Origin of the sequence: Gordonia terrae, from assembly GCF_001698225.1 — a bacterium.
In the GTDB taxonomy this organism is placed as follows: domain Bacteria; phylum Actinomycetota; class Actinomycetes; order Mycobacteriales; family Mycobacteriaceae; genus Gordonia; species Gordonia terrae.
Window position 1 is genome coordinate 861100 of sequence record NZ_CP016594.1, and the last position, 56101, is coordinate 917200.

At 68.1% G+C, this 56101-nt stretch carries 54 protein-coding genes and 1 pseudogene (2 of these 55 running past the window's edge); 28 read left to right on the forward strand and 27 right to left on the reverse strand.

Annotated elements, in window-relative coordinates; translation table 11 throughout:
* The 4 genes in view from BCM27_RS04005 to BCM27_RS04020 are tightly spaced (at most 43 nt apart) and all read left to right on the forward strand, a layout consistent with a single transcriptional unit that may run on beyond the window.
* A protein-coding gene (locus BCM27_RS04005) for a winged helix DNA-binding domain-containing protein (protein WP_033205853.1) crosses the window boundary here: on the forward strand, nt 1-1051 show its 3' portion. Its footprint begins 134 nt before the window's first position; only the last 1051 of its 1185 coding nucleotides appear in the window; the start codon falls outside the window, past its left edge; the stop codon is at nt 1049-1051.
* 43 nt (nt 1052-1094) lie between these two features.
* Nucleotides 1095-1457: an ArsR/SmtB family transcription factor gene (locus tag BCM27_RS04010; RefSeq protein WP_004022784.1), complete on the forward strand. Its 363-nt coding sequence runs from the start codon at nt 1095-1097 to the stop codon at nt 1455-1457.
* On the forward strand, nt 1454-2554 hold the full coding sequence (gene arsB / locus BCM27_RS04015; RefSeq protein ID WP_004022785.1) for an ACR3 family arsenite efflux transporter: 1101 nt from the start codon (nt 1454-1456) through the stop codon (nt 2552-2554). Before BCM27_RS04010 ends, arsB begins: the two co-directional genes overlap by 4 nt.
* Nucleotides 2547-2957, forward strand: a complete 411-nt coding sequence (locus BCM27_RS04020; protein ID WP_004022786.1) for an arsenate-mycothiol transferase ArsC — start codon at nt 2547-2549, stop codon at nt 2955-2957. The genes arsB and BCM27_RS04020 overlap by 8 nt, the downstream gene beginning before the upstream one ends.
* A gap of 4 nt (nt 2958-2961) precedes the next feature.
* Here the strand turns inward: BCM27_RS04020 and BCM27_RS26235 are convergent, their stop codons facing one another.
* The 3 genes and pseudogenes from BCM27_RS26235 to BCM27_RS04035 form a co-directional block, all read right to left on the reverse strand.
* Nucleotides 2962-3492 (reverse strand): HNH endonuclease signature motif containing protein, encoded by a 531-nt coding sequence (locus BCM27_RS26235; RefSeq protein ID WP_004022787.1) that lies wholly within the window; start codon nt 3490-3492, stop codon nt 2962-2964.
* Between the two features lie 137 nt (nt 3493-3629).
* Nucleotides 3630-4085 (reverse strand): annotated as a pseudogene (locus BCM27_RS26240) (DUF222 domain-containing protein); the annotation flags it as partial.
* 29 nt (nt 4086-4114) lie between these two features.
* On the reverse strand, nt 4115-4600 hold the full coding sequence (locus BCM27_RS04035) for an ArsI/CadI family heavy metal resistance metalloenzyme (RefSeq protein WP_004020649.1): 486 nt from the start codon (nt 4598-4600) through the stop codon (nt 4115-4117).
* Between the two features lie 97 nt (nt 4601-4697).
* Between BCM27_RS04035 and BCM27_RS04040 the strand changes: the two genes are divergently transcribed.
* The gene (locus BCM27_RS04040; protein ID WP_004020648.1) at nt 4698-5060 is read left to right on the forward strand and encodes an Rv2640c family ArsR-like transcriptional regulator; all 363 of its coding nucleotides are present in this window, start codon (nt 4698-4700) and stop codon (nt 5058-5060) included.
* 37 nt (nt 5061-5097) lie between these two features.
* Here the strand turns inward: BCM27_RS04040 and BCM27_RS04045 are convergent, their stop codons facing one another.
* On the reverse strand, nt 5098-5337 hold the full coding sequence (locus BCM27_RS04045) for a three-helix bundle dimerization domain-containing protein (RefSeq protein WP_004020647.1): 240 nt from the start codon (nt 5335-5337) through the stop codon (nt 5098-5100).
* A 195-nt stretch (nt 5338-5532) separates the two neighbouring features.
* Between BCM27_RS04045 and BCM27_RS04050 the strand changes: the two genes are divergently transcribed.
* The 4 genes from BCM27_RS04050 to BCM27_RS04065 all read left to right on the forward strand — a co-directional run bounded on the left by BCM27_RS04050 (nt 5533) and on the right by BCM27_RS04065 (nt 8806).
* The gene (locus BCM27_RS04050) at nt 5533-5742 is read left to right on the forward strand and encodes a hypothetical protein (RefSeq protein WP_004020646.1); all 210 of its coding nucleotides are present in this window, start codon (nt 5533-5535) and stop codon (nt 5740-5742) included.
* A gap of 91 nt (nt 5743-5833) precedes the next feature.
* Entirely contained in the window at nt 5834-6520 is a 687-nt protein-coding gene (locus tag BCM27_RS04055; RefSeq protein ID WP_004020645.1) for a DUF899 domain-containing protein, read from the forward strand.
* Nucleotides 6521-6615: 95 nt separating this feature from the next.
* On the forward strand, nt 6616-7338 hold the full coding sequence (locus BCM27_RS04060; protein WP_004020644.1) for a response regulator transcription factor: 723 nt from the start codon (nt 6616-6618) through the stop codon (nt 7336-7338).
* The gene (locus BCM27_RS04065; protein WP_004020643.1) at nt 7331-8806 is read left to right on the forward strand and encodes a sensor histidine kinase; all 1476 of its coding nucleotides are present in this window, start codon (nt 7331-7333) and stop codon (nt 8804-8806) included. The genes BCM27_RS04060 and BCM27_RS04065 overlap by 8 nt, the downstream gene beginning before the upstream one ends.
* Here BCM27_RS04065 and BCM27_RS04070 read toward each other — a convergent pair.
* Together BCM27_RS04070 and BCM27_RS04075 are read right to left on the reverse strand one after the other, a co-directional pair.
* Nucleotides 8803-9642: a hypothetical protein gene (locus tag BCM27_RS04070; RefSeq protein WP_004020642.1), complete on the reverse strand. Its 840-nt coding sequence runs from the start codon at nt 9640-9642 to the stop codon at nt 8803-8805. The genes BCM27_RS04065 and BCM27_RS04070 overlap by 4 nt on opposite strands.
* Nucleotides 9643-9659: 17 nt before the next feature.
* The gene (locus BCM27_RS04075) at nt 9660-10658 is read right to left on the reverse strand and encodes a DNA adenine methylase (protein ID WP_004020641.1); all 999 of its coding nucleotides are present in this window, start codon (nt 10656-10658) and stop codon (nt 9660-9662) included.
* Nucleotides 10659-10853: 195 nt separating this feature from the next.
* On the opposite strand from BCM27_RS04075, the gene BCM27_RS04080 reads away from it, so the two are divergent.
* Entirely contained in the window at nt 10854-11279 is a 426-nt protein-coding gene (locus BCM27_RS04080; protein WP_004020640.1) for an HIT family protein, read from the forward strand.
* A gap of 90 nt (nt 11280-11369) precedes the next feature.
* Here BCM27_RS04080 and BCM27_RS04085 read toward each other — a convergent pair whose 3' ends face one another.
* Nucleotides 11370-13490 carry a RecQ family ATP-dependent DNA helicase gene (locus BCM27_RS04085; RefSeq protein WP_033206502.1) on the reverse strand — a complete coding sequence of 707 codons (2121 nt, stop codon included), beginning with the start codon at nt 13488-13490 and terminating at the stop codon, nt 11370-11372.
* 137 nt (nt 13491-13627) lie between these two features.
* Between BCM27_RS04085 and BCM27_RS04090 the strand changes: the two genes are divergently transcribed.
* From BCM27_RS04090 to purD, 3 genes are all read left to right on the forward strand, one after another.
* A complete protein-coding gene (locus BCM27_RS04090) occupies nt 13628-14893 on the forward strand; it encodes a bifunctional glycosyltransferase family 2/GtrA family protein (protein ID WP_004020638.1) in 1266 nt (421 codons plus the stop codon).
* Nucleotides 14890-16980, forward strand: coding sequence for an ArnT family glycosyltransferase (locus tag BCM27_RS04095; protein ID WP_004020637.1), 2091 nt, complete (start codon nt 14890-14892; stop codon nt 16978-16980). The genes BCM27_RS04090 and BCM27_RS04095 overlap by 4 nt, the downstream gene beginning before the upstream one ends.
* Before the next feature lie 241 nt (nt 16981-17221).
* Nucleotides 17222-18475 (forward strand): phosphoribosylamine--glycine ligase, encoded by a 1254-nt coding sequence (gene purD, locus BCM27_RS04100; RefSeq protein WP_174316845.1) that lies wholly within the window; start codon nt 17222-17224, stop codon nt 18473-18475.
* 75 nt (nt 18476-18550) lie between these two features.
* On the opposite strand, the gene BCM27_RS04105 is transcribed toward purD, so the two are convergent.
* The 3 genes from BCM27_RS04105 to BCM27_RS04115 all read right to left on the reverse strand — a co-directional run bounded on the left by BCM27_RS04105 (nt 18551) and on the right by BCM27_RS04115 (nt 20889).
* Nucleotides 18551-19513, reverse strand: coding sequence for an alpha/beta hydrolase (locus BCM27_RS04105; protein WP_004020635.1), 963 nt, complete (start codon nt 19511-19513; stop codon nt 18551-18553).
* A gap of 81 nt (nt 19514-19594) precedes the next feature.
* A complete protein-coding gene (locus tag BCM27_RS04110) occupies nt 19595-20077 on the reverse strand; it encodes a nucleoside deaminase (RefSeq protein WP_004020634.1) in 483 nt (160 codons plus the stop codon).
* A gap of 56 nt (nt 20078-20133) precedes the next feature.
* Nucleotides 20134-20889 carry a DUF6882 domain-containing protein gene (locus BCM27_RS04115; protein ID WP_004020633.1) on the reverse strand — a complete coding sequence of 252 codons (756 nt, stop codon included), beginning with the start codon at nt 20887-20889 and terminating at the stop codon, nt 20134-20136.
* A gap of 175 nt (nt 20890-21064) precedes the next feature.
* On the opposite strand from BCM27_RS04115, the gene BCM27_RS04120 reads away from it, so the two are divergent.
* From BCM27_RS04120 to purB, 3 genes are all read left to right on the forward strand, one after another.
* Nucleotides 21065-21658 carry a TetR/AcrR family transcriptional regulator gene (locus BCM27_RS04120; RefSeq protein WP_174316846.1) on the forward strand — a complete coding sequence of 198 codons (594 nt, stop codon included), beginning with the start codon at nt 21065-21067 and terminating at the stop codon, nt 21656-21658.
* An 86-nt stretch (nt 21659-21744) separates the two neighbouring features.
* On the forward strand, nt 21745-22146 hold the full coding sequence (locus tag BCM27_RS04125) for a hypothetical protein (RefSeq protein WP_033206513.1): 402 nt from the start codon (nt 21745-21747) through the stop codon (nt 22144-22146).
* Between the two features lie 75 nt (nt 22147-22221).
* On the forward strand, nt 22222-23649 hold the full coding sequence (gene purB, locus BCM27_RS04130) for an adenylosuccinate lyase (RefSeq protein ID WP_004020630.1): 1428 nt from the start codon (nt 22222-22224) through the stop codon (nt 23647-23649).
* A gap of 258 nt (nt 23650-23907) precedes the next feature.
* On the opposite strand, the gene BCM27_RS04135 is transcribed toward purB, so the two are convergent.
* Nucleotides 23908-24195: an Rdx family protein gene (locus BCM27_RS04135; RefSeq protein WP_004020629.1), complete on the reverse strand. Its 288-nt coding sequence runs from the start codon at nt 24193-24195 to the stop codon at nt 23908-23910.
* Nucleotides 24196-24284: 89 nt separating this feature from the next.
* On the opposite strand from BCM27_RS04135, the gene BCM27_RS04140 reads away from it, so the two are divergent.
* Nucleotides 24285-25181, forward strand: a complete 897-nt coding sequence (locus BCM27_RS04140; RefSeq protein WP_004020628.1) for a phosphoribosylaminoimidazolesuccinocarboxamide synthase — start codon at nt 24285-24287, stop codon at nt 25179-25181.
* A complete protein-coding gene (locus BCM27_RS04145) occupies nt 25181-27364 on the forward strand; it encodes a S9 family peptidase (protein ID WP_004020627.1) in 2184 nt (727 codons plus the stop codon). Before BCM27_RS04140 ends, BCM27_RS04145 begins: the two co-directional genes overlap by 1 nt.
* Before the next feature lie 72 nt (nt 27365-27436).
* Here BCM27_RS04145 and BCM27_RS04150 read toward each other — a convergent pair whose 3' ends face one another.
* Both BCM27_RS04150 and BCM27_RS04155 read right to left on the reverse strand, forming a co-directional pair.
* Nucleotides 27437-28984, reverse strand: a complete 1548-nt coding sequence (locus tag BCM27_RS04150) for a DHA2 family efflux MFS transporter permease subunit (protein ID WP_033206496.1) — start codon at nt 28982-28984, stop codon at nt 27437-27439.
* A gap of 138 nt (nt 28985-29122) precedes the next feature.
* Nucleotides 29123-29629: a MarR family winged helix-turn-helix transcriptional regulator gene (locus tag BCM27_RS04155; RefSeq protein WP_033206493.1), complete on the reverse strand. Its 507-nt coding sequence runs from the start codon at nt 29627-29629 to the stop codon at nt 29123-29125.
* A gap of 126 nt (nt 29630-29755) precedes the next feature.
* Between BCM27_RS04155 and BCM27_RS04160 the strand changes: the two genes are divergently transcribed.
* The 4 genes from BCM27_RS04160 (at nt 29756) to BCM27_RS04175 (ending at nt 32570) form a co-directional block, all read left to right on the forward strand.
* Nucleotides 29756-30238, forward strand: coding sequence for a glutathione peroxidase (locus tag BCM27_RS04160; protein WP_004020747.1), 483 nt, complete (start codon nt 29756-29758; stop codon nt 30236-30238).
* A gap of 95 nt (nt 30239-30333) precedes the next feature.
* Nucleotides 30334-30573: a phosphoribosylformylglycinamidine synthase subunit PurS gene (gene purS, locus BCM27_RS04165; RefSeq protein ID WP_004020746.1), complete on the forward strand. Its 240-nt coding sequence runs from the start codon at nt 30334-30336 to the stop codon at nt 30571-30573.
* Between the two features lie 9 nt (nt 30574-30582).
* Nucleotides 30583-31263 carry a phosphoribosylformylglycinamidine synthase subunit PurQ gene (gene purQ / locus BCM27_RS04170; protein ID WP_004020745.1) on the forward strand — a complete coding sequence of 227 codons (681 nt, stop codon included), beginning with the start codon at nt 30583-30585 and terminating at the stop codon, nt 31261-31263.
* Between the two features lie 14 nt (nt 31264-31277).
* Nucleotides 31278-32570: a M18 family aminopeptidase gene (locus BCM27_RS04175; protein ID WP_033206510.1), complete on the forward strand. Its 1293-nt coding sequence runs from the start codon at nt 31278-31280 to the stop codon at nt 32568-32570.
* Nucleotides 32571-32991: 421 nt separating this feature from the next.
* On the opposite strand, the gene BCM27_RS04180 is transcribed toward BCM27_RS04175, so the two are convergent.
* The gene (locus BCM27_RS04180) at nt 32992-33756 is read right to left on the reverse strand and encodes a lytic transglycosylase domain-containing protein (RefSeq protein ID WP_033204357.1); all 765 of its coding nucleotides are present in this window, start codon (nt 33754-33756) and stop codon (nt 32992-32994) included.
* Nucleotides 33757-33971: 215 nt separating this feature from the next.
* Nucleotides 33972-35282 carry a hypothetical protein gene (locus tag BCM27_RS04185; RefSeq protein WP_004020742.1) on the reverse strand — a complete coding sequence of 437 codons (1311 nt, stop codon included), beginning with the start codon at nt 35280-35282 and terminating at the stop codon, nt 33972-33974.
* Between the two features lie 117 nt (nt 35283-35399).
* Between BCM27_RS04185 and BCM27_RS04190 the strand changes: the two genes are divergently transcribed.
* Nucleotides 35400-35873 carry an anthrone oxygenase family protein gene (locus BCM27_RS04190; protein ID WP_004020741.1) on the forward strand — a complete coding sequence of 158 codons (474 nt, stop codon included), beginning with the start codon at nt 35400-35402 and terminating at the stop codon, nt 35871-35873.
* 1 nt (nt 35874) lies between these two features.
* On the opposite strand, the gene BCM27_RS04195 is transcribed toward BCM27_RS04190, so the two are convergent.
* From BCM27_RS04195 to BCM27_RS04205, 3 genes are all read right to left on the reverse strand, one after another.
* Nucleotides 35875-37206, reverse strand: coding sequence for a VOC family protein (locus BCM27_RS04195; RefSeq protein WP_004020740.1), 1332 nt, complete (start codon nt 37204-37206; stop codon nt 35875-35877).
* Nucleotides 37203-37742 (reverse strand): RNA polymerase sigma factor, encoded by a 540-nt coding sequence (locus BCM27_RS04200; RefSeq protein ID WP_004020739.1) that lies wholly within the window; start codon nt 37740-37742, stop codon nt 37203-37205. Before BCM27_RS04200 ends, BCM27_RS04195 begins: the two co-directional genes overlap by 4 nt.
* Before the next feature lie 87 nt (nt 37743-37829).
* Nucleotides 37830-38714 carry an alpha/beta fold hydrolase gene (locus BCM27_RS04205; protein WP_004020738.1) on the reverse strand — a complete coding sequence of 295 codons (885 nt, stop codon included), beginning with the start codon at nt 38712-38714 and terminating at the stop codon, nt 37830-37832.
* Nucleotides 38715-38782: 68 nt separating this feature from the next.
* Here BCM27_RS04205 and BCM27_RS04210 point away from each other — a divergent pair, with 68 nt between their 5' ends.
* A complete protein-coding gene (locus tag BCM27_RS04210) occupies nt 38783-39385 on the forward strand; it encodes a TetR/AcrR family transcriptional regulator (protein ID WP_004020737.1) in 603 nt (200 codons plus the stop codon).
* Nucleotides 39386-39387: 2 nt separating this feature from the next.
* Here the strand turns inward: BCM27_RS04210 and BCM27_RS04215 are convergent, their stop codons facing one another.
* From BCM27_RS04215 to BCM27_RS04235, 5 genes are all read right to left on the reverse strand, one after another.
* Nucleotides 39388-40953, reverse strand: coding sequence for a GMC family oxidoreductase (locus BCM27_RS04215; RefSeq protein ID WP_004020736.1), 1566 nt, complete (start codon nt 40951-40953; stop codon nt 39388-39390).
* Nucleotides 40950-42473: an aldehyde dehydrogenase family protein gene (locus BCM27_RS04220; RefSeq protein ID WP_004020735.1), complete on the reverse strand. Its 1524-nt coding sequence runs from the start codon at nt 42471-42473 to the stop codon at nt 40950-40952. The genes BCM27_RS04215 and BCM27_RS04220 overlap by 4 nt, the downstream gene beginning before the upstream one ends.
* Nucleotides 42470-44611 (reverse strand): choline BCCT transporter BetT, encoded by a 2142-nt coding sequence (gene betT / locus BCM27_RS04225; protein ID WP_004020734.1) that lies wholly within the window; start codon nt 44609-44611, stop codon nt 42470-42472. The genes BCM27_RS04220 and betT overlap by 4 nt, the downstream gene beginning before the upstream one ends.
* Before the next feature lie 72 nt (nt 44612-44683).
* Nucleotides 44684-45439, reverse strand: a complete 756-nt coding sequence (locus BCM27_RS04230) for an enoyl-CoA hydratase/isomerase family protein (RefSeq protein WP_004020733.1) — start codon at nt 45437-45439, stop codon at nt 44684-44686.
* The gene (locus tag BCM27_RS04235; protein ID WP_004020732.1) at nt 45436-46890 is read right to left on the reverse strand and encodes a 4-hydroxyphenylacetate 3-hydroxylase N-terminal domain-containing protein; all 1455 of its coding nucleotides are present in this window, start codon (nt 46888-46890) and stop codon (nt 45436-45438) included. The genes BCM27_RS04230 and BCM27_RS04235 overlap by 4 nt, the downstream gene beginning before the upstream one ends.
* A gap of 424 nt (nt 46891-47314) precedes the next feature.
* On the opposite strand from BCM27_RS04235, the gene BCM27_RS04240 reads away from it, so the two are divergent.
* A complete protein-coding gene (locus BCM27_RS04240; protein WP_004020731.1) occupies nt 47315-48169 on the forward strand; it encodes an SDR family oxidoreductase in 855 nt (284 codons plus the stop codon).
* A gap of 77 nt (nt 48170-48246) precedes the next feature.
* On the opposite strand, the gene BCM27_RS04245 is transcribed toward BCM27_RS04240, so the two are convergent.
* From BCM27_RS04245 to BCM27_RS04255, 3 genes are all read right to left on the reverse strand, one after another.
* The gene (locus tag BCM27_RS04245; RefSeq protein WP_004020730.1) at nt 48247-49617 is read right to left on the reverse strand and encodes an MFS transporter; all 1371 of its coding nucleotides are present in this window, start codon (nt 49615-49617) and stop codon (nt 48247-48249) included.
* A gap of 219 nt (nt 49618-49836) precedes the next feature.
* On the reverse strand, nt 49837-50490 hold the full coding sequence (locus tag BCM27_RS04250; RefSeq protein ID WP_051987065.1) for a TetR/AcrR family transcriptional regulator: 654 nt from the start codon (nt 50488-50490) through the stop codon (nt 49837-49839).
* 31 nt (nt 50491-50521) lie between these two features.
* A complete protein-coding gene (locus BCM27_RS04255; protein WP_239450654.1) occupies nt 50522-51400 on the reverse strand; it encodes a TetR-type transcription factor C-terminal domain-containing protein in 879 nt (292 codons plus the stop codon).
* Between the two features lie 298 nt (nt 51401-51698).
* Between BCM27_RS04255 and BCM27_RS04260 the strand changes: the two genes are divergently transcribed.
* Together BCM27_RS04260 and BCM27_RS04265 are read left to right on the forward strand one after the other, a co-directional pair.
* A complete protein-coding gene (locus tag BCM27_RS04260) occupies nt 51699-54239 on the forward strand; it encodes an ATP-dependent Clp protease ATP-binding subunit (RefSeq protein ID WP_004020727.1) in 2541 nt (846 codons plus the stop codon).
* Nucleotides 54240-54375: 136 nt separating this feature from the next.
* Nucleotides 54376-55242: an enoyl-CoA hydratase-related protein gene (locus tag BCM27_RS04265; RefSeq protein WP_004020726.1), complete on the forward strand. Its 867-nt coding sequence runs from the start codon at nt 54376-54378 to the stop codon at nt 55240-55242.
* Nucleotides 55243-55246: 4 nt separating this feature from the next.
* On the opposite strand, the gene BCM27_RS04270 is transcribed toward BCM27_RS04265, so the two are convergent.
* Nucleotides 55247-55621: a hypothetical protein gene (locus BCM27_RS04270; protein WP_004020725.1), complete on the reverse strand. Its 375-nt coding sequence runs from the start codon at nt 55619-55621 to the stop codon at nt 55247-55249.
* A gap of 356 nt (nt 55622-55977) precedes the next feature.
* On the opposite strand from BCM27_RS04270, the gene BCM27_RS04275 reads away from it, so the two are divergent.
* Nucleotides 55978-56101: the start of an HNH endonuclease gene (locus BCM27_RS04275; RefSeq protein WP_004020724.1), read on the forward strand. 374 nt of this gene lie beyond the right edge of the window; the window shows 124 of its 498 coding nt (coding positions 1-124); it begins with the start codon at nt 55978-55980; its stop codon lies off the right edge, out of view.

Sequence of the window (56101 nt, forward strand, 5' to 3'; positions counted from 1 at the left end):
CCATCTGGCCGCATGGGCTCGCGTCGGTCCGGGCCTCACCCGCGACTCCGTCGACGCCGCCCTGTACGAGGATCGGACGCTCGTCAAGCACCTCGCCATGCGACGCACACTGTTCGTGTTCCCGCGCGACGTGCTGGCCGAGTCCGTCGGCGCCCTGGGGCCGCGGATCTCGGCGTCCGAACGCACCAACATGTTGCGGGACCTCCGGCGCAGTCCCGACTTCGACGACCCGGAGGGCTGGATCGAGACCGCCCGGCAGGCAGTCTTGGCCGAACTGGCCGGCGGGGAGTCGCTGACGTCCACCGAACTGCGGGAGCGGTTGCCGGCCCTCGACGGGTACATCACCCACGGTGCGGGCACCTCCTGGGCGGGACGCGCCCCGATGGGCCCCCGGGTGCTGAACATGCTGGACGCCGAAGGTGCGATCGTGCGTGGGCCCAACCGACTGGGCTGGCATCTGTCGCGGCCGGCGTGGACGTCGATGCCGCTCTGGCTCGGTGAGGAGCTGCCGCCGATCAGCGTCCACGACGGGCATTGCGCACTGATCGGGCGTTGGTTGCGAACGTACGGACCCGGTACGGAGACCGACCTGGCGTGGTGGCTGGGCTCGACCAAGACCGCCGTCCGCGCGGCCCTCGCCGAACTCGAGACGATCCAGGTCGACCTGGAGGGCGGCGGCGTCGGTCATGTCCTGCCCGACGACACCGGTGACGACGGCATAGGGGACGAGCCGGTCGAGCCGCAGGCCGTGCTCCTGCCCGAACTCGACCCGGCCACCATGGGTTACAAGGAGCGCGGCTTCTATCTCGGCCCCCACACCGCGCAGGTCTTCGACTCCGCGGGCAACGGCGGTCAGACCGCCTGGTGGGACGGCCGCATCGTCTGCGGCTGGTATCGCGGGCCCGACTCGTCGATCGACATCATCCCGCTGGAGCCGCTGTCCCGGGATGCGCGTCGAGCGCTCGACGCCCGGGCCGAGGAACTCGCGGCGTGGTTGGGCGACGAGCCGTTGAAGACCGGATATGCGGCGCCTTATGCGCGGGGGTTGTGAGGTGGCCGGTTCGGGTTGAATCGACATATGTCAATATTGACGAATGTCGAATCAGAACCTGTTGTCGGCGGTTCCCCGCGGATTGACGGCCGGCGAGGCGGAGACCGCCGCGCCGGTGTTGAAGGCGCTCGCGGATCCGGTCCGGTTGCGGTTGTTGTCCGAGATCGCGGCACATCCGGGAGGTGAGGCGTGCGTGTGCGACATCTCCGGACCGTTCGACGTCTCGCAGCCGACGATCTCGCACCATCTCAAGGTGCTGCGAGAAGCCGGGCTGGTGACGAGTGAACGGCGGGCCACCTGGGTGTACTACCGCGCGAACACCGATGCGCTGCACAGCCTCTCGGTCCTACTGGGCGATCTCTCGTCGGTGGTCGGCGAGTCCCGTACGTGCGAGCCGGGCCGATGAGCACGGTCGATACCGGGGTGGCGGGCAAGTTGTCGGTGCTGGATCGGTTCCTGCCGGTGTGGATCGGTGCGGCCATGGTCGTCGGTCTGCTGCTGGGTCGCACCGTTCCGGGCGTGGGGGACGCGCTGGCGTCGGTGGAACTCGACGGCATCTCGCTGCCGATCGCTCTCGGATTGCTGATCATGATGTATCCGGTGCTGGCCAAGGTGCGCTACGACCGACTCGACTCGGTCACCGGCGACCGTCGCCTGCTGCTCGGCTCACTGGTGTTGAACTGGATCATCGGGCCTGCGCTGATGTTCGCGCTGGCCTGGCTTCTGCTCCCGGACCTGCCGGAGTACCGGACCGGCCTGATCATCGTCGGCCTGGCGCGCTGTATCGCGATGGTCATCATCTGGAACGACCTGGCGTGCGGTGACCGCGAAGCCGCTGCCGTCCTGGTCGCGCTGAACTCGGTGTTCCAGGTGATCATGTTCGCCGCGTTGGGCTGGTTCTACCTCTCGGTGCTCCCCGGGTGGCTCGGGCTGGAACAGACGATCATCGACACCTCGCCGTGGCAGATCGCGAAGTCGGTGTTGATCTTCCTCGGCATACCGCTGATCGCCGGCTACCTCACCCGCCGCATCGGTGAACGGACCAGGGGCCGCGACTGGTACGAGTCCGCGTTCCTGCCGCGCCTCGGACCGTGGGCGCTCTACGGGTTGCTGTTCACCATCGTCGTCCTGTTCGCCCTGCAGGGTGAGCAGATCACCTCGCAACCCTGGGACGTCGCGCGTATCGCGCTTCCGCTGCTGATCTACTTCGCGGTGATGTGGGGCGGCGGTTTCCTCCTCGGCGCCGCGATGGGACTGGGTTACGAGCGGACCACCACACTGGCGTTCACCGCCGCCGGCAACAACTTCGAGCTCGCGATCGCCGTCGCGATCGCCACCTACGGTGCGACCTCCGGTCAGGCTCTCGCCGGAGTCATCGGACCGCTGATCGAGGTCCCCGTTCTCGTCGGCCTCGTGTACGTGTCTCTCGCGTTGCGGAAGCGATTCACCGCCCCTGCCGCTGTCGGACCAGATGTGTCGAAGGAGCCTGCTCGCGATGTCTGATCGTCTCGAGGTGCTGTTCGTGTGTGTCAGCAATCGCGGCAAATCCGTGATGGCAGAGCATCTCACGCCGACGGTCACCGACCGGATCGCGGCGTCGTCGGCCGGAACGAGCGCCAAGATCGGCGGCGAGGTCAACGAACTGTCCGCGCACGTGCTCGCCGAGATCGGCGTCGACGCCGTCGGACATCAGCCGCGGCAGCTGACGGATGACCTGATGCAAGCCGCGGATCTGGTCGTGGTCGTCGGCACTGCCGAGGTCACCCCGCCCGACGGAGTGAGTATCGAGGTGTGGAACACCGTCGAACCCGCTGACCGCGGCGTCGATGGCCTCGAGCGGATGCGGCTGATCCGCGACGACATCACGACTCGTATCCGCGACCTCACCGACCGTCTGCAGCGGTGAGCATTCAGAACGGTGGTGGGTTGGCGGCGTTCCACGCGTCAATCTCGCGACGGTGGGTGATGGTGCGGGTTTCGCGCTGATCGGCGAGCGTGCTGCGGGCCGGATGGTCGGGTGGGCGGCCGGGTACGAGGTAGCCGAACAGGTCGCGGCCGTTGAAGGCGTTGCCGACGAAGGTGTGTCCGGTCGGGGACTGGAACCAGGCGGTCAGGTACTCGTCCTGGTAGTCCCGCCACATGCCGAAGGTCTTGATGCGGTGGTGGAACCGGCACAGCGGTTTGAGGTTGCGCTGGGTGGTCGCGCCACCGGTCGAGGGTGAGTGGTGGTCGAACGGGGTGGTGTGGTCGAGATCGGTGGTCCACACCGGCTGATTACAGCCGGGGAAGGTGCAGCACAACTCGCCGCAGCGCACCAGGTTCTGGAGTGTGCGGCTCGGGGTGTAGCGGGATTCGGCTTCCGCATCGGCATGAATGCCGGTGGTGACGAAGGAACGACGCGCATCGGCGAGCAGTGAGCGCATGGTGTCGTCGGATTCCACTGCTGCCGACGGTCTTCCATCTCCGGCTCGTTGACGGTGTCGTCGAGGTCGACCGGTTTGGGCACCGGAGCGCAGTGTGGGCAGCGGCACGGCAGGGTGTCGAGGTGGGCGGCGAGGGCGATCATCGCGTCGACGCGTCGCTGCCTTTTGTTGCGGGGGTCGTCGGGGTGCACGGAGGCGGCCATCGCGTCGAGTTGGGCGTTGCACGCGGCGGCGTCGGTGACCGGGAGGCTGCCGGTGATGCGGGCTTGGCCGGGCTGGAATCGGTCGGGTGCGATGGTGATGTGGCGATCGCGGGTGGCGCGCTCGCGGCGGCGGCGGACCGCGTCAGGGGCGTGTCTGGCGACGATCGCGTCGACCAGGGTGGTGAACTGGGTCGTCGACATCGGGGCGCGGGCCAGGATCGCCTCGGCCAGATGGGCATCGACGGTTTGCATGTCGCTGTCGGAGACGTAGTCGGTGCGTTTCATGGCGATGGTGAAGCGGCGTTGGTCTAACCGTCCGCAGGCCAGCGTGTTGCCGGTGAGCATGAGGCGGTAGCGCAGGACGTCTCCGGTGCGGATGAGGTCACGGGCTTGCGCGGCGGGGATCATCACCCACCGACAAGAACGACGACGCTCGGTCAGCAGCAGGTTGTGCGAGCGTCGGCGGGGTCGGTGGCGCTACCGCCGCAGCAGACCGAACCTGTGCCGGATTCGTCGACAGCGTTCTCGGCCAACAACTTCGGGCTCGTGCCGAACGTATCCGAGTCCGCGAGCACGGTGTAGATCTCCCACTTCTCGTCGCTCGGTCCGGTCACCCACACCTTGTCCTGGGTCGCGAAACAACAGGTGGAGTCGATCTCCTCCTGCGTGAACAGCCCCGCGCCGGAGAGTCGGTCGATCTCGGCATGCACGGTGTCGCTCGACTCGACTTCGACGCCGAGATGGTTGATCGTGCCGCCCCGGCCCGGGTTCTCCAGAAGGACCAGTTTCAGGGGTGGCTCGACGATCGCGAAGTTGGCATAACCGGGCTTGCGTTTGGCCGGGGCGGTGTCGAACAGCGTGGAGTAGAACTCGATTGCTGTATCGAGATCATCGACGTTGAGCGCGAGCTGTATACGGGTCATGACGAACCACCTCACCTGTGAGACATATATCGAAATAGGGGCACCTGCAGGATCCCACCTTTTCGGCATATGTCAATAGCGAGGGTATGGTCGGGTCATGCCGAAGACGTTGCCGATGGTCGACATCAGTGCTCCCATCTGCTGTGCACCCGTGTCCGCGGCGCCGCTCGACGACGCGACTGCGCTCGAGATCGCCCTGAGGCTCAAGGCTCTTGCCGACCCGGTGCGGATCAAACTCGTCTCGATCCTGCTCGCCGATGGAGGCGATGGGATCTGCACGTGCGACCTCGCGACCGCGGTCGGCCTCACCGAGGCGACGACGAGCCATCACCTGGGTCAGCTGCGCAAAGCCGGGATGGTCTCGCCCGAGCGTCGCGGGATGAACGTCTATTACCGGTCGAGGCCGGAGTCCTTGGAAGCTCTACGCAATGTTCTCAGCGCGACCACCGGATGCTGCTGACCCCGGGGACCACGCGTCGAGTGTCGGCCTGGCCGGATCATTCCCCCCCGTGCGGCGGGACGGCAGTCGGATCGGCCATCACGTCGGTGCCGCCCAGGGTCTTGTTCGCGCGGCGTTCCACGAGCAGCGGCACGAAGTCGCGGACCTCGGTCCCCTCGAAGTGCTTGTACGCCGTCTCGACCGCGGCAGCGACGTCGTCGGGCGACCGGTGCGAGTAGAGGCCGATGAGCCGGTGCTGGACTTCACTGATCTGGCGAAGTTCGTCATTCGCATCCATGCACACAATTTAGAGCGTGCGCAGCACTTCGGACCGTTCGCACCGATGGATTCACCGACCGTTCATCCCGCCGCTATCGGTGCTCAACCTCGCGTGACGGCCTGCGCCCGACCCGCCTCCCGGTGTCTTGCTTCCCCCATGGACATCGATGGTGATGGTCAGCGGTTAACAGTGAGAGAACCTACGATGACACCCATGGTTCAGTCGCGACGACAGGTCGATCCCGTCGCACAGGCGCAGGCTCGGGTGCTGGTGGACGAGTTGGAACGCGTCGCCGATTCACTCGTCGACAGCTTGCAGATCGGCCGCGGCGGCGAGAAGGCGCTGCGGACGGCGCGCCGGGAACTCTACGAGGTCCGCGAGCACGTGCGCCGGCTCCAGGCGACGTACGAACTCTTCGGATAGACGGACGCCGCGCCGATGTTCCGATGAATTCGGGAACGACGTCGGGTCTGACCCGGTGAACTGTTGTCATCACCGAGCGAAAGGCACCGTCATGAGTACCGCACTCCCACCCGTGGCCGACCGCGACACCTGGGCGGCGGCGCTGGCCGACCTACGGCGCCGTGAGAAGGCGGCGACCCGCGAACTCGACGCCGTGGCCGCGCAGCGTCGTCGGCTCCCGATGGTCGAGATGGACGACTACGTCCTCACCGGGCCCGACGGTCCGGTTCGACTGGTCGACATCTTCGACGGGCGCGCACAGCTGATCGTCTACAACCACATGTGGACCGACCGCGCGCGCTTCCAATGCCCGGGTTGTACCGGCTTCACCACGCAGTTCAGCCGGCTCGACTATCTCGCCGACTACGACGCGCGATTCGTCATCATCACGCCCGGGCCCATCGACGAGGCCCTGGCGTACCGGGAGCGCGTCGGCAATCGCATGGACTGGTACTCCTCGGCGGGCACCACCTTTTCCGCCGACGTCGACGCCGCGCCGGGGGAGGGATTCGCCCTGAACGTCTTCCTCCGGGACGGGGACACCGTGTATCGCACCTGGCACTCGACGGGACGCGGTACCGAACAGCTCGGCTTCACGTTCGGGCTCCTCGACGTCCTGCCCTACGGGCGTCAGGAGGAGTGGCAGGATTCACCGGACGGATGGCCCCAGAGCCCGACCTACTCGCGATGGCGCGGTTCCGAGGAGATCGCCGCGGCGTACGGTGACCCCGACGCGTGACCCCTCGCTCGTCGCAGAATCCGCTGGTCAGCGTTCACAGGAACCTCCCAGCATGCCGACAGTGAGGTACCAGGCCGTGCTGGGAGGGTGGTCGTGTGAGTGAAGCGGCGAAACAGAACAGCACACGCGGCGCGAAGGTTCTCGTGGTCGACGACGAGGAGAACATCCGCCAATTGTTGTCGGTGTCCCTGAAGTTCCAGGGATACGAGGTCGAGACCGCTGCCGACGGTCCGGCGGCCCTCGACCGGTGCCGCGTCGCCAAACCCGACGTCCTCGTCCTCGACGTGATGATGCCGGGGATGGACGGGTTCGGATTGTTGCGACGCCTACGCGCCGACGGCGTCTCGGCTCCCGCGCTGTTCCTGTCGGCGCGCGACACGGTGGAAGACAAGATCAACGGTCTGACCATCGGTGGCGACGATTACGTGACCAAGCCGTTCAGCCTCGAGGAGGTCGTGGCCCGCCTGCAGGTATTGCTGCGGCGCAGCGGTTTCGACGAGCAGCAACGTACGTCGTCGAAGATCACCTTCGCCGACATCGAACTCGATGACGAGACCCACGAGGTGTTCAAGGCGGGCGAGCTGGTCGCGCTCTCGCCGACGGAGTTCACCCTGCTGCGGTACTTCATGGTCAACGCGGGCACGGTCCTGTCGAAACCCCGTATCCTCGACCATGTCTGGAATTACGACTTCGGCGGTGAGGTGAACGTCGTCGAATCCTACGTCTCATACCTGCGGCGCAAGCTGGACACCGGGGACAAGCGGCTCATCCACACCCTGCGCGGCGTCGGCTACGTGATGCGTGAGCCCCGTGACTGATCCGACGGCGACGAGCGCAGGTCGAAAGACGCGCAAGTGCGGTGTCCCACTGCAGATCTCGCTGGTGGCCCTGACCGTGTTGCTCGTCGTCCTCGGGCTGCTCGCCTCCGGTGTGGCGGTGACCTCGTCGATGCGCCAGGATCTGATCGCCCGCGCCGACGACGGGTTGGAGAATGCCGTACGGACGTGGGCCGAGCCCCGTGGATTCCTCGGCGACGGTCCGGGCCCACCCGGCCCGCGCAGGCCGCCGTCGCCCTACTACGTCGAGTCCGTGGTCTACGGGCCCGGAGGGGTGTCGGCCGACAATGTCTACAACCAGTTCGACGACGCCCCCGACCTCGGTGGCTTGACCGACGACGACGCCGGACCCGTCACCGTCCCGTCCGTCGACGGCGACGGGCCGCAATGGCGGGTCATCACACGCAGCAACAGCTTCGGAAGATCCGTCGTCGCCACACCGATGTCCGACATCGACGACACGGTGAGCAGGCTGATCTGGCTGCAGCTCGCGATCGGCGCGCTGGTCGTCCTGCTCATCGGGGTGCTGAGTTATGTCCTGGTGCGCACGAGTCTGCGCCCGCTCCGTCGTGTCGAGGAGACCGCCCACGAGATCGCGGAGGGAAATCTGACGCGACGCGTGCCACCGGCGCCGCCGAACACCGAGGTCGGCAGCCTGTCGGACTCGCTGAACCGGATGCTCGGGCAGATCCAGCACGCCTTCGCCACGACCGCGGCGTCCGAACAACAGGCACGCGCCTCCGAGGAGCGGATGCGCCGCTTCGTCGCCGACGCCAGCCACGAATTGCGGACTCCGCTCACGTCCATCAAGGGTTTCGCCGAACTCTATTCGCAGGGCGGAGTTCCCGACGTGACCGACGCGATGCGACGCATCGACGACGAGGCCGGTCGGATGAACCTGCTGGTCGAGGACCTGCTGATGCTCGCGCGACTCGATGCCGCGCGTCCCGTCGATTCCGCGCCCGTGGACCTCCTCGGTCTGGCCGCCGACGCCGTGCAGAGCGCACGTGTCGCCGCGCCCGAACGCGAGATCCGGCTCGACGTCGTTCCGGGCGACCGGCCGCCGGTCGTCCTCGGGGACGGGCCGCGTCTCGTGCAGGTGCTGCGGAATCTCATCGGCAACGCCGTGAACCACACACCGCCAGACGCCTCCATCACGGTCGGGGTGGCAGTCGACGACGGTACCGACTACAGGACGAACGCCGGTGAGGCGGTGCTCACCGTCGCCGACACCGGTCCGGGAATCTCGGCGGAGGATGCCGAGCACGTCTTCGAGCGCTTCTACCGCGGTGACTCCTCGCGGCACCGGGGCTCCGGCGGTGGCAGCGGTCTCGGCCTGTCGATCGTCGCCGCCCTGGTGGCGGCGCACGGGGGCCGAGTGGGTGTCGACACCAGTCCCGGTGCGGGAGCGACGTTCTGGGTACGGTTGCCGCTCGCGGACGCCGTCTAGATCAACCGGCGCAGCTTGGCGAACTCGGTGACGTCGTCGCGGAATCGGTCGAGTCCGACGAGCGTGTACATCCCGTCGATCTGGCGCGTGACCCACAGCTGATGGATGCGGCGAAGGTCGGATTGCCGTGACTTCCAGCCGATTCCGTCGATCACGGCGAGAACCAGTTGGGTCGGCAGCCGAACCTCGGCCATTTCCTCGATCTCGCGGACCGCGTCGGTCAGCTTGGAACCGGTCGAGTCGAAGCCCTTGGCCGCGACGACGATGTCGGCAGATGACGGATCGCCCACGATCAGGTCGGCGGGTGCGGTCCGTCCGTTGCGTCCCGCGAATCGCGAACGGGTGACGTAGTCGAGTCCGATGTCGCGGGCGATGTCCTCGATCTCGTCCTCGATGCGTCGACCCGAGGCGCCCGCGCGGGTGGCGGTCGCGCGGGTCCCGGCGCGGGCCACGAGGATGTCGGCGAAGGTGAACGTGCGGGACAGCTGGGTGCGCAGCATGCGGACGAGGTCGAACTCGGTGTCGAGCCAGGTCACCAGGTCGACCGGCTGCGTCCGCGCCAGCGCATGCCAGCCGCTGGTGTCGAAGCGGTCGCGCAGGGCGTTCTTCAGCTTCTCCTGGGACAGCCCGACCGCGAGTCCGAGGACCGGCACGTCGGTGGGGTTGTCGCGCACCCAGGCCGCCAGGCCCGCGATGTCGGTGTCGAGCAGTTCGCCGAGGCGCGCGGTGGCCTGGGTTATCCGCTCGGCCTCCGGCGTCGATGCGGTCGGATCGACGTGAGAGGTCAACCGCCCCAGGGATGCCAGGTAGTCGTCGAAGTCGCCCGCGGTGCTCATCGGTGTCGTGTCGCCGGTCAGTCCCGGCCGATGAACAGGTACTCGCTGACGTCGCGCCGCGTCGCGGCCGCGTGGGTGCCGAAGCTGTACTTGTGGTCGATCGCGATGACCTCCACCGACGGCTTGACCTTCCCGAGCAGGTCGACGATGCGGTCCTTGCCCGGCAACGCATTCGACGAGTACGACAGCACGATGGCGCCGGCGTCCTCGAAATGCTCGAAGGTGCGCAACAGGGCGTCCTCGATGGTCCGCTTGTAGGCGAACGGGGTGAAGCGCTTCGGCAGCTTCTTGGTCTTGGTGTTCTCCATGATGCTCATGCCGCGCCAGTAGGCCGACAGGCCCTCGAGAAAGTGGTAGCGCTTGATGTAGTCGTTGTCGTCGGTCGGTGGGGCGTACGGGGGATCGAGGTAGACCAGATCCGGTGGTGCGGACCACGGCAGTTCGAGGTCGAAGATGTCGCCCTGGACGCTCCGGCTGCTGCGTGCGTTGCTGAACACCGTGGCGTTGTAGTCCCCGGCTGCGCGCAGACGGAAGTGGTCGCGCAGGGACATCGTCAGGTCACGCCGGCCATCGGCGTACCGCGTCGAGTCGGTGAACGTGAACACCCCTCGGGGCTGTTTGCGCGCCGCCGAGAGCACCAGGGCGGCGATCGCGAGGTCGCGCCGGTAGCCGCGCAGGGCATCGACGTGCGACCACGCCGAGTCCAGGAACGCCCGGTCCTCGGTGGTGAAGTACAGGCCGTCGAAGGTCCGTGAGATGTAGTCGCGGTCGTCGGCGGGGGGACCGCAGATGGCCTCGATGAGTTCGGGCTCGAGCCGGACACTCGAATTGGCCACCGACGCGCGGGTGATGATGTGCGGGAAGTTGAGGAAGTCGTTGCTGACGACCTCGAAACCCTGCGCCTTCAGGAGATAGGACACCACCCCGGAACCGGAGAACGCATCGACCGCGGTGGACCCGCCGATCTCGGCGAAGGTGCGCTCGAGGTGGGGGAGCAGGCGGTACTTCGAACCCATGTACCGAAGGCGTGGGAACCGCTGGGCGCGGGCCAGGACGTCGCTGGATCCGACGACGGCTCGGGAGGTGCGTCCCGTCCCGGATGATTCTGGCCCACTCACATCGAAAAGGATGTCATGGACCCCCGACAGTCGGCCGCAGACAGTCCGGCTGCGAGACGTCCGGGACATCAAGGGCCGTTTAGACTCGGGCCCATGGCATCGGTCTTCAGCATGATCATCAACGGCGATCTCCCCGGTCGATTCGTCTGGAAGGACGGCGAAGCGGTCGCGTTCCTCACCATCGAGCCGGTCACGCCCGGTCACGTGCTGGTGGTTCCGCGCGCCGAGGTCGATCACTGGGAGCAGATGGACACCGCCGCATTCGCCCATCTCAGCGCGGTCGCGCAGAACGTGGGTCGCGCGGTGAAGGACGCCTTCGACGCGCCTCGGATGGGTCTGCTCATCGCCGGCCTCGAGGTTCCGCACGTGCACGTCCACGTGTTTCCGGCGCTGTCGATGCAGACCTTCGACCTCGCCAATGCGAACAAAAACGCCCGTCCCGAGGACCTCGATGCTGCGGCCGAGAAGATCCGCGCGAGCCTGCGTTCCCTCGGCTACGGCGAGTACGTGGCCGACTGACCCGACCGTCTGCAAACCCACCACTTTTCGGCAAACCCACCCCGTCTCAGGGTGCTGGGTTTGCCGAAAAGGGGTGGGTTTGCGGAGGGCTCACACCGTCCGGTGGATGAGGAGTGGTAGTACCGCGGTCGCGCCCGCCTCACGAAGGGCGGCGGCGGCCAGGGTGATCGGCCAGCCCGAACTGTTGGCGTCGACCACGAGCATGACGTTGCGGCCCGCGACCTCGGGCGGGTCGCCGAGATGGTCCCGCCAGTAGGCGGCCTCGACCGCGCCGGTCGCGTCGGTGGGTGGATCACCCATCCGCACGGGGAAGCTGCCGCCCTCGCGTTTCCCGACCGTCCGCAGGTGGTCGGCCAGGGTCTCGGCGAGCGTGGTGCCGGTCAGACGCAGGGACACGATGAGGTCGGCGCGGACGCCGGTGTCGCGCACCCACGCGGCCAGCGTGGCGACCGCGGCGTCGCCCAGTTCGGCGACCGCACGCTCGTTTCCGTTGCGTGCGGCGGCGAGCACCTCGACCCACTCGGGGGCGTCGGCGTGTGCCAGGACGCGTCCCGGCGCGGCCAGCAGGTCCGCGGGAATCCGTCCGCGACGCCCGAATTCGCCGCCGGGCCACATCTTTCGGGGGTCCAGGGTCTGGGCCTTGCGGCGCAGCGTGGAGGTCACGGTGCGCACGGTCTCGTCGTCGACGGTGTCGGTGAGACCGTCGCTGAGGGCGCCCCGGCAGACCGAGCAGCGCCCGCAGTCCGCGGCCTGCGGGTCGTCGAGCGATTCGGTCAGCAGCCGCATCAGGCAGGTGCGCCCCGCGATGTATGCGCGCATGATGTCGGCCTCACGCCGGCGCACGGCGAGGATGCCGTCGTAGTGCGCGGCGTCGTAGGTCCAGGGCTTGCCGGTGACGACCCACCCGTCGGGGGTCCGGTCGGTCACGCCGTCCACCGCCAGCTGCTTGAGCATCAACTCGATCCGGGTGCGGCGGAATCGGGTCGCGGCCTCGAGCTGAACCACCGACTGCGGCTCGTCCGCGGACTCGAGCGCGGCGAGCAGATCACGCATCTTGTCCGGGTCGGGAATCGTCGCGGTGGCGAAGTGGTCCCAGATCCGGTCGTCGGTCTGCGACGCCAGCAGCATCACGACGGCATCGTCGAGGGCGCGTCCGGCACGGCCGACCTGCTGGTAGTAGGAGACCGGCGACGGTGGTGATCCGACATGCACCACGAAGCCGAGATCTGGTTTGTCGTAACCCATTCCGAGCGCCGACGTCGCGACCAGCGCCTTGACCTCGTTGCGCAGCAACGCGTCTTCGAGTTCGTGGCGGCGGTCGGCGTCGAGCTGGCCGGTGTAGGCCGCCACCGCGACGGCGTCGCCATGGACCGCACGGATGGCCTCGACCAGGCGGTCGGCGTCGGCGACCGTCAGCACATACACGATGCCCGATCCCGGGAGAGCGGGCAGCGACTGCGCCACCCACCCGTACCGCTGGACCGGGGAGAGGCCGTCGAGAACGTTGAGATGCAGAGATTTTCGCGCCAGCGGCCCGCGGAGGACGAGGGTGGGCTCCCCTGCGGTACCGGCGTCGAGCTGGGCGGCGACGTCCTCGGTGACACGGGCGTTGGCGGTGGCGGTGGTGGCCAGGACCGGTGTCGTCGGGTTGACGGTGCGCAACACGTCGGCGACCCGACGGTAGTCGGGGCGGAAGTCGTGACCCCAGTCGGAGACCGCGTGCGCCTCGTCGATGACGAGTAGTCCCAGGTTGCCGGCGAGGGCGTCGAGGACCCGGCGGCCGAATCCCGGGTTGGCGAGCCGCTCCGGCGACACGAGCAGGACGTCGAGGTCGCCCGCGCGCAACTGTGCCTCGATCGTCGACCACTCGTCGACGTTGGACGAGTTGAGCGTCGCCGCCGACAACCCACCGCGGGCGGCGGCCGCGACCTGGTCGCGCATGAGGGACAGCAGCGGCGACACGATGAGGGTCGGCCCACCGCCGCCCGCCCGGATGATCGCGGTCGCCGACCAGTAGACCGCCGATTTGCCCCACCCCGTCGCCTGGACCACCAGTACGCGCGCGCCGCGTTCGGTGGGATCGGCGGGGCGTCCGGCCAGCGCGGTCACGGCCCGGAGCTGGTCGTCACGCAGCGCGGCGCCCTCACCGGCCAGGCTGGTGATGACGCGGTTGGCGGCGGTCAGCTGGTCCGGGGCGAGGGTTGCGGCCATGCGCCCCAATGTAGTGGCGCCCCCGGACACGCCGGCGTTCTCCGTCCACACGCCCCGGTCACACCGGGTATGCGTTCACAGGAACCTGGCAGGTCGTACGCAGAGTGACCCGAGGCTGGGATCCGACAGTGATCCACATGACCCCAGAAGCACCGCCGGGCGCCACGGCGCAGACCTACACACTGACCGACAGTTCCACGCCGAATCCGGTACTCGACATCGTGGTCCCCGTCTACAACGAACAGGCCGACATCGCGGCGTCGGTGCGTCGCCTCGCCGACCACCTGCGCCTCCACGTGCCCTACGCTTCGCGGATCACCGTCGCCGACAACGCGAGCACCGACGACACGCTCGCCATCGCCGTCGCACTGGCGGGCGAGCTCGACGGCGTGCGGGTCGTCCACCTGGAGCAGAAGGGACGCGGCCGTGCGCTGAGCGCGGTGTGGCAGCACAGTGACGCCGAGATCGTCGCCTACTGCGACGTCGACCTGTCGACCGATCTCAACGCACTCATGCCGCTCATCGCCCCGCTCGTCTCGCGGCATTCCGACATCGCGATCGGGACGCGCCTCAGCCGGTCCGCACGCGTCGTCCGGGGACCCAAGCGCGAGTTCATCTCCCGCTCTTACAACCTGATGCTGCGGACCGCGATGGGCGCCAGGTTCTCCGACGCGCAGTGCGGGTTCAAGGCCATGCGCACCGACATCGCGCGCGAACTGCTGCCGTTCGTCGCCGACACCGGCTGGTTCTTCGACACCGAACTGCTGGTCCTCGCCGAACAGATCGGTCTGCGCATCGCGGAGGTGCCGGTGGACTGGATCGACGACCCCGACAGCACCGTCGACATCGTGCCGACGGCGATCGCCGACCTGAAAGGTTGTGCGCGCGTGGGTCTCGCGCTGGCGATGGGCCGGCTGCCGATCGCGCAACTGCGTGCGTCCATCGGCCGGGACCGGGCCGCCGGACCACAGCTCGACGGGGTGCCGACGGGGATGGTCGGCCAGCTGGCACGTTTCTGCGTGGTGGGCGTGGCCTCCACGCTGGCCTACGCGATGCTGTTCCTGGCGCTCCACTCGTTCCTCGGCGCCCAAGTCTCGAACGTGGTCGCCCTCGCGATCACCGCCGTCCTCAACACCGCCGCCAATCGGCGGTTCAGCTTCGGCATCCGCGGTCGCGACAACGCCTTGCGCCACCAGCTCTTCGGGCTGGGCGTCTTCCTGTTCGGCTGGCTGGTGACCTCGGGGGCGCTGCTGGTGCTCCACATCGCCGCTCCCGACGCGACCAAACACATCGAACTGGTGATCCTGGTGACCGCGAACCTGGTGGCCACCCTCACCCGGTTCATCGGTCTGCGCTGGGTGTTCCGCAAGGCGCCGGCTCACCACACGGAGGTCGTCGCATGAGCACCACTCTCGTGTCCCCGGCGAATCCGGTTGCGCCCGAGGATGCCTCGGGCGTGCGGCGTCCGGCGTCGGAGAACTCGCGCCTGGAACGCATCTCGCTGACACTGCTGCTGGTCGGCACCACGGTCGCGTACCTGTGGAACCTGTCGATCAACGGGTGGGCCAACTCCTTCTACTCGGCGGCCATCCAGGCCGGCTCCCAGTCGTGGAAGGCGTGGTTCTTCGGGTCGTCGGACATGGCGAACTCCATCACCGTCGACAAACCGCCTGCCTCACTCTGGATTCCGGGCCTCAGTGCCCGGATCTTCGGGGTCAACTCGTGGTCGATCCTGGTGCCCGAGGCGCTGATGGGCGTCGCCTCGGTGGCGCTGCTCTACCTGATCACCCGGAAGTACCTGGGCCACTGGGCCGGCATCTTCGCGGGGGTGATCCTCGCGGTGACACCGGTTGCGGCGATGATGTTCCGCTTCGACAACCCCGAGGCGCTGCTCATCCTGCTGATGATCGCGGCCGTCTGGTCGATGATGAAGGGGCTCGAGGACGGTCGCTGGCGATGGCTGATCCTGACCGGGGTGTTCGTCGGGTTCGGCTTCCTGACCAAGCAGCTCCAGGTCATGCTGATCGTGCCGCCGCTTGCGGTCACCTACCTCGCCTTCGGTCCACGCGGCTGGTTGCGCCGGGTCGGGCAGCTGTTCGCCGCGCTGGGCGCGATGCTCGTCAGCGCGGGCTGGTGGATTCTGGCGGTCGAGCTGTGGCCCGCGTCGTCGCGGCCGTATATCGGTGGCTCGCAGAACAACTCGATCCTCGAACTGACCCTCGGTTACAACGGCCTCGGCCGGCTCAACGGCAACGAGACCGGTGCCGTCGTCCCCGGTGGTGGAAACGCCATGGAGGGCATGGGCGGCGGACCGGGCGGTCCCGGCGGTGGCGGCGGTATGTGGGGGGAGACCGGCTTACTCCGGATGTTCGAACCCGCGCAGGGCGGTCAGATCGCCTGGCTGATCCCGACGGGACTGATCCTCGCCGCGGTGGCGCTCATCCTCATCGGGAAGGCCCGACGGACCGACCCGCGTCGCGCGTACCTGGTCGTCTGGGCACTCTGGCTGCTGGTCACGATGGGTGTCTTCAGCTTCATGGCCGGGATCTTCCACCAGTACTACACCGCAGCGCTGGCTCCCGCGGTCGCCGCGGTCGTCGCCGGCGGCGCGGCGGTCTGCTGGTCGCACCGGGACCGGTTGTGGGTGCGGATCGCACTGGGGATCTCCGTCGCGGTCGCCGCGGTCTGGGGCTATGTCCTGCTCGATCGCACGCCCGACTTCGTGCCGTGGCTCCGGTACGCCGTCCTCGTCCTCGGACTCGCCGCGGCGATGGCCATGGTCGTCGCCCAGCGTCGGGCCATCGCGGCCGCCGCCCTCATCGGGGCCGTCATGGCCGGCCTGGCCGGCCCGGTCGCCTACACCGTCGACACCATCGCGACCGAGAAGAGCGGCTCCATCATCTCCGCGGGTCCGCGTGTCGAGGGCGAGTTCGGTCCCGGTGGTGGTGGACCGGGCGGTCCCGGTGGACGCGGAGGCCCGGGTGGACCCGGCGGTCGGGGCATGCCCGGCACGCCCCCGCAGGGCATGGGTGGCCCCGGTGGCCAGGGACCGACCGGACTGGGCGGTCCGAGTGCGAACGGCACCGACGGCCGCGGGGGCGACGGCGGGGGGCTGCTGCGCGGCTCGACACCCTCGACGGCCATCGTGGACACGCTCAGCGCCGACGCCGATGACTACACCTGGGTGGCCGCCGCCGTGGGATCGATGTCGGCCTCCGGCTACCAGCTGGAGACCGGTCACTCGGTGATGCCCATCGGCGGATTCAACGGCAGCGATCCGTCGCCGACCCTGGCCGAATTCCAAGAGCTCGTGGCCGCCAAGAAGGTCCACTACTTCATCGGTGGCGGCTTCGGTCCCGGCATGGGTGGCGGTATGGGTGGGAACTCGAACCAACCGTCGTCGCAGATCAGCACCTGGGTGCAGGAGAACTTCGTCGCCGTCACCGTCGACGGCGTGACCATGTACGACCTCACCCAGCCCACGAGCTGACTGTCGCAGCCCGGCGGACCGCAGTAGGTGTTGCCACCCCGACGCCCCTCCGCCCCCTGAGGTGCGAGGAGCGATAGCGACGAGCCTCGAAGGGTCTGGCGACGCATCTCACCAGGACCCTTCGAGGCTCGCTTCGCTCGCACCTCAGGGAGCGGGACGGGTCGTTGCCCGGCATGTTGCTGCTGTTCGGCGTCGTGCCCGTGGGCAAAGCCGTGGGGACCGACCGTTTAGAGTCATGGACGTGCGCGTACTCGTGATCGGCTCGGGCGGCCGCGAACATGCCCTTCTCATCGGTCTGGCGAACGATCCGGCGGTCACCGACCTGCACGTCGCCCCGGGGAACGCCGGCACCTCGTCGATCGCCACGAACCATCCCGTCGACGCCGTCTCCGGCGACGCGGTCGTGAAGCTGGCACGCGAGGTCGGTGCCGACCTCGTGGTCATCGGCCCCGAGGTGCCCCTGGTCCTCGGAGTCGCCGACGCCCTGCGCGCGGCCGGGATCGCGACGTTCGGCCCGAGTGCCGAGGCTGCCCAGATCGAGGGGTCGAAGGCGTTCGCGAAGGACGTCATGAAGGCCGCGGGGGTCACGACCGCCCACGCCGAGATCGTCGACAATCCCGCCCGGCTCGACGCCGCACTCGACCGCTTCGGCCCGACCTGGGTGGTCAAGGACGACGGTCTCGCCGCGGGCAAGGGCGTCGTCGTCACCACAGACCGTGACGTCGCCCGCGACCACGCCGCCGAGTGCCTCGAGAGCGGGCACCCGGTGCTGCTGGAGAGCTTCCTCGACGGGCCGGAGGTGTCGCTGTTCTGTCTCGTCGACGGCGAGACCGTGGTGCCGTTGCTGCCCGCGCAGGACCACAAGCGCGTCGGCGACGACGACGCCGGCCCCAACACCGGCGGCATGGGTGCCTACACGCCGCTGCCCTGGCTGCCCGCGGAGATGACCGCGCGCATCGTCGACGAGGTCGTGAAACCCGTTGCTGCCGAGATGGTTCGGCGCGGTATCCCGTTCTCCGGTCTGCTGTACGCCGGCCTGGCGATCGGATCGGACGGACCCGCCGTCGTCGAGTTCAACTGTCGCTTCGGTGATCCGGAGACCCAGGCGGTGCTGGCCCTGCTCGACTCTCCGCTCGGACAGGCGCTGCACGCGACCGCAACCGGGACGCTCGCCGACCTGCCGCCGCTGCAGTGGCGTGACGGTGCCGCGGTCACGGTGGTTGTCGCGGCCGAGAACTACCCCGGCAAGCCGCGCACCGGCGACGTCATCACCGGCGCCGACACCGACGGGGTGCTGCACGCCGGCACCGCGCGCAATGCCGACGGCGCCGTCGTCTCCTCCGGTGGGCGGGTGCTCGCGGTGGTGGGTACCGGCGCCGACCTCGCCGAAGCCCGCGAGCAGGCCTACGCGCGGATCGCGGGCATCAAGCTCCCCGGTTCGCACTTCCGCAGCGACATCGGGCGCAACGCCCTCGAGGGCCGGATCAGCATTTGAGTCTCGCTCGCATCGTCCGTTCCCGATCACCCCGAATCGGTTGAGCGCGAACGGAACACGTGAGCGAATCCCGAGTCAGACCGCCAGGTTCCGTCCGAGGAACTCCACCTGCTCGGGAAGGACACTGCGCCAGTAACGGTTGGTGTGTCCGCCGGCCGCGGTCCCGAACGCGGCCGGCGGCCGGAGTCCGGCGGCCCACTGGCGCGTGTAGGTGTAGAACTGGTCGCTCGAGCCGATGTTGATCAGCAGCGGGATCTTCGCGAACTTCGGCTGCGCGCCGAACAGCGAGTTGGCCTGGTAGTCGGCGATGCCGTCGAAGGCGCGCGGCGGGAAGTTGCGCGGGTCGGCCCACATCGCGGGCGAGCTGACGGCCACGGCGGCGACGCGCGGTGCGCCCAGCATCGCGGCCAGACGCAGCGCACCGTAGCCGCCCATCGACCAGCCGAAGAGTCCGATCCGCTCGGTGGACAGGTTGAGTTTCGGGTCGCTCGCCAGCATCGGCAGGAACTCGTCGAGGACCATCGCGCCGCCATCGGTGCCGTCGGTGCGCCGGTGGTAGTAATTGCGCCCGATGTCGGCGGCCGCCAGAGCGAACGGCGCATTGCCTGCGTCGACGTACTGCTGCATCACGGTCTGCATCTCGAGCTTCGGCCCGAAGATCGATTGCTCGTTGGTGTTCAGCGCGTGCAGTACGACGACGACGGGCAGGGTGCCTGTCACGCCGTTGGGGCGGGCGACGGCCCACCTGGTGTCGCGCCCACCCATCCGCGCAGACCGGAAGCTGCCGGTGACCAGCGGCGGGCCCCCGGTGACCGGGGGTGGGGACGCCTCGACCGGCAGTTCGTCGTCGGCCCGGCCCTCCAGCTTGCGCGGCTGTACGGACGTCGGCGGGGTCGAACCCGAGCATGCGGCGACGCCGAGCGCAGCGGCGCCGAGTCCGGCGGCCAGGACAGCACGACGGCCGACGGGCGAGCGGCCGTTGTCGTCGGGCCTGCTGCGCTCGTCGGTATCGCTGGTCGGTGGTGTCACTCGGGTCATCGAGTCAACAGGGTAGTAGCCGACCCCCGGCTCGCCGCAACGGATCGTCGACCGACGCGCATCGATGTGAGGAATCTCCTTTCAGCTGTGCTGCCAGAAACCGGCATGCACCTCCCGTGCGGCGTCGAGAGCGAACGGGCCGCGGACGACGATCGGCCGGCTGCCCGCCTCGAAGATCCGGCGGCACGGCATCGCCAGTGTCGGATTCGCCGGGTCGTCGCCGGTCATCTCCCGCAGTTCGTCCTCACCGAGTGCGTAGACGACCGTACCGATCCCGGCCCAGTAGATCGCTCCGGCACACATCGCGCACGGTTCGGTGCTGGTGTAGAGCGTCAGCCCGCCGCGGGTGACGAGGTCGAGGTGCCCGACCGCGCGTACGACGTTGGTCTCGGCGTGCCCGGTCGGGTCACCTGCGGTGTCGACGGTGTTCATGCCCTCGGCCACCACGCCCCCGTCCGGGGCGACCAGGAGCGAACCGAACGGGTGATCGCCGCGCGCGCGGGCCTCGGCGGCCAGCTCGATCGCGCGTCGGAGATGGGTGTCGTCGCGACTGTCGGGGGACATGTCCCCGATGGTCGCATGGGTCGCCGGTGATGCGGGCCCGGTGCGGGATGCGCGGCTCAGTGCTGCCCGACGAGCTCGCAGCTGAAGTCGATCGGCCGCGCGCGCCGGTCGAACTCCACGTGCGCCACCGACTCGCCGTCGGTGACGTCGCAGATCGGCGATCGGCCGCCGTCGGTGCCTGCCCGCCAGCTGATGTGCCATCCGCGCCGCGCGGCCATCCCGTGGATCGCCACCCGATGATCGTTGACCGCAAGAGATCTCATCACGGTCGGCATCGTCGTGGCGAAGTCGGCGAAGCTCGGCTCGGGGAGTGCGACGTCGTCGAGGAGGTACACGGCGAGTTCCCCGTCGTCGAGCCGTCCCGTCCAGTAGGGACTGATCCCGGTGCTCTCGACCGCGGCGGCGGCGACGATGTCGATCGCCTGCGCCCGGCAGTCGATGACCTCGTCGCGAGACAGGTTGGGCGGCAACGGTACCCGAGGCGTCGCGAAGTCGTCGACGCCGAATCGGGCGCCCACGTCCCGCAGCGCCGAGGCGGGGCCGGACGGTTCGCCGCGTGGATGGGCCCACCCCCACACGATCGCGTCCGCCTCGATCACCGCGATCAGGGTGGCGCGCGACCGGACCGAGTCGTGGTGCCCGTCTTGACCGGTGGGGGCAGTGGCGGTGAAGACGACGGCCCGCTCGGCGGGGTCGCAGCGCGCCTCGAAGCTGCCCAGCCGTTCGCGGAGGTGATCGGCGAACGCGACCTGTCGCAGACAGGTGTAGAGCGCCGCGTAATCGGCGACAGCGTGGAGGCCGTCGAACTGCATGCGCTCACGGTAACCGCGGGCCCGGTCGTCGTACCCCGGTGTCCGATGTCCGACTGACGCCCCGGTCGCGCGTTGCCGGAGGTCAGCGGACTTATACGGGAATCAGACTGTGTGTGCATCGCTTTGGTGAAAGCGATACGGCGGTACCGGCCCTTTGGCAGCATGAACATCCATGATGACCTCGGCGGCGACACCCAAGGGTGTGCGGCGGCGGTCTCGATTGATCGAGGCTGCCGGCGAGCTGTTGCTCGAAGGCGGCTTCGACGCCGTACGTCATCGCGCGGTGGCCGAGCGGGCGCAACTCCCGCTGGCGTCGACGACCTACTATTTCGGCTCCCTCGACGACTTGATGGCCGAGGCCGCCGCCCACCTGTGCGCCCACGACGAGACCGCAGTCTCCGCCCGCTGCAACGCTCTTCCGCGCCGGCATCGCGGGAGCACGGCGACGGCGGCCGCGCTCGCCGACGTCTTCGTCGGCTCCGACACGACACTCCAGCAACTGTCCGCGCGGTACGAGATGATCGCGCTCGCGGCGCGTCACCCCCTTTTGCGCGACGTCGTCGCCGCGCGCGGACAGTCGCTGGCGTTTCATCACTGCGAGGTCCTGGTCAAATCTCACCGCGTCGCCGACCCGGTGCACATCGCGCAACTGATCGGCATCGAGGACGGTGCCATCGTCGGCGCGCTGGCCCAGACCGCGGTCCGGCCCGTCGATGCGGTGCGCGACGCACTACTCGATGTCGTCGACGTCCTCGCACCGCGTGAGTGACCGCGACGAACCTCGCGAATAGGCCGCGCCATCGGGGCGACGATGACACGATGGGGCGTCAGGTCACCGACGGGGAAGGGGATCGAATGTCGGGACGACGCTGGATGGTGAGGATCGGGGTCGCGCTCGGCGCGGCGATGATGAGCACGACCGCGCTCCTGGTGCCGACGGCACAGGCGGCGCCGGCCGGCCGGGTCGATGCATCGGTCCCGCTCTCCTCGGCGGTCTACGGCACCGGCTGTACGTATCCGCTGACCGTGGCCGTCAACTCCTCCGGCTGGGTGGAGTTCTTCGAGGTCAAGGCGGGCTTGCCGCCACGCTTCGTGGGACGCGACCTGCCCCAGGGTGCGCTAGCCTCCACCACCTGGGTCCCGCAGCGCATCGGTGACAAATACCTGTACGCGGTGCAGAACGGGAAGGTCTCTCAGCCGACGTTCGTCCGCGTTCGGCAGGGCTACGGGTCGAACGGATCGTGCGTGGCCTTCTGACGCGGACCGACGTCTCACCACAGGCGGCCCGAGCAGGGTTTCGGTCTGACCTCGGTCGCGACCTACACTGACCGGGTGTCGAAGCCCGTCATCGCCAACGTCCTGGCCAGCCGCTATGCCTCCGCCGATCTCGCCGAACTGTGGTCGGCGAGCACCAAGATCGAGCTCGAACGGCGACTGTGGATCGCGGTCCTCAAGGCGCAGCGCGACCTCGGCATCGACGTACCGGCCGACGCCATCGCCGACTACGAGCGCGTCGTCGACCAGGTCGAACTCGCATCCATCGCCGAACGTGAACGGGTCACCCGCCACGATGTGAAGGCCCGGATCGAGGAGTTCAACGCCCTGTCCGGCCACGAGCAGATCCACAAGGGCATGACCAGCCGCGACCTCACCGAGAACGTCGAGCAGCTGCAGATCCTGCGTTCGCTCGAACACGTCCACGCCCACGGCGTGGCAGTGCTCGCGCGCATCGTCGCACGCGCCGCCGACTACTCGTCGACGGTGATGGCCGGACGCAGTCACAACGTTGCCGCCCAGGCCACCACGCTCGGCAAGCGGTTCGCCTCGGCCGCCGACGAGCTGATGATCGCGCTCACCCGGTTGCGCGAACTCATCGACCGCTACCCGCTGCGCGGGATCAAGGGGCCGATGGGCACCTCGCAGGACATGCTCGACCTGCTCGGCGGCGACGCGGTGAAGCTCGCCGACCTCGAGGGCCGGGTCGCCGATCACCTCGGGTTCGCCCGCTCGTTCACCTCGGTCGGCCAGATCTATCCGCGGTCGCTCGACCACGACGTGGTGTCGGCACTCGTGCAGCTGGCGGCCGCGCCGTCGTCGCTGGCCCACACCATCCGGCTGATGGCGGGCCACGAGCTGGTCACCGAGGGCTTCCAGCCCGGTCAGGTCGGCAGCTCGGCGATGCCGCACAAGATGAACACCCGCAGCTGCGAACGCGTCAACGGGCTCGCGGTCGTACTCCGCGGATACGGCTCGATGGCCGCCGAACTGGCGGGCGCGCAGTGGAACGAGGGCGACGTCTTCTGCTCGGTCGTCCGTCGCGTGGCCCTGCCCGACGCGTTCTTCGCGATCGACGGACTGATGGAGACCTTCCTGACGGTGCTCGACGAGTTCGGCGCCTACCCGGCCGTGATCGCCAACGAACTCGACCGTTATCTGCCGTTCCTCGCGACCACCAAGGTCCTGATGGCCGCGGTGCGCGCCGGCGTCGGGCGGGAGACCGCGCACGAGGCGATCAAGGAGAACGCGGTCGCGGTCGCGCTCGCCATGCGGGAGGAGGGACGCGAACCCGACCTCCTCGACCGGCTCGCCGCCGACGACCGTATCCCGCTCGACCGCGCGCAGCTCGACGCGTTGCTGACCGACAAGACGGCCTTCGTCGGTGCCGCCGAACAGCAGGTCGCCGACGTCATCGCGGCCGCGGAGAAGATCATCGGGCAGTACCCCGACGCCGCGGGCTACTCGCCGGCGCCGATCCTGTAGCTCTCCGCAGACCTAAACATCTGCGGCCTGACGGCCGTCGTGGACTGCGAAAGAACTCGTTGTGCTTGGAGCGAGCCCAACTACTGCTCCCTGAGGAGGCCGGAGCTTGCGGAGGCCGTCACGAAGGGTCTTGGTGAGATGGGTCGCCAAACCCTTCGTGGCTCGTCGCTATCGCTCCTCGCACCTCAGGGAGCAATGGGGGTAGCTTTTTTCGGATTAGGGAGCAGTGTGTGCGGCTCCTCGAACCAGGGAACGGGGTCACTCCGGCGCGGTGACGTCGGAGTGCCCGAGGTTCCAGTCCGGGAGCGCGGTGTCGCGCACGCGACGCTTGAGTTCGGGAGCACCGGGGAAGCCGCCGTCGCGCTTGCGTTCCCAGATCTGGGTGCCGTCGACGTCGATGACGAACACCCCGCCGGTGCCGGGGACGAGGGTCACCGAGCCGATCTCGGTGCCGAAGGTGTTCAGCAGTTCCGAGGCCATCCAGGACGCCCGCAGCAGCCAGTTGCACTGCGTGCAGTAGGTGATGGTGATGTGCGGCTCGCTCATCGGTCCAGGATCGCAGAACCCGGACCCCACGGCTGGACGGGTGGTCCCTGCCGCCCCGCGGGGTCACCTCACCCTCTAGGGTCGAGTCCATGCGTCCTGAACTGCAGTCCTACCGTCATCTGGCGTCGGGGAAGGTCCGCGAGATCTACGAGATCGACGCCGACACCCTGCTGCTGGTGGCGTCCGACCGGATCTCGGCCTACGACCACATCCTCAGTCCCGCGATTCCCGACAAGGGGCGCATCCTGACCGCGATGAGCTTCTACTGGTTCGACGAGCTCGGCGTGCCCAACCATTTGGCCGGCGGACCCACCGACGAACGGATCCCGGCGTCGGTCGTAGGCCGGTCGATGGTGGTCCGTCGACTGCCGATGGTGCAGGTCGAATGCGTTGCCCGCGGCTACCTGACCGGCTCGGGCCTGCTCGACTACCAGGCGACCGGGTCGGTGTGCGGCGTCGAACTGCCGGCGGGACTGGCGGAGGCGAGCAAGCTCCCCGAACCGATCTTCACGCCGGCCACCAAGGCCGAGCAGGGTGAGCACGACGAGAACATCAGTTTCGAGCGGGTCGTCGAGCAGGAGGGGGAGGAGTTGGCGCAGGCGCTACGATCGGCCACCCTCGACATCTACGCCCGCGGCGCCGCCGTCGCCGCCCAGCGCGGAATCATCCTGGCCGACACCAAATTCGAGTTCGGCCGCGGGGCCGACGGTGAACTCGTCCTGGCCGATGAGGTGCTCACCCCCGACTCGTCGCGGTACTGGGAGGCCGCCACCTACGAGGCCGGCAAGGTGCAGCCCAGCTTCGACAAGCAGATCGTGCGGAACTGGCTCACCGGTGCCGAATCCGGGTGGGACCGGGCCTCCGATGTCGCGCCGCCGCCGTTGCCCGACGACGTCGTCGACCGCACGAGGCAGCGCTATATCGATGCCTACGAATGGATCTCGCGAAAGTCCTTCGCCGACTGGCCCGATGCAGAGGTGATCTGATGACCGACGAGAAGCAGGACGCGACCGCTCCGGTGGTGACCCCGCCGGTCGCCAAGAAGGTGCCCGCCGAGCGCACCCACCATGGTGACACCTTCGTCGACGACTACGAATGGTTGCGCGACAAGGACGATCCCGAGGTGATCGCCTACCTCGAGGCACAGAACGCCTTCACCGAATCGCAGACCGCCCAACTGGCGGACCTGCGCGCCCAGATCTTCGGCGAGATCAAGAGTCGCACCAAGGAAACCGACATGTCGGTGCCCAACCGGCGCGGCCGATACTGGTACTACGGGCGAACCCATGAGGGCAAACAGTATTCGACGTCCTGCCGGTGTCCGATCCGGTCCGACGACGACTGGACCCCGCCGGAGGTCGGCGACGACCCGCTGCCCGGCGAGGAGATCCTGCTCGACGCCAACGTCGAGGCAGAGGGCCATGACTTCTTCAGCCTCGGCGCGCTGACCGTCAGCGACGACGGGAACTGGCTCGCCTACAGCATCGACGTCGTCGGAGACGAGCGTTACACGCTGCGGGTGAAAGACCTTCGGAGTGGCGAGTTGCTTCCCGACGAGGTGCGCGACACCTCGGGCGGGGCGGTCTGGTCGGCGGACGCCCGGCACGTCTTCTATTCGACGGTCGACGCCGCGTGGCGTCCGGACACGGTGTGGCGCCACGACATCGGCGCCGGGACATCGGACGTCAAGGTCTTCCACGAGCCGGACGAACGGTTCTGGGTCGGGATGGGCACCACGCGGAGTGACAAGTTCCTGGTCATCGGCGTCGGTTCGAAGATCACGTCGGAGAGCTACCTGCTCGCCGCCGACGATCCCACCGGCGAATTCCGCAGCGTCGCACCACGAGTGGAAGGCGTCGAGTACAGCGTCGAGCATGCCGTCATCGACGGTGCCGACTACCTGGTCATCGTCCACAACGGAGTCGGGGCCGGGGAGGACCGCGACGGCGCGAAGGCGGAGAACTTCGCCATCGATCTCGCGCCGGTTGCCGACCCGTCGGACCGGCGACCGCTCATCGCGCACGATCCGCAGCGCCGGATCGAGGACCTCGACGCCTTCGCGGACTACCTGGTCCTGTCCTACCGCCGGGATGCGCTGCCGCGGTTGGCGATCGCCGACCTCAGACAGATCGACGGCATCCCGGCCGAGTCGGACTTCCGGGAGGTCACCTTCGATCAGGAGCTGAGTTCGGCGGGCCTCGGGGCCAACCCGGAATGGCGTGCCCCCAAGCTGCGCATCGGGTACGGCAGTTTCATCGAGCCGGCCGAACTGTTCGAACTCGACGTCGCCTCCGGTGAGCGGACCCTGCTCAAGCGGCAGCCGGTGCTGGGCGGTTACGACCCGGCCGATTACGTCCAGTCCCGGGAGTGGGCCGTCGCCGACGACGGCACCCGGATCCCGCTGTCGGTGGTGCGCCGCAAGGAGACCGACGCCGCCACACCCGCGCCGTTGCTGCTGTACGGCTACGGCTCCTACGAGGCGAGCATCGACCCGTACTTCTCGGTGGCGCGACTGTCGATGCTCGACCGCGGCATGGTGTTCGTCCTGGCCCACATCCGTGGCGGTGGCGAGATGGGTCGCCACTGGTACGAGAACGGCAAAGAGCTCAGCAAGCGCAACACCTTCACCGACTTCGTCGCGGCGGCCCGCCATCTCGTCGACGCCGGGTGGACGACGCCGCAGCAGATGGTCGCCGAGGGCGGGTCCGCGGGTGGGTTGCTGATGGGCGCGGTGGCCAACCTGGCGCCCGAGCTGTTCAACGGGATCCTGGCGTCGGTGCCGTTCGTCGACGCACTCAACTCGATCCTCGATCCGTCGCTGCCCCTCACGGTGATCGAGTGGGACGAATGGGGTGACCCGTTGCACGACCCCGAGGTCTACCGGTACATGAAGACCTACACGCCCTACGAGAACGTCGACGCCAAGCCGTACCCGCCCATCCTCGCGCAGACGTCGCTGAACGACACCCGGGTGCTGTTCACCGAGGCGGCGAAATGGGTTGCGCGGCTTCAGGAAAAGACGACCTCCGACAATCCGGTCCTGCTCAAGACCGAGATGTCGGCCGGTCACGGCGGCGTCAGCGGACGCTACAAGCAGTGGGAAGAAGTCGCCTTCGAGCTGGCGTGGATCCTCCAGCAGTCGGGTGCGCTCGACACCTCCGCTTGTTGAGCTTGTCGAAACCACCCAAAGCCCCGTCCGACTTCGCGTCGGACGGGGCTTTGTGATGTCAAAGAGACGAGGTCAGTGCATCATGATCGGCCCGCGGTCCAGGTCCTCTTCGGTCAGCTGGGAGGCGATCTTCTTGCGGGGCAGGAAGAACGCGGGGATCAGCGTGAGCACGATCAGGACAACCGAGATGGTGAACGTGTTGGAGAACACGTCTGCGGCTGTCTCGAAGAACGACTGCGGCAGCGGGTCCGGCACTCCCGGCGGCAACGGTGCGTCGGAGGTGTTGGCCATGATCGCCAGTCCCGCCTCGGGGCGGCTCGCGAGGCTGCTGGCCAGGATCACCGAGATCACCGCGGTACCGATCGAGGTCGCCGACTGCTGGATCACGTTGAGCAGCGTCGAGCCGTCGGGAACCTGGGAGTTCTTCAGGGTGGCCAGGGCCGAGGACATGATCGGCATCATCGTCATGCCCATGCCGAGACCCTGCACGAACAGCGACCCGCAGATCAGCCAGTAGGACGTGTCCGAGCCGAGGAACATGAACGTACTCAGGCCCAGCACGATCAGGACGATGCCGGCGAGCACGAACTTGCCCGGCCCCATCTTGTCGGTGAGGCGGCCGGCGATCGGCATGGTGAGCATGGCGCCGATTCCCTGCGGTGCCAGCAGCAGGCCGGCGGCCAGCGTGGACTCACCGCGCACGCCGATGAAGTACTGCGGGAACAGCAGCGCCGCACCGAAGAACGCGATCATGAACAGCACCATGGTGACGACCGAGATGCTGAGTGTGCGGTTGGCGAACAACCGCAGGTCGAGCAGCGGGTTCTTCTTGCGCAGGGCGTGGAAGATGAAGGCGCCGATGAGGATCGCGCCGACGATGGTCGGCACGAGGACCGAGGCCGTCACGAAGGTCCGGTGCTCGGCGCTCGAGGAGATGCCGAACAGGAAGAGTGCGAGGCCCGGCGAGAGCAGGAGCAGGCCGACGACGTCGATCGAGGAGCGCTTGGTCTCGGCGTCGTCGCGCAGGACGATCCAGGAGAAGATCAGGGCGCCGATGCCGATCGGGACGTTGATCAGGAAGATCCAGTGCCAGCTGAGCTGCTCGATGAGGACGCCGCCCAGGATCGGGCCCGAGATCGGGCCGAGGAGCATCGGGATACCGAGGACGGCCATGACCGAGCCGACCCGCTCGGGTCCGGCGGCCTTGGTCAGCATCATCATGCCGATGGGCATCAGCATGCCGCCGCCGAGGCCCTGGATCACGCGGAACGCGACGAGCATCCCGATGTTCGGCGCCAGCGCACACAGCACCGATCCGAGGGTGAACAGGACCAGGGAGACGAGGTAGACCTTCTTGGTGCCGAAACGTGAAGCGGCCCAGCTCGACAGCGGGATCACCGCGGCCAGCGCCAGGGTGTAGCCGGTCGCGGTCCAGGCGGCGCCCGCGGCATCGGTGCCGAATTCCTGCTGGAAGGTGTTCTGCGCGACGGCCACCACGGTGACGTCGAGGATCGACATGATCGCACCGAGCACGACCACGCCGGCGACCATGAGGACGTGTCGGTCCAGTTTGGTGTCCGGTGGGCCCTCGTGCAGGTGGCCACCTGTGGATGAAGTCATTCGGGTGTTCCTATCGGTCGGACGAGAAATGAGCGTGCCGCGGTCACCCGCGGGGTGATCGTCTGTCGGGCTCGGTCGACCCGTGCGGGGTCGAGTGAGGCGGTCAGGGGATCAGTGGGTCGATGTCGAGGCGAGGGGTCATGACGCCTGCCGTCCATCGGAGGGCAGACAGAAATGGTCGACGGCGTCGTCGACGATCGGACGCAGGGCCGCGCAGAGGTTGTCCCGCATGTCTGTCGGCAGGTTGGCGACGAAGTGCCGGATGGTCCCGCGCTTCACGGCCAGGTGGGTCTCGAGGTAGCGCCGCCCCGCGTCGGTGAGGGAGATGCGCTTGACCCGTCGGTCGGACGGGTCCTCGCGACGGTCGACCAGATCGCAGCCGACCAGTTTGTCCACCGTCCGGCCCGCGGCTGCGAGCGACAGCTGTACCTGATCGGCGATGGCGTTCACCGACATCGGGCCGGGCTGGCAGGCGAGTGCGGAGAGGATGCGCAACTGGGAGAACGTGATGTCGGTGGCTGCCAAGCTCTCCAGTGTCCCCGGCCGGCCCAGGTCGATGAGCCGCTCGAGGAAAGCGTTGAGCGCCGTCGAGGCAGCGTTCACCGACTCGTCGGCACCGCTGTACGACCTGCAATCTCCGGACACCCGAAGATGCTAACCCGAATGCAACTATTGCAGAAACGCAATTAAGCGTGACCTTGGGCATACGTCGTGCAGACCTGTGACCCACGTCTCCGGATGAACCGGCGGGCGCGGTCTAATCTGACATTCATGGCCAACATCAAGGACATCCCGGTTTCCGCCCTCGACGGCTCCGACGTCTCGCTGAACGACTTCGGCGGTCCGCTTCTCGTCGTGAACGTCGCCAGCAAGTGCGGACTCACCCCGCAGTACGCCGGCCTCGAAGAGCTCGCGAAGACGTACGGCGACAAGGGCCTCACCGTCGTCGGAGTGCCCTGCAACCAGTTCATGGGACAGGAGCCCGGCACCGCCGAGGAGATCGCCACCTTCTGCTCGGCGACCTACGGTGTGACGTTCCCGCTGCTGGAGAAGACCGACGTGAACGGCGACGATCGCCACCCGCTGTATGCCGAACTCACCCGGCACGCCGATGCCGACGGCGAGGCGGGTGACATCCAATGGAACTTCGAGAAGTTTCTCGTCAACGCCGACGGTGAGGTCGTCAACCGCTTCCGTCCGCGCACCGAGCCCACCGACCCGACGGTCATCGCCGCCATCGAATCCGTGCTCTGAGGCGATTTGGCGCACCCGGTAAGCTGACCGGCGTGAACTGATCGGGAATCACCGATCAGGCGACAACCGACCAGCAGACATTTGAGGAGCGGTCCATGGCGCGAGTGGTGGTCGACGTGATGCCCAAAGCCGAGATTCTCGACCCCCAGGGCCAGGCCATCGTCGGCGCCCTGGGCCGGCTCGGGTTCAGCGGTATCGGCGACGTCCGTCAGGGCAAGCGATTCGAACTCGAGGTCGACGACTCGGTGGATGACACGACACTCGAGCGCATCGCCGAAGAACTCCTGACCAACACGGTCATCGAGAACTTCAACGTCTCGCGCGTCGCGGAGTAGAGGACAGCCATGACAGCTCGTATCGGGGTCATCACCTTCCCCGGAACCCTCGACGACGTCGACGCGGCCCGCGCGGTCCGGCTCGCCGGTGCCGAGCCGGTGTCGTTGTGGCACGGCGACGCCGACCTCAAGGGAGTCGACGCGATCATCGTGCCCGGCGGCTTCTCATACGGCGACTACCTGCGTGCGGGTGCCATCGCGCGGTTCGCGCCGGTCATGGGTTCGGTTGTCGAGGCAGCGGGCAAGGGGATGCCGATTCTCGGTATCTGCAACGGTTTCCAGGTGCTCTGTGAGGCCGGGCTGCTGCCGGGTGCCCTCACCCGCAACGAGGGGCTGCACTTCATCTGTCGCGACGAGTGGCTGCGCGTCGAGTCGAACACCACCGCATGGACGACCCGCTTCGAGCAGGGCGCGGAGATCCTGATCCCGCTCAAGTCGGGCGAGGGTCGTTACGTGGCCTCGCAGCGCAAGCTCGAGGAGCTCGAAGGGGAGGGCCTGGTCGTGTTCCGGTTCCCGGAGCGCAACCCCAACGGCTCGGCCCTCGAGATCGCCGGGATCTCCAGTCCCAACGGACGGATCGTCGGCCTGATGCCGCACCCCGAGCACGCCACCGAGCCGCTCACCGGTCCGAGCGACGACGGTCTCGGACTCTTCTACTCGGTGATCGACTCGGTTCTCGCCTCGGTGTGAGCGCAGCTTCGCCGATGAGTGCGTCCGCCCGGATCCCGACCAGCGCGACCGCGCGTGGGCTCGGAGAATTCGTCGATGCGTCCCCGTCGCCGTTCCACGTCTGTGCGACGGTGGCTCGGGAACTCGAGAACGCCGGCTACACACGGCTTTTCGAGGACCGGGAGTGGGCGGAAGCCGACCTGAGCGCGCCGTCGGCGCGGCATTTCGTGATCCGCGGCGGCTCCATCATCGCGTGGGAGACCGGGCAGGCCGGAGCCTTCCGCATCGTCGGCGGGCACACCGACAGCCCCAACCTGCGGCTCAAGCAGCATCCGGACCGTTCGTCGGCCGGGGTTGCGATGGTCGCGCTCGAGCCCTATGGCGGCGCCTGGCTCAACTCGTGGCTGGACCGCGATCTGGGCCTGTCCGGCCGCCTCGCATACCGGTCGGGAAACTCGGTGGCGCACACGCTGGTTCACGTGACCGAGCCGATCGTGCGGGTGCCCCAGCTCGCGATCCATCTGGCCGAGGATCGCAAGGGTGTCTCGCTCGATCCGCAGCGGCACGTCAACGCCGTGTGGGGGATCGGCGACGAGGTGCCCGACGTCCTGGGCTGGGTGTCGGAGCATGCGGGGATCGATCCCGATGCGCTCCTCGGCTGGGAACTCATGACCCACGACGTGGCACCGTCGGCGATCATCGGTGCCGACGGAAACCTGCTCAGCGCACCCCGATTGGACAACCAGGGCACCTGCTACGCGGGTATGCGGGCCCTGCTCGACGCCAGGTCGTCGACGAATACGAAGATGCTGGTGCTGTTCGACCACGAAGAGGTCGGCAGCGGTTCCGAGCGCGGCGCGGCGTCGGACTTCCTGGGTTCGATCTGTGAGCGAATCGTGCTGGCGCGGGGCGGATCACGTGCGGACTTCCTTCGGACGATGGCGGCGAGCGTCTGCCTGTCCGGGGACATGGCCCACGCGACCCACCCGAACTATCCCGAACGGCACGAACCCGGCCACCGCATCTCGATCGGCGGCGGCCCGGTGCTCAAGGTGAACCAGAATCTGCGCTACGCGTCGGATGCGATGGGCGAAGCCATCTTCGCGCTCGCCTGCGATGCAGCGGGGGTGCCGATGCAGCGGTACGTCCACCGGGCGGATCTGCCGTGCGGCTCGACGATCGGGCCGATCACGGCATCACGGACGGGCCTCACGACGATCGATGTAGGCGCGCCGCAACTCGCGATGCACTCCGCGCGCGAGCTCATGGGCGCCGACGACGTGCCGATGTATTCGGCTGCGCTGCAGGCGTTCCTGACGCAGGACTGACGGGCGAAGGCCGTACCTGCGGCCTGTCGGCCGTCGTGGAACACGAAAGAACCGCCAGCTGGTGGCGAGTTTTTCTGCTCCCTGAGGTGCGAGCGAAGCGAGCCGCGAAGGGTTCGCGAGGTATCTCACCAGGCCCTTCGTGGCTCGTCGCTTACGCTCCTCGCACCTCAGGGAGCAGTGGGGCTCGTCGCTTGCGCTCCTCGCACCTCAGGGAGCAGTGGGGCTCGTCGCTTGCGCTCCTCGCACCTCAGGGAGCGGTGGGGGCGTCGTTTGCGCTCCTCGCACCTTAGGGAGCAGTGGGGCTCGTCGCTTGCGCTCCTCGCACCTCAGGGAGCAGTGGGGCTCGTCGCTTGCGCTCCTCGCACCTCAGGGAGCGGTGGGGGCGTCGTTTGCGCTCCTCGCACGTCCGGGAGCGGTGCGATCAGTATTCGCGGGCGAACCCGAGGACCTTGTTCACGTAGTCCATCGAGTTGTTGTACCGCAGCACGGCAGTCACCAGTGAGGACGAGTCCCGCAGGTCGAGGTCTTCGTCGCACAAGTAGTTCGCGGTGGTCAGCGCGGCGTCGAAGATGTTCTGCGGGTCGGACTTTCCGTCGCCGTTGCCGTCGGCGGCGTACATCTTCCACGTCGACGGCAGGAATTGCATCGGGCCGACCGCGCGGTCGTAGACCGGGTCGCCGTCGAGCTCGCCGCGGTCGGTGTCCCCGATGACCTGGTTGCCGGCGAGGGAACCGTCGAGGCGCGGGCCGAAGATCGCGCTGCGCAGCACCCCGTCGGGGTTCACGTTGCCCTGGTCGGCGTGATGGGACTCGACGCGACCGATCCCGGCGATGACCTTCCAGTCGATCCCGCAGCGTGGATGAGTGCTCGTGACGGCCTTCGCAGCGGACTCATAGGCGTCGTAGTTGGTCACCGGCACCGCGCCGGTCGTCACGCTGGCCGGGCGGACCGGTGGCGGCGGGGGAGTCGGAGCGATCGGGTGTGCCCGGACGGCCGGCGTCACCGACGGGGGCGCGGTGGTGGCCTCGGCCGCGGGCTGGGGTGCCGACACCGGCGTCGGCGCCAACGTGTGACCGGAGAGCTCGGCCCCGGCCGTGGCCGCGCCGGCGAGAACGCCCACCGGCAGGAGGGCGGTGGCCCACAACGGTGTGCGTGACCTCTTCCGTGGCTTGGAGTGCTTACCCAAAACTGATCGACCTCGCGTGTACATCTCGTGGTTCGTGCTTGCGGAACCGAGCCGACCGTACACGCGGCCGTGAGCAAAGCGTTACCTTGTCGTGATCAATTCAGGTCTGGACTCGTCGGCACGTTAGTGTCGTCGCAGGTGAGCGATGGGCCGAAAGTCCTCTGTGAGACGGCCCACAGAGACGGTTGACGATGCAAGGATCGGGGCAGCGGCGGTCAGTTCGGCCGCAGCACCGACAACGTGCTGCCCTCGCTGACGGCGATGTATCCGTCGACGACCCGGACGAGACCGGGAGACGACAGACCGCGCTCCCAGGCGGCGGTGTTGGCCGGGGTGAGTCCGGTCAGTACTCCCTGATTGACGAGGACCATGGTGGTGCCGCTGGAACCGACGCACCGCGGGTTGGCGAGGATCGGCTGTTGCGGACCGGGCGGCGGCCCGCTGCCGACGTGCGTGCCGTCGGCGAGTGCATACGTCGTGCGCGAACCGTCGAGGCGGCCGAAGTTGACGAGGGAGCCGCACGCGACGGCATTGGCCTTGGACAGTTCGCCGTCGCGGATCTGCCACAGCGCGCCCGGGCGCGCCGGATCGCGTACCTCGTACTGGCCCTCCGCGGCGAACACCCGGTTCGCGGCGTTGAGGACGGGCAGGGTCGACGGCCCCGGCAGCACGCGCAGGCCGTCGGCCTCGGCGACCGGATCGGCGTCGACCCGCCCGTTCACGGTCGCGTAGGTGACGACCTTCTCCTCGCCGTACGCCTGATGGTCGACGGTCACGCCATTCGGGTAGAGCCTGATGGAGCACTGGTCGCAGCCGATGCGGTCCTCCCCGGTGGCCGGGTTGACCAGATGCTGACTGGCGTCGGCGGTCTTGATGATCACGATGTCGCCGGTGACGTCGATGCCGACGATCGGCGCCGCGAACGTCCGCGCCCAGATGCTCTTGCCGGCCGGGGTGTTGAGCGTGACCTGGTGCCCGACCCGGTTGACACGCAGGAAGTTGGTGCCGAGCCCCTCGACGGCCTTGGTGTCGAGGTACTCCGCCGTGCGGGTCGGGAGCCCGGCGTCGTCGACGAGGTAGAAACCGTCCTCGAGCGGGGTGCCCAGCTGTACCGCGCAACCGACCTGGCCCGCCTCGTTGACCGCGCAGTCGCCCTGCCCCGCGTTGATCGGGTTGTCCCACAGCAATTTTCCGGTACGGCGGTCGACCATCACGAACGAGCGTCCCAATCCGGACGGGTACGTGATGAGCCACCCCTCGTCGGAGGTGTCGGCGATCTCGATGGTGACCTCGCCGGAGTAGTCGGGCAGGTCCTCCTGGCCGACGATCGTCCACGCCGTTCCCGGTTCGCGTTCGTATCCGCGCAGCTCTCCGTACGCGTACTCGCCGTCGTCGGTTCGGGCGTCGCCGCTCGCGAGCACCACGCCGCCGGTCAGGACCAGCGCGGCGCACAGGACGACGACGATGGTCCCGATGCCGAACGGCAGACGCGCGGACAGGGCCCGGACGCGAGAGCGAGAGGACATGGACAAGAGTCAACCATGACGGTGGTGGCCGCTCCGGAGTCGGGAGTCCGACGTCGGAGCAGGAAATCCGTCGGTCCGGTCATGGTTTTCCGGCGTGTGACGCGCTGGACTGTTCCCATGGACGTGGTGCGCGACGTGATGGTGACCCTGGCGATCGTGACCACCGGACTCAGCGCCGGTGTGCTGGCGGGATTCGGCTATGCCGTGATCCCCGGTCTGACCCGGGCCGGTGCCGACGTGGCGGTCGCGGGGATGCAGCGGATGAACAGTGCCATCCTCAACCCCGTCTTCGCGGTGATCTTCGGCGGCGGCGTGGTGTTCGGGGCTCTGACCGTCTGGGCCGGCTGGGGATCGGGCCTTCGCTGGTGGGCCCTCGCCGCGACGATCCTCACCGCACTCGGCGTCGTCATCACGGTGGCCGTCAACGTCCCCGCCAACGACCGCCTCGACGCTGCCGGTGCGGTTCGCGGTGACGAGGCGGTGCAGGTCTGGTCGCGGTTCACGGCCGTCTGGGTGTCGTGGAACATCGTGCGTTCCGTGCTGACCACCGCCGCCGTGGTGGTGTTGGTCGTCGGGGTACTCGTGGGGTGACTCAGAACAACTGCCCGAGGTAGAACTGTGCGCCCTGGTCGTCGGTGCAGCGCGCCGAGATGCCGTACGGTGCGGTGTTCGGTTCCTCGAGCACCGTGCCGCCGGCGGCACGGACGCGCTCGACCGCGGCGACCACGTCCTCGGTCGTCCACATCGGCACCGCCACCGAGCTCTCTGCGCCACCGGCGAGACCGACCTGCGGCCGGGAGTCGTCCACTTCCCAGCCGTCGTCGATGCGTCCGCCGTGGAATGTCCAGCCGAGCACCGACCCGTAGAACGCGCGGAAGCGGCCGCTGTCGGGAGTCAGCACCGTCAGATAGGTCATGGCCCCGGGATCGCGCGGGTGTGTCTGCGGCCGGACGTCGCCGGGCTCGGGGGCGTAGACCGCGAAGCGGACGCCCTGGTCGTCGACGGCGTCGACGACGCGGTGACCGTCGGGACTGGCGCCGAACTCACCCTGTCCGCCTGCCGCGACGATGCGCCCATGGGCCGCGTCGAGGTCGTCGACGGCATACGCGCAGAACATCGTCGGCGCACCGTCGGTCTCGAAGACGCCGAGTCGGTGGCCCACGTTGGTGACGCGCCTTCCCTCGACGTCGAACTCCCAGCCGAGGACGGCGCCGTAGAAGCGCCGGGCGCGGGCGGCGTCGGGCGTGTTGAGGGACATGTAACCGATGTCGCCCTGGTGGACCGTTTCGGCGGTCGTGATCTTCGACGGTCCGCTCAGCATCCACCGGTGTCCGAACGGATCGACGATGACCGCCGTGCGGGTGCCGTGGGCCTCGTACGGTTCGCGGGTGACCGCGGCCCCGGCGCGGGCGGCCGTCGAGACCGCGTCATCGGTGTCGTCGACGGCGACCATCAGGCTGACCGACACCTGCCCGGGTGCGGGCGCCCGGAGTCCGAGGTCGGGGAACTCGGCGGCGAGATAGATTGCACCCCCGCCCAACTCGAGTTCGGCATGACCGATCACGCCGTCCGACATCACGATCGGCTCGCCGCGCAGCCGGGCGCCGAGCGCCTCGACGTACCAGTCGATCGCGGCCTGCGGTTCGGCGACGACGAGATAGGGGAGGGCGCCGGGACGTTCGACGGTCGGTTCCGTCTCGACCCCGGTACCGGCCGACGTGGTCTCGGGTACGTCGAGTTGTGTTGCGGTGGCCATGACGACTCCTTCGGGTAGTGTCACCCCGCGCTCGAGGCGATCACGCAGCGCATCGGCGAAATCGCGGTCGGGACGGACCGGATCGTCGAAGCCCGGGGTGCTCGCCGCGTTCAGGACGTGCAGCGGATCTCGTGTCGCGTCGAAACGCGAGCTGTTCCGGGTACTCATGCGTGACCTCCTCTCCCGCTGGGCTGGGGTTGTGTCTCGGGATAGGCGGCACGGAACGCGCGCTTGGCCCTGGTGAGAAGCGCCTCGGTCGCGCCGACCGTGCGGCCCAGGATCTCCGCGCACTCACCGACGGGGAGATCGTCGACGTAGCGCAGGGTCAGGACCGATCGATGGACCGGCGACAGCTGGCCGAGAGTGTGGTGGGCGACCATCCGGTCGAGTTCGGTGTCCCAGGGGTCGTCGCCGCGTTCGGGTAGGTTGTCGACGGGCTCTGGGGTGCGCTGGGCGCGTCGCCAGTGGTCGGCGAGCTTGTGCCGGGCGATCCCGATCAGCCACGGGGTGGTCGGTTCGGTCTCCCGGCGTCGTCGGACCGAGTCCATCGCGGCCAGAAAGGTCTCCGACGTGACGTCTTCGGCGGTTCGACGATCCGTGCAGCGGCGCACGACGAAGCCGTACACCTCCGGCAGTGCCTGGTCGTAGACGGCCAGCAATCCCTCTGGTCCCCGGGCCGACGAACCCGGTTGGTCGCTGCTCACATCTCTATCGTCGCGGCCCGGCACCGAAATCCGACGCCGGTGGCGGAAATTCTTTCGACCGCTCGACTTCGAGCACCGTCCCGACGGTCAGGGCGAGGTGAGATCGCCGACGGTGAGCTCGGCGATCTGGTCGGCGAGGGCCACCGGCTGATCGAGGGACACGAAGGTCCGCGCGTCGGGAACCTCGACGAATTGCGCGCGGCCGGGGAAGGCCGCGGCCAGCCGACGTCCGTGCGCCGGGGTGAAGCATCGGTCGTCGCGCCCCCAGACCAGGCGGACCGGGAGGTCGACACCCGACATCCGCGGGGTGATCTCCGCCAGTTCGGCCGGACTGATGCCTCGCAGGAATGCGATGAAGTCGTCGCGGATGCGTTCGTCGGTCTGTAGCGGCTCGAACACCGAGCCGGTGAGTTCCGGATCGGGATCGTTCAGCAGCAGACCGACCCCCAGTGCCGAATGGCGCAACGCGCGCAGTCGCATCGCGACGGCCAGGGGCTTCAGCAGCACCCGATTCCTCATCAGCGCGAAGTACAGGCGGAACGGCTGCGGCGGGAAGAGATCGAACGCATCGCAGTTCGTGAACACCAGCCGGCTGACGAATCGTGGGTCGTCGTCGAGGGCGAACTGGGTGATGGCGCCGCCGGAGTCGTTGGCCACGAGGGTGGCGGGGGACAGGTCGAAGCGGGCGACGAACTCACGTAGGAGCCGGCTCATCCCGCGCGGTGACCGGTCCGCTCCGGGCCCGAGCGGAAGGTGATGAGACCCCAGGGGCATGAGGGGGACGAAGCACCTGAATCCGCGTTCGGCGAGCAGGAGTGCGGTCGGTTCCCACAGCCGATGGTCGACGACGGCACCGTGGACGAAGACGACGGGCGGGTGCCCGGAGTCGGCGGGTCCGTAGGTGGCGTACTCGATGACGCCGGACGGCAGCTCGACGGTCGGCAACTCGGAGGCCGGCAGTGCAGTTGTCATGGCGAGGCCCGCTTCTCGTAGACTCGGTAACTTACGAACACTGAGTACGAAAGTTACGTGCAAACTGTATGAAAGTCAATCGTCGTACCCAGGCGGAGCGGACCGCGGCCACCCGCGCGGCGCTCATCGCCGCCGGACGCAAGCTCTTCGGCGAGCGCGGCTTCGCCGACGTCGGGACCCAGGAGATCGTCGCCGAAGCCGGCGTCACGCGCGGTGCGCTCTATCACCAGTTCGACGACAAGAAGGGCCTGTTCGTCGCCGTCTACGACGACGTGGAGCAGTCGATCGTGGCGCAGATCGCCGAGGCGGTGGGTGACCGCGCCGGCGAGGATCCGCTCGCCGCACTGAAGGCGGGTATGCGCCTCTTCCTGCGGCTGTGCACCGAGCCGGAGGTGCACCGCATCACCCTCGTCGAGGCGCCGTCGGTGCTGGGCTGGAGTGAATGGCGGGCGCGCGGTGAGGAATTCGGATTCGCGCTGGTCGAGGGGCTGATCGCGGCGGCGATCGCGACGGGCCAGGCCGTCGAGCAGCCCACCCGCCCGCTGGCCCATGTCGCGATCGGCGCGCTCGACGAGGCGGCGCTCTTCGTCGCCGCGGCCGACGACCGCGAGGCCGCCACCGAGCAGGTCGCCGCGGTCCTCGAGCGGATCGTCGACTCGTTCGCGACCTAGTCTCAGATCTCCGCGCGCATCAGCTCGGCACAGCGTTCACCGACGAGCATCACGGTGAGGTTCGGGTTCACCGTCGTGTGCTCGGGGAACACCGATGCATCGGCGACCCGCAGGCCTGCAACACCTTTCACACGCAGTTCGGGGTCCAGCGGTGACAGCTCGTCGTCGGGCGGACCCATCCGCACGGTGCCCACCGGGTGGTAGACGGTGTTGTGGGTGCGGGTGATGTAGTCGGCCAGTTCGGCGTCACTCGTGGTGTCGGGGCCCGGATACAACTCGCGCGCAATCCAATTCGCCAGTGGTGCGGCGGCAGCGATCTCGCGAGCCTTCCGCAGGCCAGCGATCATGATCCGCATGTCGTAGCCCTCGACGTCGGTGAAGTACCGGGGGTCCACGCGCGGCTTGTCGCGGAAGTCGCGGGAGCGCAACGCAACCGTGCCCCGTGACCGGGCGTGCGTCACATTCGGTGTCAGGCAGAAGGTGTTGTCGCTGGTCGGATAACCCTGACGCAGTGTGTGCATGTCGAACGGCACGCTGCCATAGTGCATCATCAGATCCGGCCGAGCGAGGCCCTCATCGATGGTGGTGAAGATGCCCGCCTCCCACCACTGGGTCGACTCGCGGATCATCGGCTTCGTGGTCTCGAATCCGATCACCCCCTCGGGGTGGTCCTGGAGGTGTTCACCGACCCCCGGTGCGTCGACGAGGGCCTCGATCTCGTGCTCGCGGAGGTCGTCGGCCGGACCGATCCCGGAGAGCATCAACAACTTCGGCGAGTCGATCGCGCCCGCCGAGACGATCACCTCGCGCCGGGCCTCGATCCGTGTCGTGCGACCGAACGCGTTGTCGGTGATGTCCACGCCCACGGCGCGCAGCTCGCCGTCGACCCTCTCGATCACCACCCGCTTGGCCCACGACCCGGTACGGACGGTGAGATTCGGCCGATCGAGGTGCGGGTGCAGGTAGCTGACCGATGACGAAGCGCGTACCCCGTCGGGTCGGCGATTGATCTGGAAGAAGTTGGCTCCGTTGACGACCGTCGTACCGCTGTTGAACTCGGCGCGGGGGATGCCGACCGCCTCGCAGGCGTCGAGCACGGCGACGCCGCACGGGTCGTTCGGCGGCACCGTCATGAGGTGGACGGGACCGCTGCGACCGTGATGTGCGCCCGGTGCGTCGTTGGTCTCGATCTGCGGATACAGCCGATACAACTCCTCGGAACCCCATCCTGCGCAGCCGAAGTCGCGTTCCCAGGAATCGAGGTCCTCGCGCGGCGCCCAGAAGGCGATGCAACTGTTGTGCGAACTGCACCCGCCGAGGACCTTGGCCCGGGCGTGGCGCATGAAGTCGTTGCCGTTCTCCTGCGGTTCGATGGGATAGTCCCAGTCGTAACCGGATTCGAGGAGTTCCATCCACCGGTCGAGCCGGAGGATCGCATCGTCGCCGACATCGGACGGCCCCGCTTCCAGTAGGCACACCGTGACCGAGGGGTCTTCGGACAACCGCGACGCCACCACGGCGCCCCCGGAGCCGCCGCCGACGACCACGTAGTCGTAGGTCTCGCTCACTGCTGATCCTCCCGGTCGTCTCGGTTCGCGAACCATCCGGTGACCCCGGGTCTGAGGTTCTCGTAGACGTGTTTGGCCTCGCGGTACTCCGCAAGCCCCGACGGTCCGAGTTCCCTTCCGAACCCGGACTGGCCGTACCCGCCCCACTCGGCCTCGGGCAGATACGGGCCGAAGTCGTTGACCCACACCGTTCCGGCCCGCACCCGTCCTGCGATGCGGCGGGCGCGCGCCGCATCGGCCGACCAGACGGCGCCGGCCAACCCGTAGACGGTGTCGTTGGCGAGGGTCACGGCTTCGTCCTCGGTGGTGAAGGTCTCGACGGTGACGGTGGGCCCGAACGCCTCGTCGTGCACGCATGCCATCGAACGGTCGGCGCGGTCGATCACGGTGGGCAGGTAGAACCATCCGTCGTCGAGGCTGCCCGATCCCGCATCGCCGGCGGCGAAGGCGCCGCCGGTGCGGATCACGGCGCCGTCCGCGCGGGCCTGCTCGACGTAGGCGTGCACCTTGTCGCGGTGTGCCGCCGAGATGAGCGGGCCGGTCTCGGTGCCCTCGGAGTATGGGAGTCCCAGACGGATTCGTTCGGCGCGGCGGACGAGTTCGTCGACGAAGCGGTCGTGCGCCGACTCCTCGATGATGAGTCGCGCTCCGGCTGAACAGACCTGGCCGGAGTGCAGGAACGCGGCGTTGAGCGCGTTGTCGACTGCGGCGGCGAGTAGATCGTCGGTGGCGCAGGCGTCGGCGAACACGACGTTCGGGTTCTTGCCCCCGAGTTCGAGCGCAACCTTCTTCACCGTCGCCGCCGCCTCGCGGGCGATGACCCGGCCGGTGACCAGTCCACCGGTGAACGAGACGAGGTCGACGTCGGGGTGAGACGACAGCGGAGCGCCGGCCTCGGCGCCCGCGCCCAGGACGAGGTTGCCCACGCCTGCCGGGAGACCGACCTGCTCGAGGACCTGCATGAGCAGGATCGACGTGTGCGGGGTGAGTTCGGCGGGTTTGAGCACGAAGGTGTTGCCCGCCGCCAGTGCCGGCGCGACCTTCCACGCCGCCTGCAGCAGCGGGTAGTTCCACGGTGTGATCAATCCGCAGACGCCGACCGGTTCGTACACGATGCGCGAATCGGCATCGGGTGACCCGGTGTCGACCACGCGCCCGGCGTCGGCCGCCGCGAGCTTGCCGAAGTACCGGAAGCAGTTCGCGATGTCGGTCATGTCGAGGTCCGACTCGTAGGGCCGCTTGCCGGTGTCGAGTGTCTCGGCCCGGACGAATTCGTCTCGGCGCTCGTCGATCTGGCCGGCGACGCGGAGAAGGAGGTCCCCACGGTCGGCGGCGGGTGTGGCGCTCCAGTCGCCGGCGTCGAACGCGCGGCGGGCCGCCGCGATGGCCTGCTCGGTGTCGGCCACACCGCCCTCGGCAACCACGCCGACGACCGAGTTGTCCGCGGGGCAGCGGATCTCGCGGGTCTGGCCGGAGGCGGCGGACCGCCAGCGGCCGTCGATGTAGAGGGTCTCGCTCATCGAGCCGGTGCTCCTTCGGAACTGCTGTCGGGGATGTCCGTGTCGCTGTCGGGCACGCTACCGTCGCCGGCGCCCGGATCGGGTGCGGGCTCGTGGTGGTCGCCGGCCGCATCCCGCAGATGCAGGTAGCCGAGATGGCGTTCGTACTGGTCGAGGATGTCGCCGATGATCTGGTCGCGGGTGTACCCGGTGAGCGAGTAGCCCTGCGACCCCTCGGTGAGATACACCTCGCAGCGGAAGTAACGATCGTCGGAACGTTGCGTCCGGACCGCGTACGTCGGCGTCGGCGCCGAGACCGGCCACACGCAGTACTCGAAACGGGGGACGTCGGCGAGTTCGACGAGCAGGCGCGGCGACGGCAGCCCTTCGTTCTCGGCCGACTCGTCGACGGTCGCGGTGATCCCTTCACGGCCGAACTGCTCGGCGACCTCGGTCATGGCCGGGACAACGTTGGCCCCGATGAACTTTCGGGTGGCGACCGGACCGGGGAAGCGCAGCGTGCCGATGAGTCGTTGCCGCCAGCTCCCGTGTTCGGTGGGACCGCGTCCGACGGCGATCACCTTCGGCAACGTGGTCCGGAAGCTGTCGAGTTTCACCGACTCGTTGCGGACGGCGCGCAGCAGTGAGATGCCGATTAGCCCGAGGACGAAGGAGAACGGCAGGCCCATGATCACCGTCGCGGCCTGCAGCGTCAGGATGGACCCGTCGCCACCGCCGGCGAACAGCATCGACAGGGTCAGCAGGCCGATGGCCAGCGACCAGAAGATGCGTAGGGAACGGGCGCAATCGGCCATCGGGTCGTCGAGGCGGCTGGTGAAGTTGCCCATCACGAGGGACCCGGAGTCGGCGCTGGTCACGTAGAACAGCAGGCCGGTGATGGTCGCGATCCCGATGAGCAGCGTCGAACCGGGATATTGCTCGAGCAACGAATAGAATCCGGCTTCGGGTGTGGAGGCCGTGGTCTCGGCGAAGTCCGCATCGCCGCGGGCAACCTGCAGGGCGCTGTTGCCGAAGATCGAGATCCACACCAGGATGAAGCTGAACGGGACCACCAGTACACCGAAGATGAACTGCCGCAACGTGCGTCCGCGCGAGATGCGGGCGAGGAAGAGTCCGACGAACGGCGCCCAGGCCACCCACCACGCCCAGAAGAAGAGGGTCCAGCCGTCGACGAAGGCGCGGGCGTCGTTGCCGGGCGGCGGGTTCACCTGATCCCACGCGAAGGTGTCGAGGGTTCGGTCGGCGAATGTGGAGACGTAGTCGCCCGCATTCTGGACGAGTCCGTTGAGCAGGAAGTCCGCGTCCTTGGCGACCGTGATGTAGACGAGCAGGCAGATGGCCAGGATCACGTTGATCTCGGAGAGCCGTCGGATGCCCTTGTCCACACCCGAGGTCGCCGACGCGGTTGCGATCAGCACCGCCAGGACGATCAGTCCGATCTGGGCGGCCTTGCCCTGCTCGATCCCGAAGATCTCGTTCAGCCCGAAGTTGAGCTGGACGACGCCGATGCCCAACGAGGTGGCGATGCCGAAGATGGTGCCGAGGACGGCCGCGACGTCGATCGCGTCGCCCCACCGACCTTCGACGCGTTTGCCGAAGATCGGGTACAGGGCGGCCCGGATGGTCAGCGGGAGATTGTGCCGGAAGGCGAAATAGGCGAGCGCACCTCCCATGAGCGCGTACATCGCCCACCCGGTCACCCCGTAGTGGAAGACCGTCCAGGTGACCGCCTCGCGCGCCGCCGCGTTGGTCTCGGCGAGTCCGGTCGGCGGGTTGAGGAAATGGGTGACGGGTTCGGCGACGGAGAAGAACATCAGGTCGATGCCGATACCCGCGGCGAACAGCATCGACGTCCAGGTGAAGAGGCTGTACTCCGGACGCGATTCCTCCGGCCCCAGCCGATAGCGCCCGTACTTGCTGAGGCCGAGGAACACCACCAGACCGACGATGGCGGTGGCGAGGATGAAATACCACCAGCCGAACCACCGGGTGATGAAGTCACGGACGTCGTTGATCGTCGACTCGGCCGCCGCCGGTGCCGCCAGCGCCCAGACGGCGAAGGCGACCACGATGACGCCCGAGGCGACGAAGACGGTCAGGTTGACCCGGTGCGACCGGGGTCGAGCGTCGCTCGTCATGGGCTACGACGCTAGTCCGATCACCGGCGGATCGGGCGGTTTGGGCGAATCACCCCATGCGGCTGGGCCCCGTCACCCGGCGAAACGCGCGAGCAGTGCGCCGGTCTCGGTGCCCGCACCAAGCCGCGCGATGGTGGCGGCCTCGTCGTCGAGATGATCGGCGAAGGTCCGGCCGAAGGACGCCCGTGCGAGGCGTCGTGCGTGCCCGATCGCGGCCGTGGGCCGGTCGAGCAGGAGCGCGACGACATCGTCGGTGGCACTCTCGAGTTGCTCCGCCTCGACGACCTCGTGGACGAGTCCCCAGTCCAATGCGGTTGCCGCGTCGATCTTCTCATTCCGCACCAGCATGCGTAGCGCGCGCCCCAATCCGACGGTCCGGGGCAGATTGATCGACACGCCGCAGTCGGGAGAGAGCCCGATCGTGGAATACGCGGCCACGAACGACGTCTTCGGTGTCGCGATCACCACGTCGGCGGCGAGGACGAGACCCAGACCGCCGCCGGCCGCGGTGCCCTGGACCGCGGCCACGACGGGAACCGGCAGGCGGTCGAGCGCGATGAGGGATCGATGAACCGACCCGGCGAGTTCGGCGAGGAACCGTTCCCGGTCGGGCGCGGCGGCCATACCGTGGACGTCGCCACCGCCCGAGAAGAGCCGACCGGCCGCGGACAGCCGGACGACACGGACGCCGTCGCGTTCGATGCGCTGCACCGCAGCGGCGAGCCCCTCGGCGACGTCCATGTCGAGGGCGTTCGCGGCGTCGGGCCGGTTCAACCGGATGTCGGCGACACCGCGGTCGTCGATGGCGAAGTCGAGGCCGCTGGTCATCGTGCTGCCCCCACCGGTGCGTCGAGTTCGGTTCCGGGAATGGGTGTTTCGGCAGCGGCACGCAGCACCGCGTCGACGGCCGCACGCGCCCGGGTGCTGTCGTAGGCCCGCGCGATCTGCATCTTCTCGGCCTCCAGCGAGCCCTCGGCATGAGTGGCCAGAACCGATTGGTAACCGCCCCACTGACCCGCGGTCAGATCGCCGATCAGGTGGATGAGCCGCAGGCGCTCCTCCGCCGGCCTCGCTGCGGCGAAGTACTTCTCCAGGACCGCACGGACTTCGGGGTCATCCCAGTCATGGCCGCCGGGTCCGGTGACCACGAGGCCGCCGGCGAGGTCGAGCAGGGTGGCCGCGGCCTGGTGGAACCCGTGCGCGAAGTGGTACTTCGCCATGTTGACCGCCAGCGGATCGGGAAGATGAATCCCGTTGCCGCCGTTGCGCGCGCGGACCGCGGCCAGCTCGGCGAAACCTCGCACCGTCTCGGCGTAGGTGATCAGTTCGGTCAGCTTGGTCTTCACGTGGCCGGCACCGGCGATGCCGTTGGCCTCCGCGATCCCGATGGCGGCGCCGACCAGCAGATCGAGGATGGGGAGTTTGTAGTTCACCGCGGTGAAGCGGTGGTAGTCGACGAAGGCGAGCGCCAGCGGGCCGGCGAGTTCGGGCTCCCGGTTGAGGAACACGCGCTCCTTCGGTACGCGGACCCGATCGAACACCGTCAGGCTCTCGAGCAGCTTGTGTCTGGACGAGATCGGGTGCTCGAAGGCGTGGTGGTCGCCGTGCAGGTACGGGGACACGTAGAGCGTCAGGCCCTCGGTGTCGACCGGGATCGCGAAGCTCACCGCCCAATCGCGGTCGGCCTCGGACATCGCGCGCGTGGGCAGCACGATGAGTTCGTCGGCGTTGGCGCTGAACGAGGTGTGGACCTTCGCGCCGGACACGGTGATCGAGTCGGCATCCTCGTCGACGATCCGCAGATAGTGATCGGGATCGGGCTGGCGATGCGGGGGGAGTGACCGGTCGCCCTTCACATCGGTCTGGGCCACCGCAAGGGCGACGTCGTTCTCGCAGCAATACCGGTAGAACGCTTGGGCTTTGGCAAGGCTGTCGCCCGACAACGCGCGCAGGAGGGCGAACAGTGCGTCACTGCCCACCTCCTTCAGCACGATCGTCCCGGCGCCCATGCGGGACAGGGTCTCGATGAGGCGACCGCGATTGCTGATGTCCTCCGCGGTGCGCGGCACCCGGTAGAACGCGGTGTAGGGTCCGTCGCCGTCGTCGGCGACAGCGAGATCCGGCTCGGTGCGCGAGATCTCGTAGGCGAGCGACGAATGGGCGATGGCATCCGCGAATTCGTCGAACGCGGTGACGTCGTCGATCCTCTCGCCGCGGTAGACGACGCGCCTGTTGTCGCGGAGGCCCTCTCGATAGGCCTGCGGGTCCCGGATGGCCACAACTGTCCCCTCTCGGTTGTTCACCCGCCGTGAGCGAGCGATCGCTCGGACAAGCATGCCTCGTCACCCGCGGTGGGGTCAAATGTGTCCAGGCTCTGGGCGTGGGCACGGGTGGGCGATCGTGGTGTCGGACTCGTGTGTTCCGGGTGGGCGGCGCCTGTTGTGACGTGGTCATTGATTGCGCAGGACCAGATTCGGACGCTAGGCTCGGCGCAGCCGAACAGGGGTGGTCCAGGCCGGGGGGCGGCCGTGCCACCTCGGCGTCAGATGCATCTGGGAAAGCAATTTCCCGCGACGCCACCCTTCGTGCAGTGTTTAGTTAAATCAAACAGACGGCGTGTGAGCCAGGCCGAACGAGTCGGCCCTCGCCTCGCCGTCCCGAACGCTCACACCCTGACAGGTGTGGGCTCCGAAAGGACTCACCGTGACACCGACCCACACCCCCGACGATTCGCTGCAGGGCCGGACCCTGTTGATCTCCGGCGGCAGCCGAGGGATCGGCGAGGCCATCGCGGTGGCGGCCGCGGCGCGCGGCGCCAACATCGCGCTCGTCGCGAAAACCGCTGATCCGCATCCGAAACTCCCCGGAACCATCCACACGGCGGCGGCCGCGATCACCGAGGCCGGCGGACGGGCGCTCCCCATCGTGGGCGACGTCCGGAACGACCACTCGGTGGCCGAGGCCGTCAGCCGCACCGTCGAGCACTTCGGCGGCATCGACATCGTGGTCAACAACGCCAGCGCTCTCGATCTGACGCCCGCTGAGAAGATCGACATGAAGAAGTACGACCTGATGCAGGACATCAACGCACGAGGCGCCTTCGCGCTGACGAAGGCGGCGATCCCGCATCTGCGGGCGTCGGAGAATGCGCATGTGCTGACGCTCTCGCCGCCGATCGATCTCGATCCCAAGTGGTTCGCGCAGATCGGCACCGCGTACACGATCTCGAAGTTCTCGATGTCCATGGTCACCATCGGCTTGGCCGCCGAGCTGAAAGCCGATGGCATCGCAGTCAATTCGCTGTGGCCGCGGACCACCATCAACACCGCGGCCGTGCGCAACATCCTGAGCGAGGAGCTCGTCGCCCGGAGTCGGAAGCCGAGCATCATGGCCGACGCCGCGATGAGCATCATCACCAAACCGGCCTGGCTGGCGACCGGGCAGTGCTTCATCGACGACGACGTCCTCGCACGAGACGGTGTCCGTGATTTCGAGCAGTACCGCGTCGTGCCCGGGGACGAGGAACTCGAGCTCGACTTCTGGATGAACTGGAACTGAACCACCACGACGGCGCCGGGTCATCAAGGACGATGACCCGGCGCCGCCGCGTTGTCTTGGTTGCCGGTCGTGGGTGACTATCGAACCGGCTGAGCCTGTGGCTGCGTGTCGTCGACGCCGGCCGAGGCCGGTGAGTCGAACTCGCCGTGATAGCGCTTCTTGACGATGACGTACAGGCAGAGCAACGACGCGGCGGCCAGCAGGGTCAGGAAGAGCCCGACTCGCCAGGCGTTGTCCGGGTTGCCGTTGATGATCGCGACCATCACGAACGGCGCGAACCCGCCGACGATCGCCGAGATCTGGTAACCGAGGGACGCGCCCGAGAAGCGGATCTCCGGTGGGAACAGCTCGGCGAAAAGTGTTCCCTGCGTGCCGGTCTGCAATGCCATCGCCACGACGCCGACGAGAACGGCGACTGCGAAGGGCCAGATGGACGTCGGCGAAGACGACCCGATCAGCAGCCACATCGGGATGGCCCAGATCATCATGGCCGCCGAGCCGATCGCGAAGACCAGTTTGCGGCCGACGCGATCCGACAGCCAGCCGAAGGCCGGAACCAGCGGGACCATCACGACGCAGGAGATCAGAATCCAGGTCAGCACAGTGGATCGCGCGACGTCGAGGTAGGTCGTCACGAACTGCACCGAACCGGTGATCATGATGTAGAAGAAGACGATTCCGATCGTGTTCGCGCCGGCGGCCATCAGGATGGTCCCCGGGTTGCGGCGGATGACGTCGAGCATCGGGGAGCGCTGCACGTCGGGTGTCTGTGCGATCTTGGCCGCGACTGCCTTGAATTCCGGTGTCTCCTCGAGGAACCGATGGATGGCGAACGCGACCGGGAGCATGACCAGGCTGATCCAGAACGGGATTCGCCAGACCCAGGACAGGAACGCGTCCGAACTCGACAGCCCGGTGGCGAGCAGGAACGCGACATTGCCCAGCACCAGGCCGATCGGCACGCCGAGCTGGGCGAAACTGCCGTAGAACCCACGCAGATGTGCCGGAAGGTTCTCGGTGGCGATCAGGACGGCACCTCCCCACTGTCCGCCCACGGCCAGGCCCTGGCAGATGCGGAGGATCACGAGGAGGGTCGGTGCCAACCACACCGTCTGGGTGTTGGGCACGCAGCCGATCAGGAAGGTGGCGACGGCCATCAGGCACACCGCCCCGACCAGAACGGGCTTGCGGCCGTAGCGATCACCCAGTTGGCCTGCGAGAATGCCGCCGATCGGCCGGGCGATGAAGCCGACGGCGACGGTGGCGAAGGAGTTGAGTGCGGATACGACGGTGCTGTCGGTGGCGAAGAACGTCACGTTGAACACCAGCGCAGCCGCGGTGGAGTAGATGAAGAAGTCGTACCACTCGAGGGACGTCGAAATCGCGGCGGCGATCGACGCTCGAGCCGAACGGGGTGCCGGCCGTTCGCCGGTGTGATCTGTGGGCACGGAGATGCTCCTGGCTCAGGGGGGTGCCCGGCCGACGGAATCGAGGCACGGCCGTTCTTCCGGGGGTCGCCGTGAGGTCGTCGAAGGTGCGGCCGTCGGGCCGGAGGGGTGTTCCCGGACACAGTCCGCGCCGAGTGTCGGTCACGTCCCAGCTCCGGGGTAGCTGGAGATTAGCCAACCCCGATCGAAACAGTCAACCCGTACTCTTACGAGTGGAGGTCAGACCTCGAGGAGTACGAGGGCAGTGTCCGTCCACTGCGGCAGATGGGGGTCGCGCCGCGGGTCCCGGTGATCGAAGGCGTAGGCGAGGGCGACCCCGCGCATGCTGGTGAAGAGGATCTCGCGCAACTGCGCGTAGCGCGGGTGGCCGACCAGCTCGGGGCCCCACATCCGGTCGATGCTCGTTCGGATCACGCCCCCGAGGTGCCGCTCCACGGGAAGCAGCGCGCCGGCGATCCACTCGTTGGTCCGGGATGCGGTCCAGAGTTCGACCGCGGCCCAGAAATGTGGCTCGTGGAACGACATCCACATCATCTCGACGACGTTCGTGACCCTGGTGGAACCCGTGACGTGACCATCGATCTCGGCCACCGCGCGTGCCGTGGTCGCCGCCACCCGTTCGGCGGCGAGGTGTCGGGCGGCCGCCACGAGCAGGTCCTCCCGGGAGGGGAAGTGATGCAGTAACCGGCCGCGCGAGACGCCCGCCCGTGCCTGGATCACCGACGTCGTCGCCCCGGCGAAGCCGTGCTCGATCAGGCAGTCGACGGCTGCTTCGAGAATGCGTCGCTGGCTGGTGATGGTCCGCTGTTCGCGGCGAGTGGGCGCCGTCTCGGCAGGTGCTGCCGTGCCGGCCGGTGCCTCGGGTGAACTCACGATGCCAATATACAAGTCAGAGTTGACTTGTTCACGACGCCGGCGGTTGGTATCGCATGATCCCCAGGGCGTAGTCCACGTATTCGGCTGCCAGTTGTTCCGGGGTGAGCCGACCGTCGGGCTGCCACCAGGTCGGCAGGGCCGTGCACATCGTGACGACGGCGCGTGCGGCGTCGTCGGGATGCGGTGGCCGGAAGTGTCCGAGGGCGCCCGCGGCGTGTACCTGCTCGTCGACCAGCGCTTGTTGGCGGTTTCGTCGGCGGCTGACGTTCCGCTGGTTGGACGGTTCGAGCGCTCGCACCTCGCTGGAACCGAGAAATCCGAGCCGGCGGCGGTGCGTGTGGTAGAGCGCGAGGTTCTCCACGAGCGCACAGAACTTCCCGACGGCGTCGTCCTCGCTCGCCGCCGCGGCCGCGGCGCGCCATTCGAGATCCGCCATCGTGCGGTCGAGGATGTCGACCAGGATGAGCTGCTTGCTCGGGTAGTAGTTGTAGATCCCGGGCACCGACATCCCGCACCGCGTGGAGATCCGTCGCATCGTCGTCCCGTGATATCCGACCGCCAGGAACTCCTCGACGGCGGCCAGCAGGATGGGGGAGAAGTCGAGCGGGCCGTACTGCCGCCAATCCCCGTGAACGACGGCCGCGTCCGGTGCGCCGGTCGCCACACGCCGCGGCACCGTGCCCTCGATGATCTGGGTGACGCCGACCCCGAGAGCTGCCGCGATCGCCTCGAGCCGATCGACGCGCAGGCCCGTTCTCCCGTTCTCGACCTGGCTCAGCGTCGCGGGACTCACGCCGATGGAGGCGGCCAACGACCGTAGACTCACCCCGGCGGCCTCGCGCGCTCGCCGGACCCGCACCCCGGCGGACCGGGCCGTACTGTCGTCGATCGGCTCTCCCCGGGACACGCACCGCAGTTTAGGTTCTCCGGATGGGCCCGGGCGAGGAGGTGCGGGCCCGTCGGCGCCGCGTTCGCTCTCGGCGTAGCCGCCCGGGAACACCGCCCCGGCCAGCGCAGTTGTACTGTGCACATCCCCGCCGCATCGGTGGATCCATGCACTCTGCGCAGGCGTTAACTGCAGGTGCACCCGAGACGACCTCTAGAGTGGAAGCAGGCTGGTCGTCGTCTATCCGCACCGGTTGTCCTCCGGGACCTCCGAGGTGGTCTCCGCGGCGGCCGGGGCGCTAGCAATGTGAGGGAGAACAATGTTCGAACGGTTCACCGACCGCGCGCGTCGGGTTGTGGTTCTGGCCCAAGAAGAAGCGCGCATGCTCAACCACAACTACATCGGTACCGAGCACATCCTCCTCGGCCTCATCCACGAGGGCGAGGGCGTGGCCGCCAAGGCGCTCGAGTCGCTCGGGATCTCCCTGGAAGGGGTCCGCAGCCAGGTCGAGGAGATCATCGGCCAGGGCCAGCAGGCACCGTCGGGACACATCCCGTTCACCCCGCGCGCCAAGAAGGTGCTGGAGCTCTCGCTGCGCGAGGCCCTGCAGCTCGGCCACAACTACATCGGTACCGAGCACATCCTGCTCGGCCTGATCCGTGAGGGCGAGGGCGTCGCCGCCCAGGTGCTGGTGAAGCTCGGCGCCGACCTCAACCGGGTCCGCCAGCAGGTCATCCAGCTCCTCAGCGGATACCAGGGCAAGGAGCCGCAGGAGGCGGGCACCGGCGGACGCAGCAGCGAGTCCGGCACCCCGTCGACCTCGCTGGTCCTCGACCAGTTCGGTCGTAACCTGACCGCCGCGGCCTCCGAGGGCAAGCTCGACCCGGTCATCGGCCGGGAGAAGGAAATCGAGCGTGTCATGCAGGTGCTCAGCCGCCGCACCAAGAACAACCCGGTGCTGATCGGTGAGCCCGGCGTCGGCAAGACCGCCGTCGTCGAGGGCCTCGCGCAGGCCATCGTCAACGGCAAGGTCCCCGAGACCCTCAAGGACAAGCAGCTCTACACCCTCGACCTCGGTTCGCTGGTCGCGGGCAGCCGCTACCGCGGTGACTTCGAGGAACGCCTCAAGAAGGTGCTCAAGGAGATCAACACCCGCGGCGACATCATCCTGTTCATCGACGAGCTGCACACGCTCGTCGGCGCAGGTGCCGCCGAGGGCGCGATCGACGCCGCCAGCATCCTCAAGCCGAAGCTGGCCCGGGGCGAGCTGCAGACCATCGGTGCGACGACCCTCGACGAGTACCGCAAGTACATCGAGAAGGACGCCGCCCTCGAGCGTCGCTTCCAGCCCGTGCAGGTCGGCGAGCCGTCCGTCGAGCACACCATCGAGATCCTCAAGGGTCTGCGCGACCGGTACGAGTCGCACCACCGCGTCTCCATCACCGACGGTGCGCTGGTCGCGGCTGCGACGCTGGCCGACCGCTACATCAACGACCGGTTCCTGCCGGACAAGGCGATCGACCTCATCGACGAGGCCGGTGCGCGGATGCGCATCCGCCGGATGACCGCGCCGCCAGACCTGCGGGAGTTCGACGACCGCATCGCCGATGCCCGCAAGGAGAAGGAAAGCGCGATCGACGCGCAGGACTTCGAGAAGGCCGCCAGCCTCCGTGACAAGGAGAAGCAGCTGGTCGCCGAGCGGGCCGAGCGTGAGAAGCAATGGCGCAGCGGCGACATGGACGTCGTGGCCGAGGTCGACGACGAGCAGATCGCCGAGGTCCTCGGCAACTGGACCGGTATCCCGGTGTTCAAGCTCACCGAGGAGGAGACCACCCGTCTGCTCCGCATGGAGGACGAGCTGCACAAGCGGATCATCGGCCAGGAGGACGCCGTCAAGGCGGTGTCGAAGGCCATCCGTCGTACGCGCGCAGGCCTGAAGGATCCGAAGCGTCCGTCGGGCTCGTTCATCTTCGCCGGCCCGTCCGGCGTCGGTAAGACCGAGCTCTCCAAGGCGCTGGCGAACTTCCTGTTCGGCGAGGACGATGCGCTCATCCAGATCGACATGGGCGAGTTCCACGATCGCTTCACCGCGTCGCGTCTGTTCGGTGCGCCTCCCGGATACGTCGGCTACGAAGAGGGCGGCCAGCTCACCGAGAAGGTGCGCCGTAAGCCGTTCTCGGTGGTGCTGTTCGACGAGATCGAGAAGGCTCACTCGGAGATCTACAACACCCTGTTGCAGGTCCTCGAGGACGGTCGCCTGACCGACGGTCAGGGTCGCACGGTCGACTTCAAGAACACCGTGCTGATCTTCACCTCGAACCTCGGTACCTCGGACATCTCCAAGGCCGTGGGCATGGGCTTCTCGTCGAGCGACGGCACCCAGTCGAACTACGAGCGGATGAAGCAGAAGGTCAACGACGAGCTCAAGAAGCACTTCCGGCCCGAGTTCCTCAACCGCATCGACGACATCGTCGTGTTCCACCAGCTCACGCGTGAGGAGATCATCCAGATGGTCGATCTCATGCTGACGCGCGTGGAGGGTGCGTTGAAGAACAAGGACATGGCGCTCGAGGTCACCGACCGCGCGAAGTCGCTGCTGGCCAAGCGTGGGTTCGATCCGGTGCTCGGTGCACGTCCGCTGCGTCGGACGATCCAGCGCGAGATCGAGGACCAGCTCTCGGAGAAGATCCTGTTCGGCGACATCGCCCCCGGACAGATCGTGCTGGTCGACGTCGAGAACTGGGACGGCGAGGGCGACGGCGAAGACGCCCGGTTCGTCTTCACCGGCTCGGAGAAGCCGCGCATGGTTCCCGACGCACCGGTCGAGCTCACCAAGGCCGGCGAGGCCGACGCGAGCTGACACCAGGTCCGTCTGAGCTGATCTGACACCACTGACGGCGGCGTCACCCGACAAGGGTGGCGCCGCCGTTGTGGTGATTCCGGGACGGATTGACACAGGCGACGCGGAGTGTCCCAGCGCCCGATAGCATCGACCTGTGACGAGCGATACATCAGAGGTCGGGCGCAAGTCCCGGCAGGACCAGCCCACCATCACCGTCGAGCGGGACGGCGAGGTCGCGATCTTCCGGCTCAACCGGCCCGACCGGCTCAACGCCTTCACCCTGCAGATGGGTGAGGAGCTGCGAGCCGCGTTCGACGACACCGACGCCGATGACTCCGTCCGAGCGGTGGTGATCACCGGCAACGGACGCGCGTTCTGTGCGGGTGCGGATCTCGAGGCGGGCGGGTCGTCGTTCGACGCCTCGTCAGCTGTCGAGTCCGATGAGATTCCCGCGGACGAGGGCGGCAAGCTCACGCTGCGGATGTTCGCCTCGCTCAAGCCGATCGTGGTGGCCGTGAACGGGCCGTCGGCCGGTGTCGGCGTCACGATGACGCTGCCCGCCGACGTCCGGATCGCCTCGGAGGATGCGAAGTTCGGCTTCGTCTTCGCGGCGCGAGGCCTCGTACCCGAAGCCGCGTCGAGCTGGTTCCTGCCCCGGCTCGTCGGACTGCCGACCGCACTGCAGTGGACGATCGGCGCCAAGATGGTCCCGGTCGCCGAAGCCCACGAGCGCGGACTGGTCCAGCAGGTGGTGCCCAAGGAGCAGGTCCTCGACACCGCGATCGCCGTCGCCCGCGAGATGACCGCGAACAGTGCGCCCGTCTCGGCGGCACTGACCCGGCAGCTGCTCTGGCGGATGGCCGGTGCGCCGAGCCCGCTCGACGCCCACCACGCCGACTCGAAGGCGATCTTCTACCGCGGGCAGTCCGGTGACGTGTACGAAGGCGTCATGTCGTTCCTGGAGAAGCGTCCGGCGACCTACCCCAACACCGTCTCGGACGATCTGCCCGAGATCTTCTGACCATTCAGTCGAGGGTCCCGGCCTGGCTGCCGATCTCGAGTACCACGAAGATCATCACCAGCTGGATGGCGCAGCACCACGCTGCGGCCGGCCACGCCGGGAGTCCTCGGCGCACGCGGCGGACGACGAGGGTCACCGACACCGCCAGCAGCACGATCGCGGACCCGATGCCCACCCCGACGGCCACCTCGGTCCAGACCGGACTCCCGCACGCCTCGTAGGCGCACGCGTCGGTGACGAATGCCGTCAGCGCCGCGGCGGCGACCGTGATCAGTGCCAAGACGGCGTGCACCAACCCCAGCGTCACCGACGCGAACGCGTCGAGGGTCGACACGGGCGACGACGGTGGGGGATTCTCGGCGGTCTCCTCGGTGGGCATCCGCCGAAGATAGCGTCGGACATTCTCCCGCGGGACCGGCTCGCGGTGAAAAAGTCCTGCAAACAGCCCGTGTGAACTGGGTGAACATCCGAACACGCCGGACATAAACGGTGGCAGTGCTCATCGACCGCGGTTATCGTGGCGACAGAGCAGGCCAGACCAACGAGAGGAGGTGACGCAGATGTTGATGGGTGACAAGGCTTTCGCCGGCGAGTGGCGGACGGCCCCATCCGAGCGTCGATGCGGACTGAAATCCGACGGCAGGCCCGGACCGATCACATCACGCGTCACCAGTTCCTGAGGTCATGAACCTCGGTGGTCGGCGCACTCACTCGCCCACGCATCGAGGAGCTGTCATGACCATCTTCGTCACCAATGCCGGACTGCAGATCCTGGCGCGCGTCACCTGGCGTCGTGCGGCCGTCCTGCTGACCACCGAGGTCGCGCGGAACGTCGAGGGCACCCCGCTGGTTCGCGTCG

Bases quoted from the DNA above. Each gene is read 5' to 3' on its own strand.
- BCM27_RS04010 (WP_004022784.1), top strand. From the start codon at position 1,095: ATGTCGAATCAGAACCTGTTGTCGGCGGTTCCCCGCGGATTGACGGCC.
- arsB (WP_004022785.1), top strand. From the start codon at position 1,454: ATGAGCACGGTCGATACCGGGGTGGCGGGCAAGTTGTCGGTGCTGGAT.
- BCM27_RS04020 (WP_004022786.1), top strand. From the start codon at position 2,547: ATGTCTGATCGTCTCGAGGTGCTGTTCGTGTGTGTCAGCAATCGCGGC.
- BCM27_RS04035 (WP_004020649.1), bottom strand. From the start codon at position 4,600: ATGACCCGTATACAGCTCGCGCTCAACGTCGATGATCTCGATACAGCA.
- BCM27_RS04040 (WP_004020648.1), top strand. From the start codon at position 4,698: ATGCCGAAGACGTTGCCGATGGTCGACATCAGTGCTCCCATCTGCTGT.
- BCM27_RS04045 (WP_004020647.1), bottom strand. From the start codon at position 5,337: ATGGATGCGAATGACGAACTTCGCCAGATCAGTGAAGTCCAGCACCGG.
- BCM27_RS04050 (WP_004020646.1), top strand. From the start codon at position 5,533: ATGGTTCAGTCGCGACGACAGGTCGATCCCGTCGCACAGGCGCAGGCT.
- BCM27_RS04055 (WP_004020645.1), top strand. From the start codon at position 5,834: ATGAGTACCGCACTCCCACCCGTGGCCGACCGCGACACCTGGGCGGCG.
- BCM27_RS04070 (WP_004020642.1), bottom strand. From the start codon at position 9,642: ATGAGCACCGCGGGCGACTTCGACGACTACCTGGCATCCCTGGGGCGG.
- BCM27_RS04075 (WP_004020641.1), bottom strand. From the start codon at position 10,658: ATGGGTTCGAAGTACCGCCTGCTCCCCCACCTCGAGCGCACCTTCGCC.
- BCM27_RS04080 (WP_004020640.1), top strand. From the start codon at position 10,854: ATGGCATCGGTCTTCAGCATGATCATCAACGGCGATCTCCCCGGTCGA.
- BCM27_RS04085 (WP_033206502.1), bottom strand. From the start codon at position 13,490: ATGGCCGCAACCCTCGCCCCGGACCAGCTGACCGCCGCCAACCGCGTC.
- BCM27_RS04090 (WP_004020638.1), top strand. From the start codon at position 13,628: ATGACCCCAGAAGCACCGCCGGGCGCCACGGCGCAGACCTACACACTG.
- BCM27_RS04095 (WP_004020637.1), top strand. From the start codon at position 14,890: ATGAGCACCACTCTCGTGTCCCCGGCGAATCCGGTTGCGCCCGAGGAT.
- BCM27_RS04105 (WP_004020635.1), bottom strand. From the start codon at position 19,513: ATGACCCGAGTGACACCACCGACCAGCGATACCGACGAGCGCAGCAGG.
- BCM27_RS04110 (WP_004020634.1), bottom strand. From the start codon at position 20,077: ATGTCCCCCGACAGTCGCGACGACACCCATCTCCGACGCGCGATCGAG.
- BCM27_RS04115 (WP_004020633.1), bottom strand. From the start codon at position 20,889: ATGCAGTTCGACGGCCTCCACGCTGTCGCCGATTACGCGGCGCTCTAC.
- BCM27_RS04120 (WP_174316846.1), top strand. From the start codon at position 21,065: ATGACCTCGGCGGCGACACCCAAGGGTGTGCGGCGGCGGTCTCGATTG.
- BCM27_RS04125 (WP_033206513.1), top strand. From the start codon at position 21,745: ATGTCGGGACGACGCTGGATGGTGAGGATCGGGGTCGCGCTCGGCGCG.
- BCM27_RS04135 (WP_004020629.1), bottom strand. From the start codon at position 24,195: ATGAGCGAGCCGCACATCACCATCACCTACTGCACGCAGTGCAACTGG.
- BCM27_RS04140 (WP_004020628.1), top strand. From the start codon at position 24,285: ATGCGTCCTGAACTGCAGTCCTACCGTCATCTGGCGTCGGGGAAGGTC.
- BCM27_RS04145 (WP_004020627.1), top strand. From the start codon at position 25,181: ATGACCGACGAGAAGCAGGACGCGACCGCTCCGGTGGTGACCCCGCCG.
- BCM27_RS04150 (WP_033206496.1), bottom strand. From the start codon at position 28,984: ATGACTTCATCCACAGGTGGCCACCTGCACGAGGGCCCACCGGACACC.
- BCM27_RS04160 (WP_004020747.1), top strand. From the start codon at position 29,756: ATGGCCAACATCAAGGACATCCCGGTTTCCGCCCTCGACGGCTCCGAC.
- purS (WP_004020746.1), top strand. From the start codon at position 30,334: ATGGCGCGAGTGGTGGTCGACGTGATGCCCAAAGCCGAGATTCTCGAC.
- purQ (WP_004020745.1), top strand. From the start codon at position 30,583: ATGACAGCTCGTATCGGGGTCATCACCTTCCCCGGAACCCTCGACGAC.
- BCM27_RS04175 (WP_033206510.1), top strand. From the start codon at position 31,278: ATGAGTGCGTCCGCCCGGATCCCGACCAGCGCGACCGCGCGTGGGCTC.
- BCM27_RS04185 (WP_004020742.1), bottom strand. From the start codon at position 35,282: ATGTCCTCTCGCTCTCGCGTCCGGGCCCTGTCCGCGCGTCTGCCGTTC.
- BCM27_RS04190 (WP_004020741.1), top strand. From the start codon at position 35,400: ATGGACGTGGTGCGCGACGTGATGGTGACCCTGGCGATCGTGACCACC.
- BCM27_RS04195 (WP_004020740.1), bottom strand. From the start codon at position 37,206: ATGAGTACCCGGAACAGCTCGCGTTTCGACGCGACACGAGATCCGCTG.
- BCM27_RS04205 (WP_004020738.1), bottom strand. From the start codon at position 38,714: ATGACAACTGCACTGCCGGCCTCCGAGTTGCCGACCGTCGAGCTGCCG.
- BCM27_RS04210 (WP_004020737.1), top strand. From the start codon at position 38,783: ATGAAAGTCAATCGTCGTACCCAGGCGGAGCGGACCGCGGCCACCCGC.
- BCM27_RS04220 (WP_004020735.1), bottom strand. From the start codon at position 42,473: ATGAGCGAGACCCTCTACATCGACGGCCGCTGGCGGTCCGCCGCCTCC.
- betT (WP_004020734.1), bottom strand. From the start codon at position 44,611: ATGACGAGCGACGCTCGACCCCGGTCGCACCGGGTCAACCTGACCGTC.
- BCM27_RS04230 (WP_004020733.1), bottom strand. From the start codon at position 45,439: ATGACCAGCGGCCTCGACTTCGCCATCGACGACCGCGGTGTCGCCGAC.
- BCM27_RS04260 (WP_004020727.1), top strand. From the start codon at position 51,699: ATGTTCGAACGGTTCACCGACCGCGCGCGTCGGGTTGTGGTTCTGGCC.
- BCM27_RS04270 (WP_004020725.1), bottom strand. From the start codon at position 55,621: ATGCCCACCGAGGAGACCGCCGAGAATCCCCCACCGTCGTCGCCCGTG.